This window comes from Pseudomonas sp. HP_08, from assembly GCF_055284095.1.
Genome location: NZ_JBTOQC010000014.1, coordinates 55339 through 109900 on the forward strand (window position 1 = coordinate 55339; position 54562 = coordinate 109900).

General features: G+C 62.4%; 57 protein-coding genes (2 of these 57 running past the window's edge). 24 read left to right on the plus strand and 33 right to left on the minus strand.

The features are described from left to right. The 4 genes in view from ACYAS9_RS14960 to ACYAS9_RS14975 are tightly spaced (at most 50 nt apart) and all read left to right on the plus strand, a layout consistent with a single transcriptional unit that may run on beyond the window. On the plus strand, positions 1–1204 hold the 3' portion of the coding sequence (locus ACYAS9_RS14960) for a COG3014 family protein (RefSeq protein WP_463569086.1). Its footprint begins 188 nt before the window's first position; the window shows 1204 of its 1392 coding nt (coding positions 189–1392); its start codon lies beyond the left edge, outside the window; its stop codon occupies positions 1202–1204. Between the two features lie 18 nt (positions 1205–1222). Next, complete coding sequence (locus ACYAS9_RS14965; protein ID WP_463569087.1) at positions 1223–1594, plus strand: YcfL family putative periplasmic lipoprotein; 372 nt, start codon at positions 1223–1225, stop codon at positions 1592–1594. Between the two features lie 50 nt (positions 1595–1644). Beyond that, positions 1645–2235, plus strand: a complete 591-nt coding sequence (lpoB, locus tag ACYAS9_RS14970) for a penicillin-binding protein activator LpoB (protein ID WP_463569088.1) — start codon at positions 1645–1647, stop codon at positions 2233–2235. 3 nt (positions 2236–2238) lie between these two features. Next, positions 2239–2991, plus strand: coding sequence for a penicillin-binding protein activator LpoB (locus ACYAS9_RS14975; RefSeq protein ID WP_463569089.1), 753 nt, complete (start codon positions 2239–2241; stop codon positions 2989–2991). 4 nt (positions 2992–2995) lie between these two features. Here ACYAS9_RS14975 and ACYAS9_RS14980 read toward each other — a convergent pair whose 3' ends face one another. The 3 genes from ACYAS9_RS14980 to ACYAS9_RS14990 form a co-directional block, all read right to left on the minus strand. After that, positions 2996–3628 carry a LysE family transporter gene (locus ACYAS9_RS14980; protein WP_463569090.1) on the minus strand — a complete coding sequence of 211 codons (633 nt, stop codon included), beginning with the start codon at positions 3626–3628 and terminating at the stop codon, positions 2996–2998. Positions 3629–3693: 65 nt separating this feature from the next. Further along, positions 3694–5136, minus strand: coding sequence for a sulfatase-like hydrolase/transferase (locus tag ACYAS9_RS14985; RefSeq protein WP_463569091.1), 1443 nt, complete (start codon positions 5134–5136; stop codon positions 3694–3696). Further along, positions 5136–7301 carry a TonB-dependent receptor gene (locus tag ACYAS9_RS14990; RefSeq protein ID WP_463569146.1) on the minus strand — a complete coding sequence of 722 codons (2166 nt, stop codon included), beginning with the start codon at positions 7299–7301 and terminating at the stop codon, positions 5136–5138. Before ACYAS9_RS14990 ends, ACYAS9_RS14985 begins: the two co-directional genes overlap by 1 nt. Positions 7302–7570: 269 nt before the next feature. On the opposite strand from ACYAS9_RS14990, the gene ACYAS9_RS14995 reads away from it, so the two are divergent. Next, positions 7571–8494, plus strand: coding sequence for a LysR family transcriptional regulator (locus tag ACYAS9_RS14995; protein ID WP_463569092.1), 924 nt, complete (start codon positions 7571–7573; stop codon positions 8492–8494). Between the two features lie 11 nt (positions 8495–8505). Here the strand turns inward: ACYAS9_RS14995 and ACYAS9_RS15000 are convergent, their stop codons facing one another. The 4 genes from ACYAS9_RS15000 to ACYAS9_RS15015 form a co-directional block, all read right to left on the minus strand. Next, positions 8506–9570: an ABC transporter substrate-binding protein gene (locus ACYAS9_RS15000; RefSeq protein ID WP_463569093.1), complete on the minus strand. Its 1065-nt coding sequence runs from the start codon at positions 9568–9570 to the stop codon at positions 8506–8508. Further along, positions 9567–10448 carry a TauD/TfdA family dioxygenase gene (locus ACYAS9_RS15005; RefSeq protein WP_463569094.1) on the minus strand — a complete coding sequence of 294 codons (882 nt, stop codon included), beginning with the start codon at positions 10446–10448 and terminating at the stop codon, positions 9567–9569. Before ACYAS9_RS15005 ends, ACYAS9_RS15000 begins: the two co-directional genes overlap by 4 nt. 102 nt (positions 10449–10550) lie before the next feature. After that, positions 10551–11144: a mechanosensitive ion channel domain-containing protein gene (locus ACYAS9_RS15010; protein WP_463569095.1), complete on the minus strand. Its 594-nt coding sequence runs from the start codon at positions 11142–11144 to the stop codon at positions 10551–10553. Between the two features lie 36 nt (positions 11145–11180). Then, positions 11181–13091, minus strand: a complete 1911-nt coding sequence (locus tag ACYAS9_RS15015) for an ATP-binding cassette domain-containing protein (RefSeq protein WP_463569096.1) — start codon at positions 13089–13091, stop codon at positions 11181–11183. A gap of 47 nt (positions 13092–13138) precedes the next feature. Between ACYAS9_RS15015 and ACYAS9_RS15020 the strand changes: the two genes are divergently transcribed. After that, complete coding sequence (locus ACYAS9_RS15020) at positions 13139–13615, plus strand: TIGR02444 family protein (protein WP_463569097.1); 477 nt, start codon at positions 13139–13141, stop codon at positions 13613–13615. On the opposite strand, the gene ACYAS9_RS15025 is transcribed toward ACYAS9_RS15020, so the two are convergent. Next, positions 13612–14637 (minus strand): AlgP family protein, encoded by a 1026-nt coding sequence (locus ACYAS9_RS15025; protein ID WP_463569098.1) that lies wholly within the window; start codon positions 14635–14637, stop codon positions 13612–13614. The genes ACYAS9_RS15020 and ACYAS9_RS15025 overlap by 4 nt on opposite strands. Positions 14638–14852: 215 nt before the next feature. Between ACYAS9_RS15025 and ACYAS9_RS15030 the strand changes: the two genes are divergently transcribed. Further along, the gene (locus ACYAS9_RS15030) at positions 14853–15527 is read left to right on the plus strand and encodes an FKBP-type peptidyl-prolyl cis-trans isomerase (RefSeq protein WP_463569099.1); all 675 of its coding nucleotides are present in this window, start codon (positions 14853–14855) and stop codon (positions 15525–15527) included. A gap of 66 nt (positions 15528–15593) precedes the next feature. Here the strand turns inward: ACYAS9_RS15030 and rsd are convergent, their stop codons facing one another. The 8 genes from rsd to ACYAS9_RS15070 form a co-directional block, all read right to left on the minus strand. After that, a complete protein-coding gene (gene rsd / locus ACYAS9_RS15035) occupies positions 15594–16058 on the minus strand; it encodes a sigma D regulator (protein ID WP_463569100.1) in 465 nt (154 codons plus the stop codon). A gap of 170 nt (positions 16059–16228) precedes the next feature. After that, the gene (locus ACYAS9_RS15040; RefSeq protein WP_463569101.1) at positions 16229–16756 is read right to left on the minus strand and encodes a disulfide bond formation protein B; all 528 of its coding nucleotides are present in this window, start codon (positions 16754–16756) and stop codon (positions 16229–16231) included. Positions 16757–16985: 229 nt separating this feature from the next. Beyond that, entirely contained in the window at positions 16986–18233 is a 1248-nt protein-coding gene (locus tag ACYAS9_RS15045) for a heme biosynthesis HemY N-terminal domain-containing protein (protein ID WP_463569102.1), read from the minus strand. Next, the gene (locus tag ACYAS9_RS15050) at positions 18230–19363 is read right to left on the minus strand and encodes a uroporphyrinogen-III C-methyltransferase (RefSeq protein ID WP_463569103.1); all 1134 of its coding nucleotides are present in this window, start codon (positions 19361–19363) and stop codon (positions 18230–18232) included. The genes ACYAS9_RS15045 and ACYAS9_RS15050 overlap by 4 nt, the downstream gene beginning before the upstream one ends. Before the next feature lie 47 nt (positions 19364–19410). Then, positions 19411–20175 (minus strand): uroporphyrinogen-III synthase, encoded by a 765-nt coding sequence (locus ACYAS9_RS15055; protein WP_463569104.1) that lies wholly within the window; start codon positions 20173–20175, stop codon positions 19411–19413. Then, positions 20172–21113 carry a hydroxymethylbilane synthase gene (gene hemC / locus ACYAS9_RS15060; RefSeq protein ID WP_463569105.1) on the minus strand — a complete coding sequence of 314 codons (942 nt, stop codon included), beginning with the start codon at positions 21111–21113 and terminating at the stop codon, positions 20172–20174. Before hemC ends, ACYAS9_RS15055 begins: the two co-directional genes overlap by 4 nt. A gap of 243 nt (positions 21114–21356) precedes the next feature. After that, positions 21357–22103, minus strand: coding sequence for a LytR/AlgR family response regulator transcription factor (locus tag ACYAS9_RS15065; RefSeq protein ID WP_463569106.1), 747 nt, complete (start codon positions 22101–22103; stop codon positions 21357–21359). Next, positions 22100–23170: a sensor histidine kinase gene (locus ACYAS9_RS15070; RefSeq protein ID WP_463569107.1), complete on the minus strand. Its 1071-nt coding sequence runs from the start codon at positions 23168–23170 to the stop codon at positions 22100–22102. Before ACYAS9_RS15070 ends, ACYAS9_RS15065 begins: the two co-directional genes overlap by 4 nt. Before the next feature lie 152 nt (positions 23171–23322). Here ACYAS9_RS15070 and argH point away from each other — a divergent pair, with 152 nt between their 5' ends. Then, entirely contained in the window at positions 23323–24717 is a 1395-nt protein-coding gene (argH, locus tag ACYAS9_RS15075) for an argininosuccinate lyase (protein WP_463569108.1), read from the plus strand. A gap of 1 nt (position 24718) precedes the next feature. Here argH and ACYAS9_RS15080 read toward each other — a convergent pair whose 3' ends face one another. Next, entirely contained in the window at positions 24719–25393 is a 675-nt protein-coding gene (locus ACYAS9_RS15080) for a glutathione S-transferase family protein (RefSeq protein WP_463569109.1), read from the minus strand. 176 nt (positions 25394–25569) lie between these two features. Here ACYAS9_RS15080 and ACYAS9_RS15085 point away from each other — a divergent pair, with 176 nt between their 5' ends. From ACYAS9_RS15085 to ACYAS9_RS15095, 3 genes are all read left to right on the plus strand, one after another. Further along, positions 25570–25845 carry a hypothetical protein gene (locus ACYAS9_RS15085; RefSeq protein WP_463569110.1) on the plus strand — a complete coding sequence of 92 codons (276 nt, stop codon included), beginning with the start codon at positions 25570–25572 and terminating at the stop codon, positions 25843–25845. A gap of 117 nt (positions 25846–25962) precedes the next feature. Continuing rightward, the gene (locus ACYAS9_RS15090; RefSeq protein ID WP_463569111.1) at positions 25963–26211 is read left to right on the plus strand and encodes a TIGR02647 family protein; all 249 of its coding nucleotides are present in this window, start codon (positions 25963–25965) and stop codon (positions 26209–26211) included. A gap of 237 nt (positions 26212–26448) precedes the next feature. Next, positions 26449–29295 (plus strand): class I adenylate cyclase, encoded by a 2847-nt coding sequence (locus tag ACYAS9_RS15095; RefSeq protein WP_463569112.1) that lies wholly within the window; start codon positions 26449–26451, stop codon positions 29293–29295. Between the two features lie 15 nt (positions 29296–29310). Here the strand turns inward: ACYAS9_RS15095 and ACYAS9_RS15100 are convergent, their stop codons facing one another. Beyond that, positions 29311–29538 carry a DUF1289 domain-containing protein gene (locus ACYAS9_RS15100; protein WP_463569113.1) on the minus strand — a complete coding sequence of 76 codons (228 nt, stop codon included), beginning with the start codon at positions 29536–29538 and terminating at the stop codon, positions 29311–29313. 3 nt (positions 29539–29541) lie between these two features. Next, positions 29542–29874, minus strand: a complete 333-nt coding sequence (gene cyaY / locus ACYAS9_RS15105; RefSeq protein WP_463569114.1) for an iron donor protein CyaY — start codon at positions 29872–29874, stop codon at positions 29542–29544. A 225-nt stretch (positions 29875–30099) separates the two neighbouring features. Here cyaY and lptM point away from each other — a divergent pair, with 225 nt between their 5' ends. From lptM to ACYAS9_RS15135, 6 genes are read left to right on the plus strand one after another with little or no spacing between them, the layout of a single operon-like run. Continuing rightward, complete coding sequence (gene lptM, locus ACYAS9_RS15110) at positions 30100–30246, plus strand: LPS translocon maturation chaperone LptM (RefSeq protein ID WP_463569115.1); 147 nt, start codon at positions 30100–30102, stop codon at positions 30244–30246. Positions 30247–30255: 9 nt separating this feature from the next. Continuing rightward, positions 30256–31503: a diaminopimelate decarboxylase gene (gene lysA, locus ACYAS9_RS15115; RefSeq protein WP_463569116.1), complete on the plus strand. Its 1248-nt coding sequence runs from the start codon at positions 30256–30258 to the stop codon at positions 31501–31503. A gap of 4 nt (positions 31504–31507) precedes the next feature. Continuing rightward, a complete protein-coding gene (dapF, locus tag ACYAS9_RS15120) occupies positions 31508–32338 on the plus strand; it encodes a diaminopimelate epimerase (RefSeq protein ID WP_463569117.1) in 831 nt (276 codons plus the stop codon). A 13-nt stretch (positions 32339–32351) separates the two neighbouring features. Further along, a complete protein-coding gene (locus ACYAS9_RS15125) occupies positions 32352–33083 on the plus strand; it encodes a DUF484 family protein (protein ID WP_463569118.1) in 732 nt (243 codons plus the stop codon). A gap of 2 nt (positions 33084–33085) precedes the next feature. Next, positions 33086–33985: a tyrosine recombinase XerC gene (xerC, locus tag ACYAS9_RS15130; protein WP_463569119.1), complete on the plus strand. Its 900-nt coding sequence runs from the start codon at positions 33086–33088 to the stop codon at positions 33983–33985. Between the two features lie 14 nt (positions 33986–33999). Next, positions 34000–34692, plus strand: coding sequence for an HAD family hydrolase (locus ACYAS9_RS15135; protein WP_463569120.1), 693 nt, complete (start codon positions 34000–34002; stop codon positions 34690–34692). Positions 34693–34785: 93 nt separating this feature from the next. Here the strand turns inward: ACYAS9_RS15135 and sutA are convergent, their stop codons facing one another. From sutA to glnK, 4 genes are all read right to left on the minus strand, one after another. Then, positions 34786–35115 carry a transcriptional regulator SutA gene (sutA, locus tag ACYAS9_RS15140; RefSeq protein ID WP_463569121.1) on the minus strand — a complete coding sequence of 110 codons (330 nt, stop codon included), beginning with the start codon at positions 35113–35115 and terminating at the stop codon, positions 34786–34788. Positions 35116–35211: 96 nt separating this feature from the next. Next, complete coding sequence (locus ACYAS9_RS15145; protein WP_463569147.1) at positions 35212–35637, minus strand: secondary thiamine-phosphate synthase enzyme YjbQ; 426 nt, start codon at positions 35635–35637, stop codon at positions 35212–35214. Positions 35638–35872: 235 nt separating this feature from the next. Further along, entirely contained in the window at positions 35873–37210 is a 1338-nt protein-coding gene (locus tag ACYAS9_RS15150) for an ammonium transporter (RefSeq protein ID WP_463569122.1), read from the minus strand. Between the two features lie 32 nt (positions 37211–37242). Beyond that, positions 37243–37581 carry a P-II family nitrogen regulator gene (gene glnK, locus ACYAS9_RS15155; protein WP_002555808.1) on the minus strand — a complete coding sequence of 113 codons (339 nt, stop codon included), beginning with the start codon at positions 37579–37581 and terminating at the stop codon, positions 37243–37245. A 410-nt stretch (positions 37582–37991) separates the two neighbouring features. Here glnK and ACYAS9_RS15160 point away from each other — a divergent pair, with 410 nt between their 5' ends. The 3 genes from ACYAS9_RS15160 (at position 37992) to ACYAS9_RS15170 (ending at position 42072) form a co-directional block, all read left to right on the plus strand. Further along, a complete protein-coding gene (locus ACYAS9_RS15160) occupies positions 37992–38255 on the plus strand; it encodes an accessory factor UbiK family protein (RefSeq protein WP_463569123.1) in 264 nt (87 codons plus the stop codon). A 483-nt stretch (positions 38256–38738) separates the two neighbouring features. After that, positions 38739–40394, plus strand: coding sequence for a malate dehydrogenase (quinone) (gene mqo, locus ACYAS9_RS15165; protein WP_463569124.1), 1656 nt, complete (start codon positions 38739–38741; stop codon positions 40392–40394). Positions 40395–40932: 538 nt separating this feature from the next. After that, on the plus strand, positions 40933–42072 hold the full coding sequence (locus tag ACYAS9_RS15170) for a pectate lyase family protein (RefSeq protein WP_463569125.1): 1140 nt from the start codon (positions 40933–40935) through the stop codon (positions 42070–42072). Between the two features lie 56 nt (positions 42073–42128). Here the strand turns inward: ACYAS9_RS15170 and gspF are convergent, their stop codons facing one another. The 7 genes from gspF to gspG are packed head-to-tail and all read right to left on the minus strand — an operon-like array spanning position 42129 to position 50185. Next, on the minus strand, positions 42129–43340 hold the full coding sequence (gene gspF, locus ACYAS9_RS15175; RefSeq protein WP_463569126.1) for a type II secretion system inner membrane protein GspF: 1212 nt from the start codon (positions 43338–43340) through the stop codon (positions 42129–42131). Then, the gene (gspE, locus tag ACYAS9_RS15180) at positions 43340–44758 is read right to left on the minus strand and encodes a type II secretion system ATPase GspE (RefSeq protein WP_463569127.1); all 1419 of its coding nucleotides are present in this window, start codon (positions 44756–44758) and stop codon (positions 43340–43342) included. The genes gspF and gspE overlap by 1 nt, the downstream gene beginning before the upstream one ends. Beyond that, positions 44755–47076, minus strand: coding sequence for a type II secretion system secretin GspD (gspD, locus tag ACYAS9_RS15185; RefSeq protein ID WP_463569128.1), 2322 nt, complete (start codon positions 47074–47076; stop codon positions 44755–44757). The genes gspE and gspD overlap by 4 nt, the downstream gene beginning before the upstream one ends. Beyond that, complete coding sequence (gspM, locus tag ACYAS9_RS15190) at positions 47076–47633, minus strand: type II secretion system protein GspM (protein ID WP_463569129.1); 558 nt, start codon at positions 47631–47633, stop codon at positions 47076–47078. The genes gspD and gspM overlap by 1 nt, the downstream gene beginning before the upstream one ends. Beyond that, on the minus strand, positions 47626–48804 hold the full coding sequence (gene gspL / locus ACYAS9_RS15195) for a type II secretion system protein GspL (protein ID WP_463569130.1): 1179 nt from the start codon (positions 48802–48804) through the stop codon (positions 47626–47628). Before gspL ends, gspM begins: the two co-directional genes overlap by 8 nt. Next, positions 48801–49727, minus strand: coding sequence for a type II secretion system minor pseudopilin GspK (gene gspK / locus ACYAS9_RS15200; RefSeq protein WP_463569131.1), 927 nt, complete (start codon positions 49725–49727; stop codon positions 48801–48803). Before gspK ends, gspL begins: the two co-directional genes overlap by 4 nt. A gap of 8 nt (positions 49728–49735) precedes the next feature. Next, positions 49736–50185, minus strand: coding sequence for a type II secretion system major pseudopilin GspG (gspG, locus tag ACYAS9_RS15205; RefSeq protein WP_463569132.1), 450 nt, complete (start codon positions 50183–50185; stop codon positions 49736–49738). Between the two features lie 139 nt (positions 50186–50324). On the opposite strand from gspG, the gene gspI reads away from it, so the two are divergent. Then, positions 50325–50711 (plus strand): type II secretion system minor pseudopilin GspI, encoded by a 387-nt coding sequence (gspI, locus tag ACYAS9_RS15210; protein ID WP_463569133.1) that lies wholly within the window; start codon positions 50325–50327, stop codon positions 50709–50711. A 6-nt stretch (positions 50712–50717) separates the two neighbouring features. Here gspI and ACYAS9_RS15215 read toward each other — a convergent pair whose 3' ends face one another. Next, a complete protein-coding gene (locus ACYAS9_RS15215; protein WP_463569134.1) occupies positions 50718–51149 on the minus strand; it encodes a type II secretion system protein N in 432 nt (143 codons plus the stop codon). A gap of 115 nt (positions 51150–51264) precedes the next feature. On the opposite strand from ACYAS9_RS15215, the gene gspH reads away from it, so the two are divergent. From gspH to ACYAS9_RS15230, 3 genes are all read left to right on the plus strand, one after another. Further along, complete coding sequence (gspH, locus tag ACYAS9_RS15220; RefSeq protein WP_463569135.1) at positions 51265–51726, plus strand: type II secretion system minor pseudopilin GspH; 462 nt, start codon at positions 51265–51267, stop codon at positions 51724–51726. Next, entirely contained in the window at positions 51723–52334 is a 612-nt protein-coding gene (locus tag ACYAS9_RS15225; RefSeq protein WP_463569136.1) for a PulJ/GspJ family protein, read from the plus strand. Before gspH ends, ACYAS9_RS15225 begins: the two co-directional genes overlap by 4 nt. 113 nt (positions 52335–52447) lie before the next feature. After that, positions 52448–53941, plus strand: a complete 1494-nt coding sequence (locus ACYAS9_RS15230; RefSeq protein WP_463569137.1) for a YifB family Mg chelatase-like AAA ATPase — start codon at positions 52448–52450, stop codon at positions 53939–53941. A gap of 7 nt (positions 53942–53948) precedes the next feature. Here ACYAS9_RS15230 and ACYAS9_RS15235 read toward each other — a convergent pair whose 3' ends face one another. Continuing rightward, positions 53949–54272 carry a helix-turn-helix transcriptional regulator gene (locus ACYAS9_RS15235; protein ID WP_463569138.1) on the minus strand — a complete coding sequence of 108 codons (324 nt, stop codon included), beginning with the start codon at positions 54270–54272 and terminating at the stop codon, positions 53949–53951. A gap of 135 nt (positions 54273–54407) precedes the next feature. Then, positions 54408–54562: the end of an acetylglutamate kinase gene (gene argB / locus ACYAS9_RS15240; RefSeq protein WP_459746238.1), read on the minus strand. Its footprint extends 754 nt past the window's final position; only the last 155 of its 909 coding nucleotides appear in the window; the start codon falls outside the window, past its right edge; it ends in the stop codon at positions 54408–54410.

Here is a 54562-nt window from a genome sequence, read left to right on the forward strand (position 1 = left end):
CTTCGAGAAGGGTGAGCTGCTGCGCGCCAGCGGTGATCTGGACGGCAGCCAGACGGCCTGGCGTTCCGCCGACCAGGTTGTCTACAAGTGGGAAGAGTCGGTCAAGTTCGACACCGATAAGTACCTGGCCCAGTTCGGCAGTTTCCTGGTCAACGACAAGGTGCGTCGCTACGAAGGCTACGACTACGAAAAAGTCATGCTGACCACGCAGATGGCCCTGAACCTGCTGGCCCGCAACGATTTCGACGGCGCCCGCACCGAGATCAAGAAGACCCACGAGCGTGAAGCGGTGATCGCCGAGTTGCGTGACAAGGAATACCTCAAGAGCGAACAGGAAGCCGAGAAGCAAGGCGTCAGGACCGAGTTCAAGGACCTGCAGGGTTACCCGGTCGCCTCCCTCAATGCGCCTGAAGTCGTCAGCCTGAAAAACAGCTACCAGAGTGCGTTCAGCCATTACCTGTCCGGTTTCGTTTATGAAGCCCTGGGCGAGAAAGGCCTGGCCGCGCCGGGTTACCGCAAGGCCGTAGAGCTGCGCCCGAACACGCCGCTGCTTGAAGACGCGCTGAAAAAGCTCGATGGCGCCGCCAACAAGTCCGGCGACAGCGAAGTGCTGTTGATCGTGCAAAGCGGCTTTGCCCCGGCCCGTGACTCGGTGCGCATCCCGCTGCCACTGCCGATCAGCGGCAATCTGGTGATCACCCCGCTGTCGTTCCCGACAATCCGTCCGGACACCAGCACCCCGGCTTTCAACCAGGTCAGCCTGGACGGCAAGCCGCTGAACCTGACCCTGCTCAACAGCACCACCGACATGTCGCGCCGCGCCCTGCGTGACGACATGCCCGGCATCATCGTGCGCACCACCGTACGGGCCATCACCCGTGGCGTGGCGCAAAAGCAGCTCAACGACGTCAACCCGCTGGCCGGTCTGGCCGTCGGTATCGCCTCGGCGGTCACCGAAGGCGCCGACACCCGTACCTGGCGCACCCTGCCAGACAGAACCCTGGTCGCGCGGATTCGTCTGCCACAGGGTCAGCATCAGGTGACCCTGCCCAACACCCTGGGCAGCTCGCTGGTGCAGTTCAAGGTCGATCGCGCCTATCAGGTGATTTCCGTGCGCGCCGTGGGCAATCAGGTCTTTGCCGATGGCCAGCTCGCCCAGGTCGTGCCGACCGGCGCCGGGCAAGCCATTGCCACCGCCAAGTAATCATTCAAGGAGCTTCACATGCGTATCAAGATCCTCGGCGCACTGGCCCTGGCCCTGCTCGCCGGCTGTGCCACCCCACCGCCACCGGCGCCAGGCAGCGCCGCCAGCAAGGTCGTGCCGATGGGCGACTTCAAGAACATCGAAGTCGGTGCCATCCGCGTCGCGCGTGAAAACGGCTTTCTGACGGTCAAGGCGCAACTGACCAATACCAGCAGCCGCAACCGCACCTTGTACTACCGCTTTGCCTGGCTGGGCAACGACGGCTTCCCGGTTGCCGACGAAGAAAGCTGGAAACCGCTGAGCCTGTACGGCTCGCAAAGCACCGTGCTGCCGGGCATCGCTCCGGTGCCGCGCGCCACTGACTTCCGTATCGAAGTCAACACGCCTTGATCCGCTTGCCCTTTCGTTCTGTTCAAGATTCTTTTCAAGAGAGACCTGACATGTCGTTCATTCGTATTTGCTCCATCGCCGCCGTTGCTCTGCTGGCCACCGGTTGCGCCAACAACTCCCCGACCCTGGGCAGCAAGAACATCAGCTACGGCGACACCAAGGCCGTCGAGACCGTGACCAACGAGTTCGGCTCCACCGACCTGCAAATGATCGCCGAGAGCATGACCCGCTCGCTGGCCCAGTCCGGCACCCTGCAAGGTCGCCCAGTGGTTCAGGTCTATGACGTGAAGAACAAGACCAGCGAGTACATCGATACCCGCGAAATCACCAACTCGATCAAGACCCAGCTGATGAAAAGCGGCACGGCGCGCTTCTCCAGCGACAACAACCAGATGCAGAGCCAGGTCGACCAGCTCAAGCTGCAAAACCAGAGCGGCCTGTACAAGAACTCCACGGTCGCCAAGACCGGCAACATGATCGCTGCCAAATACCGCCTCGAAGGTTCGATCAGCTCGATCGTCAAGCGCAGCAGCGACTACAAGGACGTCTTCTACAAATTCACCCTGCAACTGATCGACGTCGAAAGCGGTCTGGCCGAGTGGATGGACGAGAAAGAAATCCGCAAAACCACGGAGCGCTAAGCAATGCGTGCATGGATCGCAACCCTCGGCCTGCTGTGCGCCTTCGGCGTACAGGCCGCGCCCAAGGTGGCCGTCACCGACATGGCCTTCCAGGAGCGCGTGGAGCAGTACATCCGCACCGTCTCGGCACGTGCCAACGTCAATGCCCACGCCAATAACTACAGCGCAGGCTACAGCGGCTCGGCCAGCTACGACGAGTACGAGTCGCGCACCAGCTACATCGAGCAGGGCGAGCTGCGCAAGTTCAGCGGCGACATCAAGGGCGAGATTCTCAAGTCCGGCATGTTCCAGCTGGTGCAGGGCACGCCCTACACCGCCGGCGCCAAGGAAGACGTCTACGACGTGATCCGGCGCATCAAGAACGGCAACTTCAAGGGCGCCGACTACGTGCTGTTCGGCACCGTGTCGGATATCGATTTTCGTCAGGACATCAACGAACTGGCCAATACCGATAGCTACTCGGCAGTCCTGGGCATCACCCTGGTGGCCGACTTCAGCCTGATCAACACCCGCACCTTCGAGATCACCTCGGCCTTCACGGCGATGGGCGAAGGCCAGGACACCAAGCTGGTCAACAGCCGCGACATCAAGGTCTCGCTCAACCGCGGCCGTGTGGTGCGTGAAGTGTCCAAGACCATCGGCCTGGACGTAGCCCGGCAGATGCGCGAGCAACTGCGTGGCGAAGTGCAATGGGACGCCCAGCCGGTGCCCCAGAACAACCTGCCACGCGATGAAGCACCGCGCATCCTGCGCTGATTTATCAGGCCGTACCGCGATGCAATGTCGCGAGAAAGGCCGCAGCGCCGACGAACAGGCTGGCAAAAGTGCGATTCAGGCGCTTTTGCTGGCGTGGCGTCTTGAGCAGGCGCAGCACTTTTGAAGCAAGGCCTGTGTAGCCTGCCATCACGATCGAATCCACCACCACCATGGTCACTGCGATGATCACGTACTGAGCCAGCAATGGCGCGCTCGGGTCGATGAACTGCGGCAGGATCGCGAGCATGAACACCATCGCCTTGGGGTTGCTGATGTTCACCAGAAAGCCGCGCAGCACCAGGCTCAGCGGTTTGCCGATCGGGCGGATGGCCGGGTCTTCGCTCATCTCGGTAGGCAGCGCGCGCCATTGCTTGACGCCCAGATAGACCAGGTACGCCACGCCAAACCATTTGATCAGGGTAAAGGCCAGTTCCGAGGCGGCCAGCACCGCGCCAAGGCCGGCGGCGATGATGCCGATCTGCGCGATCAGCGCCAGTTGCAGCCCCAGCGCATTCCAGTAACCACGCCAGAAGCCGTATTGCAGGCCACAGGACATCGAGGCAATCGCGCCTGCGCCCGGAGACAGGCTGATTACCCAGCAGGCGGCAAAGAATGCCAGCCATGTTTCAAACGCCATCGCACACCTCACATTGTTTCAGATCGCCATTACGGTAATCGCGATCTGCACATGTGACCAGATGTTTATCGCGGGCTGGCCGGGCGCGGTAAATCCACCTGGGGAAAGCGTTCCTGCTGCCGGGTTTCAATCACATCGGCGGTGTCCAGCAACCAGCGCAGGATGCGCGCGGTCAGTTGCTGCTCCAGTGCGGCATGCTCGGCGCGCCCGGCCAGATTGTGCTGCTCGTGCGGGTCGCTGGCGCGGTGATACAGCTCGCTGGGCTCGTACAGACGCCAGACATAAGTCCACTCGCGATTGCGCAGCGCGACCACCTTGCCGACCAGTTCGGGCCGGTCGTGTTGCAGCTGGCTCTTGATGTCGTACGGAAACGGCCCGCGCTCCAGCAGATCGGCCTCTTCAATGCGAAACCCGCCTTCGCTGAACGCCTCATCGCGATGAAGGGCCGCCGGGTCAAACAGGCACGCGGCAAAGCTGCGGCCGAACTGCGCATGCGTCACCGGCACATCCGCCAGCGCCAACAGGGTCGGGAATACGTCGATCAGTTCCACCAGCGCTTCGCTGCGCCCGCCGGCGGCCAGTCCGGGGCCGGCGACGATCAGTGGCGTGCGCACCAGGCATTCATCGACGCCTGCCGGCCACTTTTCCACCAGGCCGAAATCACCAAGGTATTCGCCATGGTCGGCGAAGAAGGTCACGAAGGTGTTGTCGGCTTCGCCAAGGCCATCGAGCAAACGCCCGACCTGGCTGTCGAGACGCGAAATCATGCCGTAATACACCGCGCGGATCTCGCGCCACTGCGCCTCATCAAGACGATCCCAGCCATGCCGCCACGCCAGTTCGCCATAGAAGCCGGCCCGCGGCCCGCTGGCACTGCGCGGCGGCTCGACGCTGTCACGCGGGTACAGCGAGAACCACGGCTGCTCGACGGCAAACGGTGGGTGCGGAAAAATCAGCGGGATATACAGCACCCAGGGTTTTTCCGGCGGCGTCTTCAGCCATTGCTCGGCGGTGCGCACCGTGGCTTCGTCGAAGTCGACTGTGCCTTCGGGCCGCTCGCCCCGGTAATGCGCACGCGCCATGGCTTCATCGGGCTGGCCATGGTTGCGGCCCATGAAATCGGCAAAGGTGTTCAGCGCCGGGTCGGCAAAACCGTGCTCGTCCAGCGCCAGCTCGGCGGCCCCGACGGCGAACGTATCGCCCCGCGCGCCTGCGTGTACCACGTGGTAGCCCGCCTCCTTGAAGCTGCGCAGAAAGTTGGGCTCCTGCGGGTCGAGCAGGTATTGCAACGAGCGATGGCCATTCACATGCGGGTAGCGCCCCGAAAGAAACGACACCCGCGACGGCGAACAGACGCTGTGCTGGGTAAATGCCTCGCCGAAGCGTACGCCGCGTGCCGCCAGGCGCTCCAGGTGCGGGGTGCGCACCGGGCTGTGCGGGTTGAAGCCGGGCAGGCAGTCGACGCGCAACTGATCGGCGACGATCACCACGAAATTCGGCCGGCGCATCAGAAGTCCTTGCGCACTTGCACGCCGAAGTAGCGCTGGTCATCGCGCGGCACCATGCGGTTGATACCGTTGGTGCTCGACATCAACAGCGGTGCGTAAGAGCGGTCGGCAAGGTTGCGCGCCAGCAATGCCACGCGCCAGCCTTCGCTGTAATCGGCCAGGGCCACGCTGGCGTTCCAGATGCCGTAGGCGCCCTGTTTGGTGTCGATGTTCTGGTCGAGGCTGTACTGCACTTCGCTTTGCCAGCTGTAATCGGTGCTCAGCTCGACATCCAGGCCGTTTTCCAGCGGGATGCTGTAGTCGGCGCGCGCATAGCTTTTCCAGTCCGGCGAGAACGGCAGCGGCTTGCCATTGATGTTGCAACTGGCCGCCGCACCGGACGGGCACTGGAAGTCGTCGATGCGGGCACGGGTGTAAGCCAGCGCACCGCTGAGCTTGAGCTGGCGGGTAACCTGGTACGCCAGGTCCAGCTCGGCACCTTCGCTGCGCACCGAGCCTGCGTTGATCAGCCGGGTCACCGGCGAGCCGCCGACCTGGTCGAAGAAGTTGGCCTGATAGTTATCGTAATCGGTGCGGAACAACGCCAGGTTGGCGGTCAGGCGACGGTCCAGCGCGGTGCTTTTCAGGCCGATTTCCCAACTGTTGGAGGTTTCCGGGTCCAGTGCCTCGGTGTCCGGGGCGTACATCTGGAAGTACACGTTATAGGCCGGTCCCTTGTAGCCGCGCGAATACGTGACGTAGCCGGTCAGGTCATCGGTGAAGTCATGCTGCAAGCCCAGGCGGCCGGAGACGCCGGTGTCGCTGTGCGAGCCGCTGGAGGCGAACGAGGGGCGCATGGCGCGCAGGGTCAGCGGCGAGGTCGAGACGCGCTGGTGGTCGTATTCCACGTCATCGCGGGTGAAGCGCAGGCCGACAATGCCGCGCCAGTCATCGGTGAAATTCAGGGTGCTTTCGCCGAACAGCGCATAACTGTCGTTGGTGGCGCTGAATTTGCCACGCGCCGACTGGGCATCGCCGAGGGTCACCAGCTGGCGCAAATAGTTTTCTTTCGATTCGCCGTGATACAGGTAGACGCCCGCCACGTATTCAACGAACTGGCCGGTGGGTGAGGCCAGCCGCACTTCCTGGCTGAACTGGTCGTAGTCGACGGTGCCACGGTCGTGCAAGGCATCGACCGGCAAGCCGGCCAGGCGATCCTGATCCTGGTTGAGCAGGTTATCCCAGCCACGCCACGCGGTGATCGAGGTCAGGGTGTGCGAGCCCAGCGTCCAGTCGATCTGCGCCGACAGGCCTTTATGCGTGTCCTCGGCATAGGTGCGGTAATCGTTTTCGACATCGCGGTTAGTGCTATTGGCCCGGTTTGGCGCAAAGGCGGCCGAAAAGCTGCTGTTGGTGTTGTAAGGCACGCCGTTGGGGTTGGTGCTGCGCGCCTCGCTGTAGTCGCCGATCAAGGTGATGCGCAGGTCGTCATTGGGGTCGAACTGCAACTTGCCGCGCAGCCCTTTGCTGTCGTAACCGTTGACCTTGTCGCCGGTGTAGGTGTTGCGCACGTTGCCGTCGTAATCGCCCCACAAGGTACTCAGCGACGCCTTGACGTTATCGGTCAACGCCCCGCCGATGCCAAAGCGCAGACGCTGTTCGTTGCCCTTGCCGAAAAACGAGTAGTCGGCATAGCCACGGGTTTTCTCGGGAATATCGCGGCTGACCACGTTCACCACGCCGGCCGAAGCGTTGCGGCCAAACAGCGTGCCTTGCGGGCCGCGCAGCACTTCGACCCGCTCCACTTCCATCAGGTCCAGCGTGGCCTGGCCCGGGCGACCATAGACCACGCCGTCGATCACCGTCGACACACTGGGCTCGACGCCCGGCGAGGTGGAAATGGTGCCCACGCCGCGCACGAACAGCGAGGTGTCCTTGCTCGATGAGGCGGTACGAAAGTTCAGGGTCGGCACGCGCTGGGCAATACCCGCCACACCGTTGCGGTTTTCACGCTCCAGTTGCTCACCGTCGACCACCGAAACCGCCACCGGCACTTTCTGCAGGGTCGATTCGCGGCGGGTGGCGGTCACGGTGACCGCCTTGAGTGCGGTGTCGGTCTGCTGGGCCTCGGTCTGGTTGGCGGTCTGGCTTGAGGCCACGACCTCGGCCTGGCACAACAGCGGCATCAGAGTCAGTGCGGCAAGGGGAATCAGGGACTGCTTCATGGTCAAGGCTCGTGCGGGTGCGGCGGCCGAACCTCCTGGGTGGTGGTCACGGAGCGTGTTGCGCGGACGCGGCTAAGGTTATTCGTTTTTGGTCTTTGGGCCCCGGGCAGCGGCCGCCGGATAATGCGGCCGCTCGCTGTCCATCAGGGACGGGGCGCTTGTTGTAGCAAGCCGTCCAGGCAGCTGGAAATTCATTAATCGCATCGCAGGCATGACTTAAAGGTCTGACCATGGACTTACGCCAACTCCGGCACTTTCTGGCCTTGGCCCGGCACCTCAATTTCACCCGCGCAGCAGAAGCGGCGTGCATCACCCAGTCGGCGTTCAGCCGCAGTATCCAGGGGCTGGAAAGCGAACTGGGCGGCCCGCTGGTCGAACGCGGCAGCCGTGGCGTGGTGCTGACCGCCAAGGGCGAAGCGCTGCGCACCCGCGCCAGTCGTTTGCTCGACGACGCCAGCACCCTGCGCGATGAGATGGCCGCCAGCGCAGACCTCGCGGCCCCCAGCCGCCTGAGTTTCGGCGTCGGCCCGCTGGTGGCGGCGCGTCTGGTACCTGAGGCGCTGGCGGTGTTTGTCGGCGACTTTGCGCAAACCGCGCTGGATGTGCGGGTCGATAAACCTTCGCACCTGCTGGCGCTGCTCGATGAGGGCGACATCAGCTTTCTGGTGGCCGACCTGCGGCACATGGAGATTGGCACCCGCTATCTGGTGCAGCCGCTGCGCTTTCGCCGTTTCGGCCTGTTCTGCCGCAGCGGGCACCCGCTGCTCGACGAGCCGGCGCCACGCTTCAGGCAACTGGTGGACTACCCACGGGTAAGCGCCATGCTGCCGCTGGAACTGCGCGACCTGTTGCAAGAGCAGTGGCGCGGGCCGGGACCTGCGCTGAACCTTGAAACCCAATACAACGACCTGCTGCCAAAGCTGGTGGCCGGCTCCGACAGCATTGGCGTGGTGCAACTGGAAGTCATCGACAGCCTGACCCGCTCAGGCGAGTTCCAGCGCCTGCGTTGCCATGACGAGCCGGCCCTGTTGCGCGACGGCGGCGCGTGCTTTGTCATCGTGCAACGCGCCGACCAGCCACTGAGCGCCGAGGCTCGGTTCATGATCGAAGCCTTGCTGGAGATCGACGAGTCAGCGGTTACAGCAGCGGCGTAAAAGCACCGGTTTCAATCCTGCGCTTTGCCATCGGCGTCATAACGTGGCCACGGTGAAGCACTCTGGCGGGCGACGGCCTGTTCGACAAAGCGCGGTTCGACCCATTGGCCGACGTCGACCGGCTTGCGGATCAGGCGCAGCTCGGCCGCCTGGCGCTGGCTGTCCTGCAGGCTGGTAAGCAGAAAATCATCAAGGCGCGGCGAGAAGCGAAAGCGTGGGTCCGAGCCTTTGCTCTCTTCCTGCGCCAGTGCCAGTGGAATACCGCTGCTCTGTTCCTGCTCTACCAGGTAGCGCTGGTAACCGGCCGGGTCGGACAACTGGCCGGCGATGTCGACCAGCGTATTGACCAGCGTCTGCGTGGCCTGTGGATAACGATCGATGAAATCCTGAGTCGCCAGGGTGGTGCCTTGCACCGTGGCCTGCGCCGACAGCGTCTGGGTACTCAGCGCAATTACCATGCCTTTGTCGCGCAGGCTGAGCACATTGAAGTTGGACCATGTGGCGTCGATCTGCCCGGCCAGCAAGGCCGAGGCTGCCGCCGTCCAGTCCATGCTGATCACCTTCAGGTCCTGTTCACGCAAACCGGCCTGCGCCAGCAGACGGCCGAACGAGAGCTGATCGGCAGTGCCGCGATAAAGCCCCACGCGCTTGCCTTTCAGGTCCTCGACCCGGGTGATGTTGGCTTCCGGGCGGCTGGCCAGAAACATGTTGCTGCCCCGCGAGCCCATCAGTACGCGGGTCGGCAAGCCACTGGAGCGGCCGATAATGGCTGCCAGATCACCGAGGCCGACCACATCCAGTTGCCCGTTGGCCAGCGCCTCGTTGATCGCCGGCCCCGCGCCACGGAAAAAATGCCATTCGATGCGCGTGCCGCTGCCGGCAAAGGCTTTTTCCAGTTGCTGCTGGCGTTGCGCGACACCCAGCGCACCGGGCGAGTAAGGCTTGTTGCGGGTGCTGAGGTCCGGTACGCCGATGCGGATGACCTCAGGTGCCTGCCCGGCGTGGGCGGCGCTGATGCTCAGCCAGGCGGCCAGCATCAGCATAACGGTACGCAGGGGACGGGATACGACGGTCATTGGGCGGGTTCCTGCAAAGGATGGGCTGGCGCAGGGCGCTGTTCTTCCAGCACGGCGGCACGGCGCACCCGGCGAATTTCCGGAAAGTAGTCCGACACCGCCAGATGCTGGGTGCTGCGATTATCCCAGATCGCGGCATAGCCGGCCTGCCAGCGCCAGCGCAACTGGAAGGCGGGGTTTTCCAGGTGCTGGAACAACAGCTCCAGCAGCGCCCGCGATTCGGGCGGCGTCAGGCCGGCAATGTGCGAGGTAAAGGCGCGGTTGACGAACAACGCCGGTCGCCCGGACACCGGATGACGGCGCACCACCGGGTGACGGGTCGGTGGCGGCAGGCGCAGCAGGTTGTCCAGCAGGCCCGGCTGCTCCAGCTTGCTGGCGTAGTCCAAAGCCGGAAACACACTGTGAATCGCTTCCAGGCCATCAAGCAGCGTGCGCAGCGGTGCCGACAGCGCCTGATAAGCGGCTTCGGCATCGACCCACAAGGTATCGCCGCCGACCTCGGGAATGGTCTCGGCATGCAGCACGCCGTATTTCAATGGCCGCTCGGCAAAGGTCACGTCGGCATGCCAGGTGTCGTTGGCGCCCTTGCGCGTCTCGTCGTAGTTGAACACCACCAGTTCCTGGGCCTCGGCGTGGGTCTGGAACGTCGGGTGTACATGCAGCTCGCCAAGGCGTGCGGCAAAGTCGCGCTGCTGCAAGGCGCTCCATTGCTGCTCAGGGAAAAACAGCACCTTGTGGCGCACCAGCGCGGCTTCAAGCTGCGCCAGTTGCACCTCGTCGAGGGCGTGCAGCTGGATGCCCGCTATCCGGGCGCCCAGCAACGGGCCCAGGCGGGTGAGGTTGTCGAAAAGATGGTTGTCGCTGGTTGCAGGCTGCACGTGTCGCCCTCACGAATCCGAAAACAGAGGACAACGACTCTAGGCAGGCGATGGCCCGCACGACCAATGCATTGCAGGTATGGGCGCGATGCAGCGCCCGACTTACTTGCCTTCGCCGGCAGGCCGCTCGGTAATCACCTGCGCCAGCCCGTCGGTGCCGCGCCAGCGACGTACCGATTTCTGGAAGAACTGGCTGTTGGGCACCTGCACCAGCGCACCGCCGTGTTCGGGCAGTTCGATCAACGTGGTGAACATCAGGTTGATGGCCGTGACCCGGCCCTTGACCCCTGGCTTGTCGAGGGTGTCGACCAGCTCGACGATGTCACCGATACGAAACGGTCCGATGGTGTAGATCATCACCGCACACAGCAGGTTGGAGAGCACGCTCCACATGGCGAAGAAGGCCACCGCGGCCACGGCGACAAAGCCCGACAGCGCGGTCCACAGCACGGTCGCCGAGACGCCGAGGCGTCCCAGCACGATGACGCAGGCGCTGCCCATGATGAACCAGCGCAGGCCGCCGCGGACCGGCATCAGCAGCTCCGGCGGCAACGGGTAACGCTCACCCAGACGGGTAATGAAGCGTCCCACCAGACGCTGGGCCAGGTAACCCACCAGCAGAATCAACAACACTTGCAGGCCTAACAGGATCGGCTCGACCCAGTGAGACGCCAGCACTAAACCAAACACTTCCATCAACCTCTTGCCTCGTTTACGTTTTCAGAGGCGCCCTCAAGACAATGCCTCCAGCTCGGCCTGCATGGTTTCCAGCACTTCGAGTGCCTCCATCCAGCCCTCTTCCAGCTCGGCCTCGCGCACCTTCAAGCGGGCCTGTTCGGCCAGCAGCTCGCGCAGCTTGTCTTTGCTGGCGGCCTCGTAAATGGCGCTGTCGGCCAGGCCATGTTCGATTTTCGCCAGCTTTTCCTGGACCTCGCCCAGCTCTTTTTCCAGCTTGTCGGCCTGGCGCTTGTGCGGTGCCAGTTGCTGACGCAGGGCCGCCGCCTGCTGACGCTGAGCCTTTTTATCGGTCTTGTCGGCATTGACCGGCGTGTTGCTGACCGGCGCATGGCGCAGACGGTAGTCGGCCAGCCAGCGGGTGTAGTCTTCCAGGTCGCCATCGAAGGTTTCGACCCGGCCATCGGCGACCAGCAAAAAGTCGTCGGTGGTGCTCTTGAGCAAGTGCCGATCGTGAGACACCACCAGCACCGCGCCGCTGAATTCCTGCAGGGCCATGGTCAGCGCCAGGCGCATTTCCAGGTCCAGGTGGTTGGTCGGTTCGTCGAGCAGCAACAGGTTGGGCTTTTCCCAGGCAATCAGCGCCAGCGCCAGACGGGCCTTTTCGCCACCGGAGAAATTCAGCACCGGCTCGTCGAGCCGCGCACCCCGGAAGTCGAAACCGCCGAGAAAATCGCGCAGGGTCTGTTCGCGCTCGGTCGGCGCCAGACGCTGCAAGTGCAGCAACGGCGTGGCCTTGGCGTCCAGCGAATCGAGCTGGTGCTGGGCAAAGTAGCCGACCGAGAGGTTTTCACCGCGCTGCAGGCGCCCGCTGATGGGCGCAAGCTCGCCGGCCAGGTTCTTGATCAGCGTCGACTTGCCTGCGCCGTTGGGGCCGAGCAGGCCGATGCGCGCACCGGGCACCAGTTGCAGCTTGACCTTCTCCAGGATGACCTTGTCGCCATAGCCCAGGCGCGCGTCGGACACGTCCAGCAGCGGCCGCGACAGTTTGTCCGACTCACGGAAAACGAAGTTGAACGGCGAGTCGACATGGGCGGCCGACAGCTCTTCCATGCGCTCCAGCGCCTTGATACGGCTCTGCGCCTGACGCGCCTTGGTGGCCTGGGCCTTGAAGCGTGCGATGTATTTTTCCATGTGCGCACGCTGCACCTGTTGCTTCTCGTAGGCCTGCTGCTGCTGGGCCAGACGTTCGGCACGGGCGCGTTCGAAGGCGCTGTAGCCGCCGCGATACAAGGTGATCTTGCGCTGTTCGACATGGGCGATGTGATCGACCACCGCATCGAGAAAATCACGGTCGTGGGAGATCAGCAGCAACGTGCCCGGGTAACCCTTGAGCCAGTCTTCAAGCCACAGGATGGCGTCGAGGTCCAAGTGGTTGGTCGGTTCGTCGAGCAGCAACAGGTCGGAGGGGCACATCAGCGCCTGCGCCAGGTTCAGGCGCATGCGCCAGCCCCCGGAGAAGCTGCCAACCGGCCGTTCCATCTGTTCATTGCTGAAGCCAAGCCCGGCCAGCAGCTTGCGCGCGCGGGCATCGGCGGTGTAGCCGTCGGCGCTGTCGAACTCGGCGTGCAGGCGCGCCAGCGCGGTGCCGTCGTGGGCCGCTTCGGCGTCGACCAGCTGGCGCTGGACATCGCGCAGCAGCAGGTCGCCGTCGAGCACATAGTCGACGGCCAGGCGTTCGAGGGTTTCGATTTCCTGACGCATGTGCGCGATGCGCCAGTCGGCAGGCAAATGGCAATCGCCGGAATCGGGGCTCAGCTCGCCACGCAATAAAGCGAAGAGGCTGGATTTACCGGCGCCATTGGCACCGATCAGACCGGCTTTCTGGCCGGCGTGCAGGGTCAACTCAGCGTTTTCTAGCAGACGCTGAGGGCCACGCTGTAAGGTAAGGTCTTGAATTCGAATCATGATGGCGGCGGAGTCTACCAGCTTCGTCCCGGACGGGGTTGACCACTATGCCTGTTGATCTATGGAGTTTCACCCTCGATTTCTATGCACGGCCCGGTATCGAGCAAGCGTGCCTGCGGCTTCAGGCCCAGGGTGCCGATGTCTGCGTGGTGCTGGTGGGCGTGTGGCTGGCGCATCGCGGGGTGCGCTGCGACACGGCACGACTGGCGGCAATTGCCGCGACGGCCAGTACCTGGCAAGCGCAAGTGATCGGGCCTTTACGCGCCCTGCGGGTGCAATGGCGTCAGGCGGCCGCAGGCGATAGCGCGCTGGCTGCACTGCGCGGGCAGGTCAAGGCACTGGAGCTACAGGCGGAGCGGACGTTGCTGGAAAGGTTGCAGGCAGTGGCCGGGGATTGGCCGCAAGAGCAGGAACACCAGGTGCAGGCCTGGCTTGAAGGGCTGGCGGCGAAGGCCGGTCAGCAGGACCGCGACGCACTGCAGGTGCTGTGCGACGCGGCCCACATGACACTCAGACAGGCTTAGGAAGCGCTGCCTGGCGTCACATCGCCAGTGGCCGAAGGCGCAGCAGCCGGCGTGGTTGCCGGTGTGCTGGCCGGCTGAGCGGCGGGTGCTGCTGGCGCTGTGGTCTCGGCCTTGGCAGCCACAGGCTTGGCGGCAGCTTTGGCAGCAGCTGGCGCTTTGGCAGGCTTGGCAGCGGCGGCTTTGGCTGGAGCTTTGGCGGCAGCCGGTTTGGCAGCAGCGGTTTTGGCCGGGGCTTTGGCGGCAGCCGGCTTGGCAGCGGCGGCTTTGACCGGCGCTTTTTCAGCGGCAGGCTTGGCGGCAGCGGTTTTGGCTGGAGCTTTGGCAGCAGCCGGTTTGGCCACTGCGGCTTTGGCCGGGGCTTTCTCGGCAACAGGTTTGGCAGCCGCTGTCTTGGCAGGCGCTTTAGCGGCAGCCGGCTTGGCAGCAGCGGCTTTGACCGGCGCTTTTTCAGCTACAGGCTTGGCGGCAGCGGTTTTGGCCGGGGCCTTGGCGGCGGCAGGCTTGGCAGCGGCGGCTTTGGCGGGCGCCTTGGTCGCTACAGGTTTGGCAGCGGCTTTTTCAGCCGGGGCAGCAGCTTTGGCAGCGGGCTTGGCAGCAGCCTTGCTCGCGGCAGGCTTGGCGGCACGGGTGGTCAGCGCCTTGCCGACCGCTTCTTTTACGCGGCCAACGCCTTGGGCAAGCTTCAGGCTTTCCTGAACATCACGCTTGAGTTGCTGGATGTAAGTGCGCGTTTCGGTCTGGCGATCTTTCAAGGCATCCAGCAGCTCTTCGAGCTCATCAACGGCGGCCTTGCCCTTGGCTTGTGCCTTAGCTTTACCGGCGGTGGCTGCGTCCTGCACTTTGGTGCGCGACTTGTGCAGTTTTTCCTGGGCCTTGACCCGTTGTTTTTCCAGCTTGGCGAGCAGTTTCTCGGCATCAGCCAAAGCGGTGGAGCAGGCGTCTTCCAGATGGTCGAGCAAGCTGCCCGATAATTGTTGGAGCAGATGCAGTGGAGTGGTTACTGGCTTCTTGTTGGCCGACATGACTTACCTCCGGGATGGCGAAATAGCGGCTCATACTAGACCTCTGCCTGCAGCGCCGCTAGGGCTGTTGACAGCATTACGGGCCCGCTGTTGCAGGGCGCCGGCAATGATTGATCAGCGTTTGTGCAGCGCCTGCAAAATTTCACCTGCGCGGGCATCTCCGCAAGCCGGTTGGTACTGGCATAATTGCAGCCTTCTCAGGCTGGAGAGCATCCATGTCGCGCTACCTGTTAACGTCGTTATTGTTTGTGCTGCCGCTGGCACAAGCTGCCGAAAGTCCGGCATCCAACGACTCTCATGACCTGGCTTACAGCCTGGGTGCAAGCCTGGGTGAGCGCATGCGCCAGGAAGTGCCGGACCTGGATCTGAACGCTTTGGTCGACGGCCTGAAACAGGCTTATCAGAACAAGCCACTGGCGCTCAAACAGGCGCGTATCGATAAGATTCTGGCCGATCACGACGCGGCGATGGCGCAAGCCGAAGCCGCCGGCACTGACTCGCAGACTGAAGCTGCGCTGAGTGCGGAGCGGCGTTTCATGGACAGCGAAAAAGCCAAGCCTGGGGTCAAGGTACTGGCCGATGGCATCCTGATGACCGAACTGGTCGCCGGCCACGGTCCCAAGCCCGATGCCAATGGCCGGGTCGAAGTGCGTTATGTCGGGCACCTGCCTGACGGCACGGTGTTCGACCAGAGCACCCAGCCGCAATGGTTTCGCCTGGACAGCGTGATCAGTGGCTGGACCACCGCCCTGCAGGACATGCCGACCGGGGCCAAGTGGCGCTTGGTGATTCCATCGGCACAAGCCTACGGCGCCGAGGGTGCGGGCGACCTGATCGACCCGTTCACGCCGCTGGTGTTCGAGATCGAACTGGTCTCTGTTTCGCAGTAATGCAGCCGCTGGCAGGCCGGCAACAAAAAAGGGTGCTTTCGCACCCTTTTTCATAGGTTATTGCCGTCAGGCCTGAACGCTGGCCTGTTCCTTGTGCGAGGTATGCAGCACCTCGATCAGGCAGTCCTCGAGTTCGAAGCGCTCGTGCAGCAGCCCGCCCAAGGTTTTGAACTCACTGGCGCAATCGGCAGAAGAGTCACCGTGATCGCAATGATCGTTGAACGCCAGGGCCAGTTGCGTAAGCGCTTCCAGGCGCGGAATGAGCGTATCGGCCAGCTCCAGCCCGCGCTCGTCGTTGAAGGCCTTGGCCTCGTTGCTCAGTTGTTCATAGACTTCGAAATGCCCCGCCGACACGTAGTCGACCAGCAATTGGCAAAACGTCTGTTTGGCTTTGCGATCCCTCAGGGACTCGGGCGTGCCGCCCAGCACATCATAGGCCTGGATCAGTTCATGGCGATTCTGAAGCCAACGATCGATCAGCAGATTGACCCCACCCCAGCGTTCCTGAGCATTCTGACAACTTTCCAGCATGATGATCTCTCTTCCCTTCAGGGGGCATGCAGTCCTGTACCGGCATCAAGTCGTACCCGATCTGTGTAAACCGAGCCTGAATGAGCGTCATGACAAAAGACTTGAATTGACGCGTGCGAGCCAGATTATGCCCGCAGGATAAGGCCATCAAGCTAAGTGGTCGAGAAAGTTCATACAAGCGTTTGATCGTCGCGCCCTATCTTGCGGCGCATTTGCACCAGCAACGGGTACAGCGCCAGCAGGATCAGACCGACAAAAGCCAGCAAACTCCACTCCGGCAGGCTGATCCCGAAAAGCGACCAGTTGATCTCGGCGCACCGGGTCAGTTCGTCAATCAGGTGCTCGCCCCAGGCCGGTAACAGCAGCAGGTCGGCCCCATGCCCGAGGCGTGCGGTGAGTGAATCCAGTTGCTCGGGCGTGGAGGTTTGCAAGCCGATATGGGCACCCGCCAGGCCGGCGCCGAACAGCGCCATGACCAGCAATCCTGCGGCATAGCGTGGCGAGCCCCGCCTCGATGGGCCATGCAGCGCAGCTACCAGACAGATCAGGCCGCAGACGACCATCAGGGCGCGCTGCCACTGGCACAACAGGCAAGGGATCAGACCGTAGGTGTATTGCAGATAGGCCGCCGCGCCGACGGATATTGCACAGGCGATAAACGCCAGAAGGAACAGGAAGCGCGTGCGGGCCAGATGCATGACAAATCCGTAACAAGAAACGAAGGTGGTTACGGTAGAGGAAAGCGCACAGGCCTTTCAAGGCAACAACTTGCCGACGTATTGACAGAAAAGTATGGAAACAAACACACATGAATCAGGCTTTATTACCTTTTCATGTAGGAATTATCCGAATAAAGACATTTTGCCGCAGGCCCCTGCGGCAGAAAATGCACGGTTCGCGCAAGAGTGGCTTGCGCGAACCGCCGTCTCAGGCGCGGGTCAATGCCGGCAGGGGACTTGCCAGGAAACGCTCGTCGAGCATGCCCAGGCCTTGCTGGAACAGCTGATTGCTGCGTTCGGTCTCACCCAGTTGAGCGAGCAAGCGTGCAAGCTCTGCGCAGGTTTCCGGGTTGGGTTGCAGGCGCAGGCTGCTTTCGAGGTAATCGCGTGCCTTGCCCCACAACCGACCTTGCAGGCAGATGCGGCCCAGGGTCAGCAACAGGCTTGGATCCTTGGGGTGCTGCTTGAGCCAGCCTTCTGCAGCCTGCAATTGCTTGCTGTTGTCACTGCCGTGCACCAGCCCGTAGAGACGCGCCAGATGACTGTCGTAGTCGCGTTTGAGCGCGGTGCGCAGCACTTCCTCGGCCTGGGCATGGGCGTTGAGGCGGCGCAATTGCTCGGCATACGCCAACACCAGTGCGGGTTCCTGGCGCTGCGCCGAGGTCAATGCTTTCCAGGCCTTGTCGAGTGAGGCCAGGCCGGTGCTGGCGCCTTCCTCTTCGGCTTCACGCCAGGCCGACAGGCTGAGGTTCTCGCCCCAGGCACGGCGTTCCAGCTCGGCCAGTTCCGCAGGCGGCAGCACCTTGTCCTTGCGCAGTTCCGGCATCAGGCGGATCAGTTCTGGCCAGTCGCCGCGCAACTGATACAGGCGCTGCAACTGGCGCAATACCTGAGGATTGTGGCGGTGGCTTTCCTGCATGGCCTGCAATGTCACCAGTGCCGCATCGGTGTCGCCACGGTCCTGCTGCAACTGTGCGTGGGTCAGGGCAATCGCCAGCTCCGCGTGCGGCTGGCGCTGCAATGCGCGCTCCAGCAGGTTGTCGCTGTCTTCGTAACGGCCCTGCTCGTTGGCTGCGCGCGCCGCCCCGAGGTAATACAGCAGCGGCTGCGGATCGGCTTCGGCGGCGCGATGCAGATGGCGCTGCGCGCTGGCCCAGCGGCCCTCGGCAAGGTCCATCTGGCCCTGCTCGATGGCCAGCTGCACACGCCGGTGACGGTTGCGCCGCGACCACGGGTTGACCAGCCCGCCCGAGGTGGTCAGCAGGCCGATCACCAGGCGTACGATCAGCAGCACTAGCCAGATCGCCACCAGCAGGCCCAGCGCGGCCCACAGGCTCGATTCAAAACGGAAGCTCTGATACGAGATCAGCACATAGCCGGCATGCTCGGCCATGCCAACGCCGATCAGGGCCGCAACGGCAATGGCAATGAATAGCAGAACATAGAAGCGCTTCATGGGCTGGTGCCCCGCTGCGTCTGGGTGGATTGCGTTTCGGCTGGCGGCGCGGCGTGGCGGCGCTCCAGATAAGCCTGCACCGCGCTGAGGCTTTGCGCCAGGTCAGGCGTCATGACCGACACCGGCTGACTGACCAGCGCATCGAGACGCTCGGCGATCACCTTGCTCTGCGGGTTGTCCTTGTTGAAATTGGAGCCCAGCACGCCACGGGCTTCTTCGATGGCCTTGGCATAAATCTGCGGCTCGCCGTTAAGCGCCGCCCACTGCGCCTGTTCCAGTGCCAGGGTCAAAGCCAGGCGCACCTGCGCCAGGCTCTGGCCAGCCAGTACCGGACGGATGTCCTTGTCGGCGCTGAAGTCGATGCGGATGTAGTGCGAGATCTGCTCCCACCAGCGCGACCAGTAGCTGTCTTCAGTCTTGTCCGAGGTCAGGCCGAGCAACGAACCGCCCTTGTCTTCGTATTCGGGGGCCAGCGCGTTGAGCTGCACGACCTGCTCGCGCAGGGCCGCCAGTTGCAGGAACAGGCCGGTGCGGTCGGGTTGTTCGATGCTGTGCAAGGCGGCCAGGCTCTTGGCCAGTTGCTCGCGGGCGGCAAAGGCGCCAGGATCGTCCTGCTCGCGCAGAATTTCATCGGCGCCCTGAACCAGCGCGCGGGCGCTGTTGATGTCCTGCAGGGCCGACAGGCGCAGGCTGGCCAGACGCAGCAGGTGCTCGGCTTCGGCCAGGCGCCAGTCCTTGCGGCTGGCACCCAGCACGCCCTCCAGGCGCTGGCTCAGGCGCTGCTGGTCACCCTGCAGTTGCGCCACCAGCCGGCGGCTGTCTTCAAGCTGATCGGCCGGCGGAAATTGCGCCAGGCGTGCGGTCAGTTGCTGGTCGTTGCGGGTCAGCGCCAGGGTCTGCTCGGCAATGTCCTGCACTTCATTGCGCTGTTGCAGGTGGCCGGCCTGCAGCATGCGCAGTTGCCACACGCCCCAGCCGGCCACGCCGACGCCTGCAATACCCAGCAACAAGGCGACGACCGCCAGGCCGCTGGTTCGGTTGCCCGGGCGCTCGGGGCGCTTGGGTTCGGGCGTTACGGTCGATGGTTTCACCACCGACTCTTCGTCTTTGGGCAAGGCTGTTTCGCTCACGTATCCGTCCTTTGCAATGGGTGTCGCCGGCAGCAACACTTCGTCGATCAACAGGCGGGCGTTGCCCGCAAAGCCTCCAGCAAGGCCGTGGTACTGGCACCACGACAATCAACAACCATCCGGGCGCCGGCGTCATGCGCCAACTGTGCGACCCGCGGGCTGGGTACGAACAACGGCAGCCCGGCCAATTGTGGCCAGTGCTCACCCGCCATTCGCAGCAGATGCTCAAGACCCTGCCCACTGCTGACCACCAGCCCGTTCAAGCGTTCCCCCTCGACCCGCTGCAACAGCGCCTGTGGCGGGTAATCGGGCAGATAACGGCGGTAAAGCGGCAAGTACTCGACCCCCACGCCTTGCTCGCGCAAACGCTCGGCCATCCACTCGCGGCCTTCGTCACCGCGCATGATTAACACACGGCTTCCCGGTATGGCGATGGCCTTTTGCAGGTGCGGCAGGTCGAGCAGTGCTTCGCTGTCATCGCCCTGCTGCGGCCAGCTGACATCCTGCAGGCCGTAATCGAGCAGCACCTGGCCGGTGCCGGCACCTACGCAGAACCACGCTTGCAGCGGCGGTTGTGGCCAGATTTCATCGAGCAATTCCAGGCCCAGCCGGGCAGCGGGCTTGCTGACCACGATCACTGCCTGAAAACTCATCAGTTCAAAGATCATCGAGCGCTGCGCATCGTTCAATGGCAACGGCTCAGTGGCCAGCAGCGGCAGGCTGCTGGTGAAAATACCGGCCTGGGCCAGCACCTGAGCCACGGCCGCCGATTCCTCGGCAGGACGCGTCAGCAACAGGCGCCAGGCACTCATTGGTCAGTCGCCTCGCCATAAATCGCCTGCAGAATCTGCCCGGCGCCCTGGGTCAGCAGGTCTTCGGCCACTTGCACGCCCAACGCCTGGGCGGCGTCGCGCGAGGCTCGGGCCTCGGCACGCAGCAACAGGCCGCCGCTCGGCTCGCCGACCATGCCGCGCAGCCACAGCTGCTCGCCTTCAAGCACGGCGTAGCAGGCAATCGGCACCTGGCAGCCACCATTGAGGTGACGGTTGAGCGCCCGCTCGGCCGTGACCCGCATCGCCGTGTCGGCGTGGTGCAGGGGCGCGAGCAAGGCATGGATATCGGCGTCCAGCGTGCGGCATTCGATGCCCACCGCGCCCTGGCCTCCGGCTGGCAGGCTGTTTTCGATCGAGAGGCTGGCGGTGATGCGCGCCTCAAAGCCCAGGCGGATCAGCCCGGCGGCGGCAAGAATGATCGCGTCGTACTCACCGGCATCGAGCTTGGCCAGGCGAGTGTTCACATTGCCGCGCAGAAAACGGATTTGCAGGTCGGGTCGCAGCGCCAGCAGTTGCGCCTGACGGCGCAGGCTGGAGGTGCCGACGACACTGCCGAGGGGCAGTTCATCAAGGCTGGCAAAATGGTTGGAGACAAAGGCGTCACGCGGGTCTTCGCGCTCGCAGATGCAGAACAGGCCCAGACCTTCGGGGAAGTCCATGGGCACATCTTTCATGGAGTGAACGGCGATATCGGCTTCATTTTCCAGCAGCGCGGTTTCTAGCTCCTTGACGAACAGGCCCTTGCCGCCGATTTTCGACAGCGGCGAGTCGAGCAGCTTGTCGCCCTTGCTGACCATGGGCACCAGGGTCACTGCCAGGCCGGGATGGGCCTGCTCAAGCCGGGCCTTGACGTATTCGGCCTGCCAGAGGGCCAGTGCGCTCTTGCGGGTCGCAATGCGGATTTCGCGAGTGGACATGGATCAATCCGTACAGGGTAAAGACTGCCGATGATAACAGCTCGGCTGCGGGCGCTTCAGTGCCGCCTGCAAAGTCCGGAACCGGACATGACGCCCGTCAATGAAGACCTGCGCGCTCAGGTGCTGAATGATAATCGCCAGGGCGGCGATCATGCTGTGTTGAAAGCAACGCCTGGTTGCTCATTAACGTCAGGCAGGTCAAACGGACGTCGGGTCGTTCGCCATGCCTGATTCGTAACGGGTCTAGAACTGCTGCATCATTTTGCGCACCCCCGCCACATGGCGACGGCTGACCACCAGGGCGTCGCCGTTAAGGCCCCTGAGGTACAACTGGAAATGCCCCAGGGGCGTACGTTGCAAGCGCTCGATCCGCTCGCGTGCCACCAGAGCATTGCGGTGGATACGCACGAAACGGTCGCCGAACTCGTCCTCCAGTGCCTTGAGCGGCTCATCGAGCAACACTTCGCCACCCTCGTGACGCAGGGTCACGTACTTGTGGTCGGCAATGAAGAAGATCACCTGATCCAGCGGGATCAGCTCGATGCCCTTGCGAGTCCGCGCACTGATATGAGTGCGCGGGCCGTTGCCACTTTCGGCAGCAGGACGGGTCATGGCGGCCAACTGCACGCGATTGGGTCGCTCGGCCTTTTTCAGGGCCTCGGACAAATGCTCGGAGCGTACCGGCTTGACCAGATAACCCACCGCGCTGACCTGAAAGGCTTCCAGGGCAAATTCATCGTGCGCGGTGCAGAAAACAACGGCGGGCGGGGTTTCGCGCTCGCACAGTCTGGCAGCGACCTGCAGGCCGTCGAGGCCTGGCATACGGATGTCGAGCAGGACGATGTCCGGCTTGTGGCTTTCAATCAGCGCCAGGGCTTCTTCGCCATTGGAGGCACTGGGTTCCAAAACCCGATAGCCCTCGATTTCACCGACAAGGCGGCTTAATCGTTCCCGGGCCAGGGGTTCGTCATCAACGATCAGGACATTCATATTGCTTTGGCTTCCTGCGTGAGTCTCGCACAAGGATAGCGTAGACAGGTGTAGTGACGACCGTCACGGCGCTCCACGCTCAGACTGGCATGCGGACCAAAAAGTGCCGTAATGCGCGCACCTATGTTCAACAAGGCCTGTTGAGTGCCGTTGGACGTCTGCCGCGGGGCAACTTCGTCATAAGGATTGCTGACACACAATATGAACTCTCCCCCTTCATAATCTGCCTCGACCCGCACCACCCCGCCTTCAATGCGTGGAGCGATGCCATAGGTCAAAGCGTTTTCAAGCAATGGCTGCAAGGTTAGCTGGGGAATCGGCAAGTCATCGGCAATTGTGCTTACCACCCAGTCCAACTGTAGACGCTCCCCGAGACGATATTGTTCGATCGACAAATATCGTTTGGCCAATGCCAGCTCTTCGCGCCAGGTCACCAGCGTTCCGGGCCTGGCCAGACTGGCGCGGAACAGGTCGGAAAGGTCCAGCACCGCCTGCTCGGCCTTGACCGGGTCGCTGGCGACAAGGCTGGCAATACTGTTAAGGGTGTTGAACAGGAAATGCGGCCGGATCCGCGCCTGAAGCGCTTCGATCCTGGCGCGCAACTCGGCCTGCTGTTGCTTGCGCCACTGACTCTGCAGATAAAAGTAGCGCAACATCAGTGCCGACATGATCAAGGCAATCACGCAATAGCGAATATAACGCTCGACCATTCCCTCGAGCGAAATCGGGCTGGATAACTGACAGACATCGGTCACCGCCGTACACAGCAGGGTCAGGCCCATCACCATCAGGCACCCCAGCAACCCGGCAAGCCCCGCCGGCAGGCGCGCCAGCCAGGGACGCAAGCCGCACAGCAGGGCCGCCGAGAGCAGCACGATCCACTGCACGAACATTGACATCAAGGCCAGGCGCTGCCACGCAAAGGCCTCGGGCATGGGCTCGACCAGCACCAGCGCCAGCACCAGCAGTTCGGCAAGCACCACCAGCACCAGCAAGGCTTGGGGCAGGCACAGCTCGGGCAGGAAAAAGTCCTGTTCGGCAGCAGATTTTTCGGTTTTGGCGGTCATGGATGTGTTGATGGCTGTGCCCTCGCATTTGGCTCAGTCTCGTCCTGGCAGTTGAGCTCGGCAAGCCGTGAAAGGATAAAAAAACCTCACCCTGCTATCATCGTCGCTCCTTATGCCCGAACTTCCTTTCACGTAGAGCAACGAGCGAAATCATGAGCACCGACAAGACCAACCAGTCCTGGGGCGGCCGTTTCAGTGAGCCCGTCGACGCCTTCGTCGCGCGCTTCACCGCCTCCGTCAACTTCGACCAGCGCCTGTACCGTCATGACATCATGGGCTCCATCGCCCATGCCACCATGCTGGCCAAGGTCGGCGTACTGACCGATGCCGAACGCGACACCATCATCGACGGCCTGAAGACCATTCAGGGCGAAATCGAAGCGGGTCAGTTCGAGTGGCGCATCGATCTTGAAGACGTGCACATGAACATCGAAGCTCGCCTGACCGATCGCATCGGCATCACCGGCAAGAAACTGCACACCGGGCGTAGCCGCAACGATCAGGTCGCCACTGACATCCGTCTGTGGCTGCGTGACGAAATCGACGTGATCCTCGCTGAAATCACCCGTTTGCAGCAAGGTTTGCTGGAGCAGGCCGAGCGCGAAGCCGAAACCATCATGCCGGGTTTCACCCACTTGCAGACGGCTCAGCCGGTCACCTTCGGCCACCATCTACTGGCCTGGTTCGAAATGCTCAGCCGCGATTACGAGCGCCTGGTCGACTGCCGCAAGCGCGCCAACCGCATGCCACTGGGCAGCGCTGCGCTGGCCGGCACCACTTACCCGATCGATCGCGAGCTGACCTGCCAGTTGCTGGGTTTCGAAGCCGTGGGCGGCAACTCGCTGGACGGTGTGTCGGATCGCGACTTTGCCATCGAATTCTGCGCGGCGGCCTCGATTGCCATGATGCACCTGTCGCGCTTCTCCGAAGAGCTGGTGCTGTGGACCAGCGCCCAGTTCCAGTTCATCGACCTGCCGGACCGCTTCTGCACCGGCAGCTCGATCATGCCGCAAAAGAAAAACCCTGACGTGCCAGAGCTGGTGCGCGGCAAGAGCGGCCGTGTATTCGGCGCCCTGACCGGCCTGTTGACCCTGATGAAGGGCCAGCCGCTGGCCTACAACAAGGACAACCAGGAAGACAAGGAGCCGTTGTTCGACGCCGCCGACACCCTGCGCGACTCGTTGCGTGCCTTTGCCGACATGATCCCGGCGATCAAGCCGCGCCACGCGATCATGCGTGAAGCGGCGCTGCGCGGTTTCTCTACCGCCACCGACCTGGCCGACTACCTGGTGCGTCGTGGCCTGCCGTTCCGTGATTGCCACGAAATCGTCGGCCATGCCGTGAAATACGGCGTCGACAGTGGCAAGGACCTGGCTGAAATGAGCCTGGAAGAACTGCGCCGCTTCAGCGACCAGATCGAGCAGGACGTGTTTGCCGTGTTGACCCTGGAAGGCTCGGTCAATGCCCGTAACCACATCGGTGGCACCGCGCCGGCGCAAGTCCGCGCCGCCGTGGTCCGTGGTCAGCAATTGCTCGCCAGCCGCTGACCTACCCCGCCTGGCGCGCCACTGCCTGCACGCGCGCCAGAAACCTCGGCCAGTCCGCTTCTCTGGCCGCCGCGACGTGCTGGACATCGGGCCTTTGCGCCAGATGCTCCAGCAAGGCCCGCGCCCCGGGCACCTGCCCCAGCAAGTCCAGACCAAACAGGTGCTCGCCCACGCGCTGCGCCAGGTCGACGCTGTAAAGAAAGTAGATATCCGCCACGGTGAACTGCTCTCCCGCCACATACGGCGCAAAGCGACCGCGCTGGGCCAGTGCCATAAAGCCCTTGATCAGGTCGCGGCGCGCCTTGGCTTTCAGGTCGGCGGGTGTCGCACGGCCGCCGAAAATGACCTCGACGTAACACAGCCGCGCCGGCAGCTCGATGTACAGCTCTATTTCCTTGGCAAGGGTCCACACCTGAGCGCGCGCGAATGGCTCGGCCGGAACCAGCGGCCTGTCTGGCCGGGTGTCTTCGATGTAACGCAGGATGACATCGGTCTCACTGATGAAACCCTCGGGCGTGCCCAGCACCGGCACCTTGCCCCTCGCACTGATGGCCAGCGCCTCCGGGTTCTGGCAGCCATGCAGCGCCACCGTCTCGAATGGCAACTGCTTCTCCAGCAACGCCAGCTGGACCATGTTGAAATAATTGCTCGCGGCAAATCCGTATAATTTCAGCACTGCACTGTCTCCCTGAATGTCGCGCGTCATGCACAAGAAGCCGCGACTTTATTCATTTTTTCAGGAAAATCAGCAAGTTATGACGGTCTCTCGATATTTTAAGACCTGCCCTACAGCGCTCGTCGATTACGCCTACAGGATGCAGTTAAACTGCAGCCCTTATCTGAGGAAGCACCATGACTGAAGTACTTGATGACAACGAAGAAGAGTTCGCCGCATCGACCTTGATGCAGGCCATCGAAAACCAGCTTGAAAGCGACAATCCGCCTGCTGCCAAGGCGGTCTATAACAAGCTGACACTGGTGGGCTATGAGCACGATGACATTCTTGAGCTGATGGCTCATGTGTTGGCCATCGAGATCGACGCCATGCTCGCTGCCGACCGGCCGTTCGATGGCCAGTGGTACGAAACGGCGCTGCGCGCGCTGCCGGAACTGCCGCCAGAAAATTGAGTGCCATCGCCAGCACAGGGACAATAATCCGGTCTACACTGCGGATGCCCCGCTGCCACGATTTTACGAGGGGCCCGCGCCCGGACGGGCATCCACCAATAAAAGTCTGGAGCACCTATGTCTTACACCCCTGAGCTGGTTGCCGAACTGGAAATCCTTGCCCTGTTCAACCTGGACAACACCCTCGAAGGCCTGAAAGTCCACCATGTGGCAGCGCCCAGCGCGATCGCCGCAGCCCAACGCCTGCATGACAAAGGCCTGACAAGCCAGGTCGACGGCGGCTATCTGACCAGCCTGGGGCTGGAAGCCGCCCGCCATGCCCAAGCGTTGCTGACCGTCCTGAAAACGGTTCGCCAGGCGGCCTGACTCCAGGCCTGTCGTGCATCGGACCCGGGGCCGGATGATAAAAAACATGCCTGGCCCCCTTCACTTGCCCATACACAAACTGATACAAAGCCGATACAAGTCCTGACGTCAATTTCCCGGTGCTGCCCGTGCTGCGCCATGCTTGCCGCTCTCTGCGCCAACAGGCTGTGGAGAAACGGCACGTGCTTTCAATGACGCCGTCAATTAAAGCCTGCCACTGCGGTGTTGAACGTTGCGATGACGCCTCCTTTCGAAATCCGTCCCGATCTGGACGAAGGCATCGACCGCAAGGTTCTTGGCCAGCTACGCAACCGCTTTCTGAAGCTCAACGATGGACGACTGGCCCGTGCCCGCGAAGGCCTGTCGCCCCGTCAGCAAAGTGTCCTGACCCTGTTGCCGCTGCTGTTTCATGTCAACCATCCGCTCTTGCCAGGTTATGTGTCCGGCAGCACGCCAGCCGGTGTTTCCAATTACGAACCTGGCCCTCAGGTGTTGGCCGAAGCGCAGCGCCTGACCCGTTCTTTCTCGCACAAGACGCGCCATGGCCATGCACCGCAGCCGATCCATGGCCTGTTTCTGATGGGCAGCCTCGGGACTCTGGCCCAGGCCGATCAGAGCGACATGGACGTCTGGGTCTGTCACGACAGCGAGCTTTCAGCCGAAGCCATCGCCGAGTTACGCAAGAAATGCCAGGCGCTGGAAGCCTGGGCCGACACCCAAGGTGCCGAAGCGCACTTCTTTCTGATCGACCCGCAACGTTTTCGCGTCGGTGATCGCGACACGCAACTGAGCTCCGACGATTGCGGTACCGCGCAGCATTACCTGCTGCTCGACGAGTTTTATCGCACCGCCCTGTGGCTGGCGGGGCGTACACCGGTGTGGTGGCTGGTGCCGGCCTACGAAGAGCCGCGCTATGACGAGTACACCCATACGCTGTTGTCCAAGCGTTTCATCCGCGCCGATGAGGTACTCGACCTGGGCAACATGGCGCACATCCCGCCGGGCGAGTTCGTCGGTGCCGGGCTCTGGCAGTTGTTCAAAGGCATTGATTCACCGTACAAGTCGGCACTCAAGCTGTTGCTGATCGAGGTCTACGCCAGCGAACACCCGAATGTTCAATGCTTGAGCCTGCGCTACAAGCAGGCGGTGTTTACCCATCATCAGCCGGACCTGGATGAGCTGGACCCGTACATGGTGGTGTACCGGCGTATCGAGGAACATTTGCTGGCGCGCAACGAGCACGAACGCCTGGAGCTGGTGCGCCGCAGCCTGTACCTGAAGGTCAACAAGAAGCTGACCGGGCGCCAGCGCAGCACCGGCTGGCAGCGCCAGTTGATGGAGCGCCTGACCGCCGAATGGGGTTGGGACGAGCGCCAGCTGGCCCTGCTCGACAGCCGCAGCCAATGGAAAGTCCGTCAGGTGAGCCACGAGCGCCGCGCGCTGGTCAACGAGCTGAACTACAGCTATCGCTTCCTGACCCAACTGGCACGTACGCAGAAAACCGCCAACTCGATCAATGCCCGGGACATGAGCATTCTCGGCCGGCGCCTGTATGCGGCCTTCGAGCGCAAGGCCGGCAAGGTCGAGTTCATCAACCCCGGTATTGCCCCAGATCTTGCCGAAGACACCCTGACCCTGGTGCATTCGCCGAACAAGCGCGAGCCGGGCAAGCATCAGTGGAGCCTGTACAACGGCAGCCTGAAAGCGCATGAGTGGCCAGCGTTCACGCCCATCAAACGCAGCCGTGAATTGCTTGAACTGCTGGCTTGGTGTCACCGTAACCAGGTCATCGACAGCAGCACGCGCCTGGCCCTGCACCCCGGCACCAGCGATTTGAGCGAGATTGAACTGTTCAACCTGACCGGCGCCCTGCAACAGAGCTTTGCCCTGCCGTTGCCGGCCGTCAGTGATGAACAACTGCTCGAGCCCAGCGTGCCCAGAGAGATCCTGCTGCTGGTCAACGTCGGGCTTGATCCGTTGCGTCATCACCGCGACCTGAACATCCTGATGACCACCGAGCGCACCGACTCGCTGAGCTATGCGGGCGCCCGCGAGAATCTGGTCCTGACCCTGGACCAGATCACGCTCAATAGCTGGAATGAAACCCTGGTCAGCCGCTACGACGGCCCGCATGCCCTGCTCGATTGCCTGGTCGACCTGCTCGGCAGCCTGCCCGAAGGTCAGGTCCAGCCACGCATCAGGGTCAGTTGCTTCTGCCACAACCGCGCTCAGGCCATTGCCCTGCGTGTCGAGGAAATCGTCGACACGGCCCGCTTGCTGCTGGCACGGCGGCTGAATCATCGCTACCTGATTCAGGTGCAGCAGCAGTACCACGTGCTGGAATTGCTGCTGGAGCAGATCACGCCTGTGGTCATCAACAGCCTGTCCGGCCTGTTCGCCTATCTGGGCGAGCATTTGCCCTGCTACAGCCCGTTGCACCTGGACCCGCAGGCACTGGACGACCATGACCTGCCGCTGATTCTTGCGCACGGCCAGCCCGAGTGCATTCAGGTGTTCTACCGCGTCGTCGAGGCGTCCGCCGACCTCTATGTACTCGATGAGCACAATGCGCTGTGGCATCAGAACCTGCCTTGGCATGACGAACAGAGCCTCTTGCAACCCTTGCAGCGTTTTTTCCAGTCGCTGATCTATCGACGCGGCGCTTCATTGCCGCTGGATAATCCGCAGGAGCCGGTGGCGCTGGAAGTGTTGTATTACCAAGTGTTGCCATCAGGAGGCAATCGCGCCCGCAGCATCGAGCCGCGACCGGCGCCCATGGCGACAGACCGGGCTTTTTATGATGTGCAGGCCATTTTCGAAGAAGCGGCCCCAGAACAGGTGACCGTCACGCTGTACTGCGACAACCGTGAGTTTTCCGAGCTGGAATACGGTGAGCAGCTGTATACGGTGGTCGCCCGGCAGATTCTGGCCCGGCGCAATGAAGCCGAGCGTTATCGCTGTTACATCACCGATCTTGACCTGTCAGGCCTGAACGATGACGGGCATGGGCAGAGCATTCTCTACCTGCACCACAAGACCCGTCTGGAAAAGCGCCTTAACGACGCGATGCACGAAGCCTTGTAGGGTTGCTGCAAGGCGTCATGGCTGCGACGCATCACGCTTGCGTTGTTCGGCCGCGCTACAGATCTGGCGACGGCGTTCGTCGTCGGCCGAGCGCCATTCGCGGATGTCTTCGACATGACGAAAACAGCCGGTGCAGACCTTCTCGTCATCCAGCCGGCACAGGCTGACGCAGGGAGAGCGCACGGCTGAACTGACGTTGCTGTACAGCGGTTTGGGCGGGCGTGGTGCGGCGGTTGCGGTCACGAATCAGATCTCGTCGAAGTCCAGCTCTACGCCGGCCTGTTCAAGGGTGATGCGCGCCAGCATTTCGCTGAGCAGCTCGTCGCTGGTGTCGCAGACCCAGCGGCTGTCCTGCTCGTCGTAGTCGAAGTGGAAGCCACCCGACTTTGCCGCCAGCCACAGCTGGCGCAGCGGCTCCTGGCGGCTGAAGATGATCTGCGAGCCGTTCTCGAACTTGACGGTCAGCACACCGGCCGAATTTTCCAGGTCAAGGTCCAGGCCGCTCTCGTCAAAAATGTCTTCCAGATTCTCCTGAGTTGCATCGACCAGGTCGTGAAAGCGGGCTTCGGTCAAACTCATTGTCATGAACCTCGGGAAAATGGACGGATATCACATGTCGCGCACGATACGGGCGCAGGCGGGCAAATGCAAAGCCGGATACGAGGCGTCAAAAATCGGCAAACGGCTCGTTACCGGCAGACAATCGCGTCAAAGCCCCGCCAGACGGAAAGGTCACCGCATAGGCAAGCCGCCGGGTGGCCGGTATACTCGGCCGCAATCAAAGCTTATACAAAGGATTTCGCCATGAAGCGCCTGATCTCTTCGCTTGCTGCGCTCCTCGCGGTTGCCTGCCTCGTCACCGCCTGTGGGCAAAAAGGCCCGCTGTACCTCCCTGACGACAGCAAGTCTTCCGACGAACAAGCCCCATCGCACTCGCACAAGCATTCTTAAGGGTACTCCATGGACGCTTTCAACTACCGCGACGGTGAGCTGTTCGCGGAGGGCGTGGCCTTGTCTGCCATTGCCGAACGTTTCGGCACGCCCACCTATGTCTACTCGCGCGCCCATATCGAGGCGCAATATCGCGCTTACGCTGACGCCCTGAGCGGCATGCCGCACCTGGTGTGTTTCGCCGTCAAGGCCAACTCCAACCTGGGCGTGCTCAACGTTCTGGCGCGTCTGGGCGCAGGCTTCGATATCGTTTCGCGCGGTGAGCTGGAGCGCGTTCTGGCAGCGGGCGGTCAGGCTGACCGCATCGTCTTTTCCGGTGTCGGCAAGACCCGCGAAGACATGCGCCGCGCCCTGGAAGTGGGCGTGCACTGCTTCAACGTCGAGTCCACCGACGAGCTTGAGCGTCTGCAAGTGGTGGCCGCCGAGCTGGGCGTTCGCGCACCGGTGTCGCTGCGGGTCAACCCGGACGTGGATGCCGGCACCCATCCGTACATCTCCACGGGCCTTAAGGAAAACAAGTTCGGCATCGCCATCAGCGACGCCGAAGACGTCTATGTTCGCGCCTCGCAGTTGCCGAACCTTGACGTGGTCGGCGTCGATTGCCATATCGGCTCGCAGCTGACCACGCTGGAACCGTTCATCGATGCACTGGACCGCCTGCTGGATCTGGTCGATCGCCTTGGCGATTGCGGCATCCACTTGCGCCATATCGATCTGGGCGGCGGTCTGGGCGTGCGTTATCGCGATGAAGAGCCGCCGCTGGCCGGCGATTACATCAAGGCAGTGCGCGAGCGCCTGGATGGCCGCGATCTGGCTCTGGTGTTCGAGCCGGGCCGCTTCATCGTCGCCAATGCCGGCGTGCTGCTGACCCAGGTCGAGTACCTCAAGCACACCGAGCACAAGGATTTCGCCATCGTCGATGCGGCGATGAACGACCTGATCCGCCCGGCGCTGTACCAGGCCTGGATGGATGTCACGGCGGTACGCCCGCGTGACGGTGCCGCGCGCACCTACGACATCGTCGGTCCGATCTGCGAAACCGGCGATTTCCTGGCCAAGAACCGCGAGCTGGCGCTGGCCGAAGGCGATCTGCTGGCCGTTCATTCGGCCGGTGCCTATGGTTTCGTCATGAGCTCGAACTACAACACCCGTGGTCGCGCCGCTGAAGTACTGGTCGATGGCAGCGACGTTTTCGAAGTGCGTCGTCGGGAAACCCTGAGCGAGCTGTTTGCCGGCGAAAGCCTGCTGCCGGAGTGATCCCATGCTGCTGCGTTTTACCAAGATGCACGGGCTGGGCAATGACTTCATGGTTCTGGACCTGGTCAGCCAGCACGCGCACATCTTGCCCAAGCACGCCAAACAGTGGGGTGACCGGCACACCGGCATCGGCTTCGACCAGCTGTTGATCGTCGAGGCGCCGAGCAATCCGGACGTGGATTTCCGTTACCGGATCTTCAATTCCGACGGCTCCGAAGTCGAGCAGTGCGGCAATGGTGCGCGCTGCTTCGCCCGTTTCGTGCTGGACAAGCGCCTGACCACCAAGCGCTTGATCCGCGTCGAAACCAAGAGCGGCATCATCGAGCTGGATGTGCGCAACGACGGGCAGATCTGCGTAGACATGGGGCCGCCACGGCTGGTGCCGGAGCAGATCCCGTTCCAGGCGGCGCAACAGGCGATCAGCTATGATCTGGACGTCGACGGCCAGACCGTTGCGCTGGCAGCGGTGTCGATGGGCAATCCGCACGCGGTACTGCGTGTAGACGACATCAACAACGCCCCGGTGCATGAACTGGGCGCGAAAATCGAACATCACCCGCGCTTTCCGGCACGGGTCAACGTGGGGTTTCTGCACGTTGTCGATCGCCAGCGCGCGCAACTGCGCGTCTGGGAACGCGGTGCCGGCGAAACCCAGGCCTGCGGCACGGGCGCCTGTGCGGCGGCTGTCGCGGCCATCAGCCAGGGCTGGATGGACTCGCCGGTATTGATCGATCTGCCGGGCGGGCGCCTGTCCATCGAATGGGCGGGCCCCGGCCAGCCGGTGTTGATGACAGGGCCTGCGGTGCGGGTCTACGAGGGCCAGGTTCGTCTATGAGTGAGCAAATGCGATGACCGATCAGCCTCCTGCTTCAAGCCTGCAAGGCGAAGCGCCAATCAATGGCGCAACGCACGACCCGGAAGCAGAGGCGGTCATCGCCTTTCTGCTGCATCACCCGGAATTCTTCGCCGAACACGACGAACTGCTGGTGGCGATGCGCATTCCTCACCAGCGCGGCGACAGCGTCTCGCTGGTCGAGCGCCAGCTCAAGCTGCTGCGTGAACGCAACATCGAGATGCGCCATCGTCTGTCGCAATTGATGGATGTAGCCCGCGACAACGACCGCCTGTTCGAGAAAACCCGCCGCCTGAACCTGGCGCTGATGGACGCCGGCAGTCTCGACGAACTGGTCATCGCTGTCGAAGACAGCCTGCGCCATGACTTTCAGGTGCCGTTCGTCAGCTTGATCCTGTTCGGCGACAACAGCATGCCGGTCGGCCGCTGGGCCAGCAGCAGCGAAGCGCAGACCGCCATTGGCGGCCTGATGGGCGAAAAGGCCGTGTGTGGCGCATTGCGCGAGCACGAGCTGGCGTTTCTGTTTGGCGCCGAACAGAGCAAGCAGGTCGGCTCTACCGCGCTGGTGACCCTCAATCATCAGGGTTTGCTCGGCGTGCTGGCGATCGGCAGCCGCGATCCCCAGCATTACAAGAGTTCGGTCGGCACCCTGTTTCTAAGCTACATCGCCGATGTGCTCAGCCGCCTGCTGCCGCGCCTGACCCACTCGCTGCGCTCGGTACGCTGAGCATGGAACGGCAGCTGGAGGCTTACTGCACGCATTTGCACAGTGAGCGCCAGGTGTCGCCGCATACCCTGCAGGCTTACCGACGCGACCTGAACAAGGTTCTGGCGTTCTGCCAGAAGCAGTCTTTGGCCAGCTGGGCCGATCTCGATATCCAGCACCTGCGCAGCTTCGTTGCCCGTCAGCACCAGCAAGGCCAGTCTTCGCGCAGCCTGGCCCGATTGCTGTCGGCGGTGCGTGGCCTGTACCAGTACCTCAATCGCGAAGGCCTCTGCCAGCACGACCCGGCCAACGGCCTGTCGCCGCCCAAGGGCGAGCGGCGCCTGCCCAAGACCCTGGACACCGACCGTACCGCGCAACTGTTCGAGGGCGCCGTAGAGGACGACTTTCTGGCGCGTCGCGACCAGGCCATCATGGAGCTGTTCTACTCGTCGGGACTGCGCCTGTCGGAACTGACCGGCCTGGATATCGATCAACTGGACCTGAACGACGGTCTGGTGCAAGTGCTGGGCAAGGGCAGCAAGACCCGCGTGTTGCCGGTGGGCAGCAAGGCCCGCCTGGCCTTGCAGGAATGGCTCAAGCTGCGCGGGCAGGCCAACCCGCAGGACAACGCGGTGTTTGTCGGCATGCAAGGCCGGCGCCTCGGCCCGCGGGCCATTCAGGTACGCCTGAAGGCTGCTGGCGAGCGCGAGCTGGGCCAGAACCTGCATCCACACATGCTGCGCCATTCTTTCGCCAGCCACTTGCTGGAATCGTCTCAGGACCTGCGCGCGGTGCAGGAACTGCTCGGGCATGCCGACATCAGCACCACGCAGATCTACACTCATCTGGATTTCCAGCATTTGGCCAGCGTGTACGACAGCGCTCATCCCCGGGCCAGGCGCAAAGACAGCGGCCATGATTAAACAGGTAACGCCCCATGATTAAGCTGATCACCTTCGACCTCGACGACACGCTGTGGGACAACGCACCGGCCATTCTTGGCGCCGAAACCCTGCTGCGCGACTGGCTGACCGAGCACGCGCCGCGCCTGGGGCCTGTTCCCGTGGAGCATCTGTGGGCCATCCGCACCCGGCTGATCAGTGAAGAACCGGGCCTCAAGCACCGCATCAGCAGCCTGCGCCGTCGCGTGCTGTTCCATGCCCTGGAGGATGCCGGCTACGATGGCGATGAGGCCCAGGACCTGGCCGACCGCAGCTTCGAGGCTTTTCTGCATGGGCGCCATCAGGTGCAAGTGTTCCCGGAGGTTCTGCCGACCCTGGAGATTCTCGCCAAGACCTACACGCTGGGGGTGATCACCAACGGCAATGCCGATGTGCGCCGCCTGGGCCTGGCCGACTATTTCAACTTCGCCCTGTGCGCCGAAGACCTGGGTATCGGCAAGCCCGACCCCACGCCCTTTCTTGAAGCCTTGAGCCGTGCCCGTTGCGAGCCCGCCCATGCGGTGCATATCGGCGATCATCCCGAAGATGACATCGCCGGGGCCCAGCGCGCCGGTCTGCGGGCCATCTGGTACAACCCGCAGGGCAAGGTCTGGGACGCCGACAACCGGCCTGACGCCGAGATCCATAACCTGTCGCAATTGCCCGAGGTGCTGGCCCGCTGGGCCTGATCGGCACACCGGCGCGCTGCCAGATCGCAGCCCGGATCGCAGCCAGAAAAAAGCCCGCAACAGCGGGCTTTTTCCTACACGTTCATGCAACCGTCAGATAGGACGGCTGCCGTACTTGTTGTCAGGCTTCTTGGGCGGATCGGCGACCACGTTGGCCTCCACTTCCTGTACCCGGCCGCCACGAGAGAGGAACTCTTCCATGGCGCGAGCCAGCGCATCGCGATCCTTTTGCTTGGCCTCGATACTGGGCAACTCATCAACCGAGACAGCGGCCTTGGACTTGCCCTTGGCAGGCGTTACCGCCGCTTCACCGTCATCGGAATCAGGGGCGTCATCTTCCGGAGCTGCACTAAGCTCCTCGCCCTCTTCTTCGCCTTCCAGATCGTCTACCAGATCATCGTTATCGTTGTCGTCGTCGCTCATGTTCAACCTCATGACTTGCGAAAGCAGAATTAGTTATAGCTCAGCCGCTCTGAAAATCGAGCCGCTTCAAGACACAGCAGCCGCTGAAACCAGCGGTTAATCCCATTCACCCTGAAGGGTGGCCAGGAGGCGGCGAGCACCCCCATGATCCCGATGCTCGCCGAGATAGACACCTTGCCATGTACCCAGCGCCAGACGACCGGCCGAGACCGGCAAAACCACCTGGCAGCCCAGCAGACTGGCCTTGAAGTGCGCCGGCAAGTCATCGGGACCTTCGTCGTTGTGTTCATGTCCGGCCACGCCCTGGGGCACCAGCCGGTTGAAAAAACGCTCGAAATCACGACGTACCGCCGGGTCGGCATTCTCGTTGACCGTCAACGAAGCCGAGGTGTGTTGCAGCCACAGGTGCAGCAACCCGATACGACAACCGGACAGCTCGGGCAGGCCTGTCACTATCTCATCGGTGACCAGATGAAACCCGCGGGGCCTGGCCCGCAGGGTTATTCCGGATTGCTGCCACATGGCGTTCTCCGCACGTTCGGCGCGCATTCTAACGCGCCTGAGAAAAAAGCAAAGCACCCGATAAAGCGCCTTTGTCCTGCGTCATGCCAGAGGCCGATGCAACGGCCGCCAGCACGCTATCAAACGAGTGCTATCACTCGCCGATGGTTATTCAATGACAGCGCAAATCTTGAGTTGATCCCTGAAAAACAGGCAAAAAAATGCCCGGAGAACCGGGCACTTTTTTTCGAAGCGCTTACAGGTTGTAGCCACGCTCGTTGTGTTGCGCCAGGTCCAGGCCAACGGCCTCTTCCTCTTCGTTGACGCGCAGGCCGATGACCACATCCAGAACTTTCAGGATGATGTAGGTCACGATGGCGGTGTACACAACGGTGAACGCCACGCCCTTGAACTGTACCCAGACCTGAGTACCGATGTCGGTCACGGTGCCGAAGCCGCCCAGAGCAGGGGCTGCGAAGACGCCAGTCAGGATTGCACCGACGATACCGCCGACGCCGTGTACGCCGAAGGCATCCAGCGAGTCGTCATAGCCCAGCTTGCGCTTGAGGCTGGTGGCGCAGAAGAAGCAGACCACGCCCGATACCAGACCGATGACCAGCGCGCCCATCGGGCCTGCTGTACCGGCAGCCGGAGTGATGGCAACCAGGCCGGCAACCACACCCGAGGCGATGCCCAGTGCGCTTGGTTTGCCGTGGGTCAGCCACTCGGCGAACATCCAGCCCAGCGCAGCAGCGGCGGTTGCGATCTGGGTGACCAGCATCGCCATGCCGGCGGTGCCGTTGGCGGCCGCAGCAGAACCTGCGTTGAAGCCGAACCAGCCGATCCAGAGCATGGCCGCGCCGATCAGGGTGTAACCCAGGTTGTGCGGGGCCATCGGGGTGGTCGGGTAGCCTTTACGCTTGCCCAGCACCAGGCACGCCACCAGGCCTGCAACACCTGCGTTGATGTGCACCACGGTGCCGCCCGCGAAGTCCAGTACGCCCCAGTCCCACAGCAGGCCGCCGACACCGCCCCAGACCATGTGGGCAATCGGTGCGTAGACCAGGGTGAACCAGATGGCCATGAAGATCAGCATGGCGGAGAATTTCATGCGCTCGGCGAACGCACCGACGATCAGCGCCGGCGTAATGATCGCGAAGGTCATCTGGAAGGTGATGAACACAGCTTCCGGGAACAGTGCCGCAGCACCGGTCAGGCTCGAAGGTGTAACACCTGCCAGGAAGGCTTTCTGGAAGCCGCCGACGAAGGAGCTGAAGTTGACCACGCCCTCTTCCATGCCGGTGGCATCGAACGCCAGGCTGTAGCCGTAAACCACCCACAGGATGCTGATCAGGCCGGTGATTGCAAAGCATTGCATCATCACCGACAGGATGTTCTTGGAGCGGACCATGCCGCCGTAGAACAGCGCCAGGCCAGGAATAGTCATGAATAGAACCAGTGCGGTGGCCGTCAACATCCATGCAGTATCGCCGGAGTTCAGCACAGGTTCTGCAGCAGGTTCAGCCGCCAGGGCCAGACCAGGTAAAGCGAGGGACAACAGGGCTCCTAGCCCTGCGAATTGACGCAGAGTCATATTGTTTCTCCTGGGGCGTTGGGTTTGACGGCTTAGATAGCGTCGGTATCGGTTTCGCCGGTACGGATGCGGATAGCCTGTTCCAGATTGACTACGAAAATCTTGCCATCGCCGATCTTGCCGGTGTTGGCAGCCTTGGTGATTGCTTCGATGACCCGATCCAGATCCTTGTCATCGATGGCGACGTCAATCTTCACTTTAGGAAGAAAGTCGACTACGTATTCAGCACCGCGATACAGCTCAGTGTGACCCTTCTGACGCCCGAAGCCTTTGACTTCCGTGACAGTGATGCCCTGCACGCCGATCTCGGACAACGATTCGCGCACGTCATCCAACTTGAACGGCTTGATGATTGCAGTGACTAGTTTCATGAAACTTTCTCCCGAATTGGTGGACTTGCCCCAGGAAAACAAACCCGTCTCAAGTCTAAGCGCAGTGTCTGGCTTTGTAACGTATCGCGCGCCTCATTCAGACGCCGACCGAGTTCAGATAACTGTATCTGGCGAAATACTTTCCTGCTCCGCCTGCCGCACTGCCTTCGTCACAGCGACTGCATCAGTGCATGGGTCACAAGGGTCTAAGCAGAAAGCTTGCCAGCTCGGTAATTTTCATTGAAATCAAGCCATTGCTCGGCGCCTGCGGCATTCAGGCCGAATTCGGGCGCGCGGGACGCACAATAACAGTGCATGCGTGCACGCCTGCATGCGCGATAAGTGTGCGTGAAACCAGAGAAAAAACGCACCGTGCTACACTGCCGCGCATCAGATACCGGGAAACCATCATGCTTGCCCCCAAAGCCCTCCTCGATGCCCTGAGCGATCACGCCTCGCGCCTGTTCAGCGGCGATACCCCGCTGCCACGCGGTGAGTTCGAAGCACAATTCAAGATTTTGCTGCAAAGCGCCTTCAGCAAGCTCGATCTGGTCAGTCGTGAAGAGTTCGACAGCCAGATGGCCGTGCTCGCCCGCACGCGCGCTCGTCTGGAAGCGCTGGAAGCAAAAGTCGCCGCGTTGGAAAATAGCCATCCTTCCGGCTTGCAGGACTAAGCCCGGCGTCCCCCAACGACAGGGCATTTTGTTTATCGATAATGGGTATTGTGCCAGGACCCCTGCAATTGGAGGTCTTTTACCTGACATTTTCGTCTAAAATGCCCGGCTGAATCGTTCAGGTCACACCGCATCTGCCTTTTTGGGCAGACAGGTCGCTGCCGGGCCAGCCCGGTCCGGCACTGTGATATCCACCGATTTGTGATCCGACTGATGGGTGTGAGTAAAAAGGCTTGCCCCTGGCGCCACGACGCCAGACGAGCCTGAGCACAAAAGTGTCATCGAAGTCGCTGAAGCCAACAACTAATAAGAGATCAGCACGGGAGGGACATAATAATGAGGTCGATCTTTTTCGATCTGGTGAGTCGCCTCTCCAGCCTTACTGAAGAGCAGCCCTGGAAAACGCGGTAGTCAATGCCCGTCTCCAGGCCGGTCGCAGTCAAGAATGGCAGGAGGGATGGCGTTAATCCTAGGAATTACAACATGCTTAATAAAGTGAACAAGGCCTTGCTGGGCTTGGCGCTGACAGTGGGTTTCATGCCTGTCCATGCCGCTGAAGCCAAAAAAGTTGATGTACTGCTTATCGGCGGCGGCATCATGAGTTCAACCCTGGGTGTCTGGCTCAACGAGCTGGAGCCAAGCTGGTCGATCGAAATGGTCGAGCGTCTGGACGCTGTGGCCGAAGAGAGCTCCAACGGCTGGAACAACGCCGGTACCGGTCACTCGGCCCTCGCCGAACTGAACTACACCCCGGAAGGCAAAGACGGCAAGATCGACATCTCCAAGGCGATCGAGATCAACGAGTCGTTCCAGATCTCCCGTCAGTTCTGGGCCTGGCAGGTCAAGAACGGCGTGCTCAAAGACCCGCGTTCGTTCATCAACTACACACCGCACATGAGCTTCGTGTGGGGCGACGAGAACATTCAGTTCCTGCAAAAACGCTATGAGGCGCTCAAGGCCAGCCCTCTGTTCAGCGGCATGCAGTACTCCGAAGACCCGGCGCAGATCAAACAGTGGGTTCCACTGATGATGGACGGCCGTGATCCGAAGCAGAAGATCGCCGCCACCTGGAGCCCTATCGGCACCGACATGAACTTCGGCGAGATCACCCGCCAGTTCGTCGGCCATCTCAAGACCAAAGAGCAGTTCGACCTCAAGCTGTCCAGCGAAGTCGAAGAGATCAAGCGCAACGCCGACGGCGGCTGGCGCGTGACCTACAAGAACCTCAAGGACGGCACCGAAACCTCCACCGACGCCAAGTTCGTGTTCATCGGCGCTGGCGGCGGTGCCCTGCACCTGCTGCAAGCCTCGGGCATTCCTGAAGCCAAGGAATACGCAGGCTTCCCGGTGGGTGGTTCTTTCCTGGTGACCGATAACCCGGCGATTGCCGATGCTCACCTGGCCAAGGCCTACGGCAAGGCTTCGGTTGGCGCGCCACCGATGTCGGTTCCGCACCTGGACACCCGCGTGCTCGACGGCAAGCGCGTCATTCTGTTTGGCCCGTTCGCGACCTTCTCGACCAAGTTCCTGAAGAACGGTTCGTACTTCGACCTGCTGACCAGCACCAACACACACAACGTGTGGCCAATGACCCGTGTCGGCGTGCGTGAATACCCGCTGATCGAATACCTCGCCGGTCAAGTCATGCTGGACGACGACGATCGTCTGGAAGCCCTGCGCGAGTACTTCCCGAACGCCAAGAAAGAAGACTGGCGTCTGTGGCAAGCCGGCCAGCGCGTGCAGATCATCAAGCGTGACGAAGACAAGGGCGGCGTGCTGAAACTGGGCACCGAGATCGTTGCTTCCAAGGACGGCAGCATCGCCGGCCTGCTGGGCGCATCCCCAGGCGCTTCGACCGCTGCACCGATCATGCTGAGCGTTCTGGAAAAGGTCTTCAAAGACAAGGTTGCCACGCCAGCCTGGCAGGAAAAGCTGCACCAGATCGTGCCTAGCTACGGCACCAAGCTGAACGACAGCCCTGAAGCTGTCGCCAAAGAGTGGGCCTACACCGCCGAGATCCTGCAACTGCCAACGCCGCCAGCCGTCAACGGCTCGGCTGCTCCAGCAGTCGCACCGGCAGCTCCGGCGACTCCGGCCAAGCCACGTGAGAGCAATGCAGCGACCGATATGGCGCTGTAAGCAGTCGCGGTAGCTACAAGACCGAACCCCGCCAGGCACTGCCTGGCGGGGTTTTCTTTTGCTGCTGACTTTACAAGGGCCACCTCACGTCATTCCACAACTTGCGAAATAACAGCCTGGTGGATCAAGCCTTCGCGCTGCGACCCGGATAGCCCGCCAAAAAACAGTCAAAAAAGTCCGCTATTAACGAATGGCTTATAAAGAAATTTAACCATTTAAAAGTTATAGGATTTTTCGTTGGAGCAGCCGTAAAAAAACCGCCACAAAGTGCAGCGCCCCTAGCCTTTCGTACAACATCAGGTGGTCCTGCATGGCCCGCCGTTCGGCGCGTAGAGGGCTGGCCGAGTAGTCCGGGACACGGTGTAAAAATAATCTTTATCGCGGCTCAATTAGTTGTACGACAACAATTCAAAAGCCATGTTACTATCCCGCCCGCAGCGGACGTTATTCGCTGCACAAGTGATAAGGACGTCCGCTCGAGAACGCGCAGTCATGTGTGCGTTAAAAAAACTCAAGTTAATCAAGGATCTGATTATTCATGACTAAACCTTCAATTTTTACTGCCAACAAACTGGCGAGTGCTGTAGTTGCTTCTTTGCTGTTCGCAAGCTTTGGTGCACAGGCCGATATCGCACTGGATGTCGCTACAACCGGCTGGGCCACCCAGAACGGCGGTACCAAAGGTGGCTCCAAAGCCGCTGCAAATAATATCTACACCGTTAAAAACGCTGCCGAGTTGAAAACAGCGCTGAAAGCGTCTGTCGGCACTAACGGGCGCATCATCAAGATCAGCGGCGTCATTGATGTCAGCGAAGGCAAGGCTTACACCAAGACCGCCGACATGAAGGCCCGCGGTCGCCTGGACATTCCTGGCAAGACCACCATTGTGGGCATCACCAGCAATGCCGAAATTCGCGAAGGTTTCTTTTACGCCAAAGAAAACGACGTGATCATCCGCAATCTCACCATCGAAAACCCGTGGGACCCTGAGCCGATCTGGGACGCGAACGATGGCAGCGCGGGCAACTGGAACTCCGAGTACGACGGCCTGACCATCGAGGGCGCCAACAACGTGTGGGTCGACCATGTCACCTTCACCGATGGCCGTCGCACCGATGACCAGAACGGCACCGCCAATGGCCGTCCCAAGCAGCATCACGACGGTGCGCTGGACGTCAAGAATGGCGCCAACTACGTCACCATCTCGTACACGGCATTCAAGTCCCACGAGAAGAACAACCTTATCGGCTCCAGCGACAGCCGTACCACCGATGACGGCAAGCTGAAGGTCACGATCCACAACTCGCTGTTCGAAAATATTTCTGCCCGTGCCCCGCGCGTGCGCTTCGGCCAGGTGCATCTGTACAACAACTATCATGTGGGCAGCGCCAGCCACAGCGTTTATCCGTTCAGCTACGCCCACGGCGTTGGCAAGAGCTCGAAGATTTTCTCCGAGAAGAACGCCTTCGAAATCTCGGGCATCAGCGGTTGCACCAAGATCGCTGGCGATTACGGTGGAAGCGTTTACCGCGACTCGGGCTCGACGCTCAATGGCACTGCACTGACCTGCACCTGGAGTTCGAGCATCGGCTGGACCCCGCCGTACAGCTACACCCCGCTCAATGCCGACAAAGTGAAAGCTGACGTCACCGCCAAGGCCGGCGCCGGCAAGATCTGATTCAGCGCTGTCATCGTCGTAAAGAAAGCCTTCGGTGACGAAGGCTTTTTTGTCGGTCATTGCACCAGTTGGTTGATCTCGATGATCGGCAGCAGCACCGCCATGACGATCACCAGCACCACCGCGCCCATCACCACGATCATCAACGGCTCAAGCAAGGCGGTCATGCCCATGGCCCGTCGCTCGATATCGCGAGACAGGGTTTGCGCCGCACGCTCCAGCATCGGCGGCAGTGCGCCGGTTTTCTCGCCACTGGCGATCAGGTGAATCAGCACCGGCGGGAAGACGTTTTCCACCCGCAATGCTGTCGCCAGTCCCACGCCCTCACGCACCTTGGCGGTGGCCTCGCTGACACTCAGGCTCAGGCGCTCGTTGGCCAGTGTCTGGCGCGCCGCCTCCAGAGCGCGCAACAACGGCACTCCGGCACCGCCGAGAATGGCCAGGGTCGAGGCAAAGCGGGCGGTGTTCAGGCCCAGTACAAAGCGGCCAATCAACGGCAGTCGCAGCACCCGATGGTGCCAGCTCAGGCGCGCGGCCGGGTTGCGCAGGTACAGGCGCCAGCCCCAGAACGCACTGCTGAGCACCAGTGCGCACAGCCAGCCCCAACTGCGAATGAAATCGCTGGCGGCCAGCATGGCCAGGGTCAGGCCGGGCAGGTCCTGGCGGGCCTGGGAAAAGGCACTGACCACTTGCGGCACCACATAGCTGAGCAGAAAAATCACGATGCCGATCGACACCAGGCCGACCACGCCCGGATAGATGAACGCGGTGAGAATCTTGCTGCGCAGGTTGTTGCGCTCCTCGATGTAGTCGGCCAGGCGCTCCATGACCTGCGCCAGATCGCCGGACTCTTCGCCGGCGGCAATCAGCGCACGGTAAATCTCCGGGAAATCCGCAGGCCGGGCCGCCAGGGATTCGGCCAGGCGCATGCCGCTGCGGACATCGGCACGCACCGCGCTGAGGGTCTGGGCGATGTGCTTGCGTTCGGCCTGTTCCAGCGTGGCGCTCAAGGCGGCTTCGAGCGGAAAGCCAGCTGCGAGCAGGCTCGCCAGTTGACGGGTTGTCCAGGCCAGATCGTTGTCCGACAGCCGCGCACTGAACAGCCCGCCGGCGCTGTTGCGGGCCGCGGTGTTTTCTTTGTGCACCGACAGCGCCGTCAGGCCACGGCTGCGCAAGATGCCGAACGCTGCGCTTTGGCTGTCGGCTTCCAGGTGCCCGGACTCGACCTTGCCGCTGGCGTCGGCGGCTTCAAAACGATAGCGATTCATCAGGCGTCCCGTGTCACGCGAAGGATTTCTTCCGGTGCCGTGGCACCGCTGCGGATCCAGCGCTCGCCGTCCTCACGCAGGCTGAACATGCCGGCTTTCTGCGCCGCCGCCCGCAAAGCCTGTTCGCCGGCGCCTTGATGGATCAGGGTGCGAATATCGTCGTCGATGCAGAACAACTCATGAATACCGGTACGGCCGCTGTAGCCGGTGTGATTGCACTGCGCGCAACCGGTCGGGCGCCAGGTGCCCGGTGCCGTCGGGTCGGGCTGCTTGCAGTGCTCGCACAGGCGCCGCACCAGGCGCTGTGCGAGTACGCCAAGCATCGAAGAGGCCAGCAGAAAGGGCTCGACGCCCATGTCGATCAAGCGGTTGACCGCCGAGACAGCGTCGTTGGTGTGCAGCGTGGCCAGGACCAGGTGGCCGGTGAGCGAGGCCTGCACGGCGATCTGCGCGGTTTCCAGATCGCGGATTTCACCGATCATGATGATGTCCGGGTCTTGGCGCAGAATCGCCCGCAGTGCCAGGGCAAAGGTCATATCGATCTTTGCGTTGACCTGAATCTGGCTGATGCCCGGCAGGTCGTACTCCACCGGATCTTCGACGGTGATGATGTTGCTGATACTCGCGTCCAGCCGCGCCAGCGCCGCATACAGGCTGGTGGTCTTGCCGCTGCCGGTGGGCCCGGTGACCAGCACGATGCCGTGCGGCTGGCGGATCAACTGATCGAGCCTGGCCAGCACCTGCGTGTCCATGCCCAGTGTTTCGAGGTGCAGGCGCCCGGCCTGTTTGTCGAGCAGGCGCATCACCACCCGTTCGCCGTGGCCGGTGGGCACGGTCGAGACCCGAATGTCGATGGGCCGTCCGGCGACGCGCAAGGCAATGCGCCCGTCCTGTGGCAGGCGCTTTTCGGCAATGTCGAGCTGCGCCATGATCTTGATCCGCGACACCAGCGCGCCGTGCAATGCCTTGCGCGGCGAGACTACTTCACGCAGGGTGCCGTCGACGCGATAGCGCACCACCGAATGGGTTTCGAACGGCTCGATGTGCACATCGCTCGCCTGATCACGCGCTGCCTGGGTGAGCAGGGCGTTGATCATGCGGATCACTGGCGCGCCGTCTTGCGTATCGAGCAGGTCGGTGACTTCCGGCATGTCCTGCATCAGCCGGTCCAGATCCACTTCGTTCTCTGCGGCGCCGACCACCGCCGCTGCGCTGCCGGTGTCGGCGTAAGCACTGGCGAGCAGGCCATCGAGTTCGTCATCGCGCACCCGCTCCAGCCGCGCCGGGCCAAACTGGCGGCGCACCTCGCTGATTGACCAGCCCGGCGTCGACGGGCACACGATCAGCACCGGGCCTTGCGAGTCTTCGCGCAATAAAATGCGCTGAGCCTTGGCCCAGGCATAGGGCAGGGCGCTCATCGCGGTGCGCCCGTTCGTACCGCCGGCACCCCTTGGGCGGCGTTGGGTAGTTGCGGCGCCTGCATGTCGGGCATTGCCCAGCTGCGCTCCGGTTGCAAGCCGCCCTGGGCCCGGCGCATGAAGTCGTAGCGGTTAAGGGTAATGCTGCGTCCTGCGGCGCTGTCGCGAATGATGTACGGGCGCAGGAACACCATCAGGTTGGTTTTGCTGGTCGAGCGGCGCTCATTGCGAAACAGCGCGCCGATGCCAGGCAGGTTGCCCAGCAAGGGCACCGCCTCGTTGCTCTGGCTGTAGCCGTCCTGAAGCAAGCCGCCAAGCACCATGATCTGGCCATCGTCGAGGAGGATGCTGGTGTCGATCGCGCGCTTGTTGGTGACAATGCCCGCCGAGGTGGACGCGGCAGAGGCGCGCTCGTCGATGCTGCTGACTTCCTGATAGATGTCGAGCTTGACCGTACCGCCCTCGGAAATCTGCGGGCGGACGTTGAGCTTCAAACCGACCTCTTCTCGGGTCACGGTCTGGAACGGGTTGTTGCTGGTGCCACCGCCACCGGTCACGTAGCTGCCGTTGACGAACGGGATGGTCTGGCCGACGAAAATGCTCGCCGCTTCGTTGTCGAGGGTCAGCAGGTTTGGCGTCGACAAGACGTTGCTGCCGCCCTTGCTCTTCAAGGCCCGCGCCAGCACTTTGAGGTCGAGAATCCTGCCGATGCCGGGGATATCGACCGTGCCGTTGACATAGCCCAGGTTAAGCCCTTGTGGCAGCACGTCGACACTGGTCTGGCCATTGAGGTTGAGCCCCGAGCCGCCCAGGTTGGCGCCGCCGATCACCCCGTTACCGCTGAGGTTGCCGGTCTGCCATTGCACGCCGAACTCGTTGGCATCGTCCTCGCCGACTTCGACGATCAGGCTTTCGATCACCACTTGCGCGCGGCGCTGGTCGAGCAGGTCGATGACCTCGCGCAGGTTGCGGTACACCGGTTCCGGTGCAGCAATCAACAGCGTGTTGGTGGTGGCGTCGGCCTGAATGGTCACGCCGCCGGCGCTGAAGGCCACGTTCTGGTCGGTTTGCTGCGCGCTGCCCTGGCTGTATGAGGCGCCAGCGGCCTGGCCGCTGATGCCGCTGCTGCTTGAGCTGCCGGTCGAGGATTGCGTGCTGCTGCCGGATGAGCTTTGGCTTTGTCCGTTCTGGCTGTTGCTGCCCATCGCGCCCAGCAGCGCCCGCGAATTGTCAGTGGCGCCGCTGTCGCTCTCGCCGGTGAGCAACCCGCGCAGGGCCTGCGCCAGTTTGCCGGCCTGGGCGTTGCGCAGGTAGACCACATGCAGGTTGCTTGGATTGCTCTGGGCGTTGTCGAGTTTGTAGATCAGGTTGCGCGCCAGATGGGTGCGCTCCGGGCTGCCGGAACGCAGGATGATGGTGTTGGAGCGCGCGTCGCCGATCACGGCGATTTTCTGCGTCGGATCGGCGCCTGGCACGTCGAGCAACTCTGCGACCAGCGGTGCGATATCGACGGCGATGCCGTTCTGGATCTGCACCACATCGGTGTCGATGGCGTTCGGGGTGTCGATGTCGTCGATCAACTGCGCCACACGGGTCAGGTTCTCGGCGTAATCGGTCACCACCACCGTGTTGTTGCCTGGGTAAGCATTGATCGGATTGTTCGGCGACACCATCGGGCGCAGCACCGGGATCAGGTTCACCGCGTTCTCGTAGCGCAGGCGAAACGTGCGGGTAATCATGCCGTCGCCTGCCGGTTTGTCGGCGCTGTAGATCGGCCCGCCGAGCAGCTTGGCGTCCGCTTCCGGCACCACCTGCGCGACACCGCCGACATCCACCACGCTGAAACCCTGCATGCGCAGCGCCGCCAGAAGCATGGTGTAAGCCTGGCTGGCCGGCACCTGGCCTTCGGAGACCAGCGTCAGGGTGCCCTTGACGCGCGGGTCGACCATGAACTGCTGGCCGGTTGCGCGGGACATCGCCCGCACCACGGCTTGAATATCGGCCTCGACGAAGTTCAGGGTCACCGGTTGATCGCCCAGCGGGTTGCGCGGCAAGGTCGTGCTGCGTGTCGCTGCGGCGCTGCGCCCGCGCTCCGTGATGTTATGCAACTGCCTTGGTGCAGGTTTGGCCTGTGCCTGCGCACGTTCACGATCAAGCACCGCATCGCCGCTGTGCTGAGTGTTGGTCAACGGCCGACCCAGCTCGCTGTCGACCAGCAAGGGCGGTGGGTTGGGCGGGGTGTGATTACTGCACGCGCTCAATGCCAGCAACAGCATCGGCAGTATCATGCGTCCTGCATTGGATCCTGACCCCTTCATTAAGCTTCCTTAGCGACCTGCGCCTGATCCATGCGAACGGTGCCAGACAGCGTGCCGGCGGTGTTATCGGTGGTGTTGTCGGGAGTGTCCCGGGTGCTGCGCTGCAAGCGTGCTTCGATCACGTGCAAAGAAAATTGCTGCTGGCCACGCAGCAGCCAGTCCAGCGCCGCGTCGGCCGGGGCGTCGTCGAAGGTCAGCTGCCAGGCGCCGCTTTGCAGGGCGCTCAACTGGTAGCGTCCGGCCAGGCCGTTGGCGTCCAGTGTCTGCTTGAGTACCTGCTCAAGATCAAGCCCCTGCGCCGGCACGTTTACATCCCGCAGCAAAACGTCCAGCGCCTCGCTCTGGGCTTGCAGCCTGGGTGTTTCGAGTCGCCAGTAATCGAGCTTTTTCAGCGGTGGCTGAATCAATAGTCCCCACAACAACAGCCCCAGTAGCAGCAGCGCACCTGCGGCCACCGTGCGCTGCTCCCTGAGGGAAAGGTCGCTCCAGGCCTGCTGCATGCGGGTAAGCCCTGCACGCCAGCGGGTCCGGTATGAGGCCAGCAGCGGGTTACTCATCGTCGTTCTCCGTGCGGCTATCACTGTCGTCTGCTGTCGGTATGGCGGCCGCGCTCAGCGTCCAGACACTGCCGTTGCGCGTCGCACTCAGGCCGGCCTGACCCAGTGCCGCCAACAAGGCATCGTCAACGGCGACCTGCGCAGTTTCCGGCACCAGTTCCAGGTGTAATTGCCCATCGGTGAACGTCAGTTGCCGGACACTGCCGGCCATGGACGGCAGGTTATGCCCGGCCTGCTGCAGCAGATGGCTGAACCCTTGAGCAGGCATGTCCGGCGTGCCGCTTTGCCGCGCGGCCAGTTGCTGGCGGGTTTGCTGCAAGGGGTTGAGGATGACCGGCAACTGCGGGAATGCCTGCTTGACCCGCTGGCTCATCTGCGCCTTGATCTGCTGGCCCTGCGCGGCCTCGCGGGCGGCGTACAGATTCAGGCCCGTCACCCACACGCCGATCGCCAGCGCACAACAGCCCAGCGCCTTGCCCCAGCCCTGGCGGCGGCCCTCGGTCCGGCTGACGGTGCCGTGCAGCCCCCACGCCGGCGTGCGTCCCGTCCAGTGTTGATTCACGGCCTGAGGATCAGGTACGCCATCTGCGGTGCGTTCACCGACCCAGTGCAGCGCGCGGCCACTGGCTTGTAACTGCTTCAGGTGATCGTCCACCATCGGCTCCACCGCACCCTGGTCAAGGCTTGCACGCAACACCAGGTGCTGATCGTCCAGGCAAGCGCTGAGATGACCCTCAGGCGGCAACGCCAACCGGTAGGGCGCAGGAAAAAGGCCGCCCGGTTTCAGTCGGCTCTGGGCCAGCACCAGGTTCAGGCGCTGCAGTTCTGCCTTCGGCAACCAGCTGATCTGCACCTGGCCGTCGGGACTTCGGCGGCTATGGGCGATATGCATGTGCTGGCTGGCGCCCAGCGTCAGTGACTGCACGGCGCAGTCCACCGCAGCGCTGACCCGCGCCGGTGTCAGCGGCGGCAGCGCAAGGCTGGTCAGCACACTGTCGGCAGGGTGCAAGAAGTACTCGACCACCGTGTGCCTGGCGTCCAGCCCCAGTTGCACCAGGGTGCTGTTGCCGGACTCCAGCACGCGCAAGGTGGCATCGAGCCGCGCAAACTCAAGCGCGCTGTCGGGCGTCAGATCACGTAAAGGCGCCAAGGCAATGCGCAAGCGGCTCATGCGCCTTGCCTCGACCAGATCACCCTGGGCATGGCGTTCTGAACACGATGCAGCAAAGCCACCAGAGAGGTACGGCGTCGGTCCTGACGTGCCTGGCCATGAAACAGAAACCACTCACTGGAAATGCCGACGTTGAGGCCATCGACAGTCACGTGAGGCATTTGCAGGCGGTTGACGAAGTCGCCGCGGTTGATGAACCACTGGCCGCGGTCGCGCTCATGTACCAGCGCCGTTGCCTGTGCGAGCGAAAGCCCCGGTACCACGGCCGCCAGCACCTCGGCACTGGCGGTATTGCCGTTGACCCAGGTATTGGCCGGAATGATGCTGACGTACCGGCCCAGGCGGGCGAGCAACACCTCATCGATGCCTGAAATGCCCCGCAGATCGTTCAGGTGGCTAAGCATGGGCTGGCTTGCCGGCAAGGGCTGACGCGCGTCATCCGGAAAATACGCATAAGAAGCGATCATCCGCGCACTGATGCGCGCGGCCAGGCCGGCGTCGATGCCGATCATTTCGCACAGCCGCTCGAAACTGCGTAACTGCCCGCGATCAACCCGCTCGTTGCTCAACACGTTACGCAGGTTGAATTTGCCTTGCTGGTCTTCCAGGTGTCCTTCAAACAGGTGCCCTTCAAAACCACCGTTGAGCCGAGGAGGGTGGATGGGCTGATTCCACGGTTGGTCGAGGCGAGTCAATGCGTCGCGCTGGCTGGAAACCCACAGCAGCCGGCGGCCCGCTTCCAGTCCGCCCAGAAGTGCCTGATTGCCTTGTGCCCTGGATTGCTCGGCCTCAAGCGCGCGCGTGAACACGCCTTGCCGGGCGAGCATGCTGGTGGCGATCACCGCCACCACGGTGACGATCAGCAAGGCACTGATAATCGCCATGCCGCGCTGATCGGTCATGGACGGCCAATGATGTTTCATGGCGGCGCCTAGAGTTGCCAGGAACCGATATCGGCGTTCGCGCCCTCACCGTCGGGCTGCCCGTCTGCACCGAGGGAGAAGATATCGACTTCACCATTGGCGCCTGGGTTGAGGTATTGATAAGGACGACCCCAAGGGTCATTTGGCAGGCGTTCCAGATAAGAGCGCCAATGAGTGTTCTTTGCGCCCGAGGGCCGTTCGACCAGCACCTTGAGGCCTTGATTCATGCTCGGGTAAGTACCGTTATCGAGGCGGTAGAGTTTCAGGGCCTGCATCAGGCCTGCAACATCCTGTTTGGCGGCTGTGGCCCGGGCCTGATCAGGGCGATCAAGCACTTTGGGCACCACGACGGCGGCGAGGATGCCAAGGATGACAACCACCACCATGATCTCGATCAGAGTAAAGCCACGCTGGCGGCGACGGACGCCAGACAAAGAGGTGACGCGCGCGAAATCCATTTCAATCTTCCCTGATTTCTTACAATTCGGCACGCAGTGTAACAAAACTAATGTTGTTGGCTAATTCAAAATAGAGGGTCTTAAAAGTGCCTCTTTCACTGCTATTCTGCGCCTCGGTTTTTGCAACTAAGAGTTACCCATGGAGCGGTTGCGCAAGGAGCGAGGCTTTACGCTTATCGAAGTTCTGGTCGCCTTGGCGATCATCGCTGTAGCGATGGCGGCGGCCGTGCGCGTGGCCGGTTTGATGACCCAGAGCAACGCGCTGCTGCGTGACCGCTCGATTGCCCTGCTGGCCGCCCAGAGTCGAATTGCCGAGCTGCGCCTGGAAAACAGGCTGCCGGAAGGATTCAGGACTTTGCAGTGCAATCAGGGGCGCTTGCACCTGCGTTGCGAGCAGAACATTGAGGCCAGCGCCGACGGCCAGTTGCTGCACGTCAGCGTGCGGGTGCTGGACAACGACCGCGAGTCGCCGCCCCTGGCCCGCCTTGAAACGCTGCTCAATCAGCCGTTGGAGATGCCACGATGAACCGCCTCAGGGGCGGATCAGCCGAGGCAGTTCAGGCGCCTGCGGTAACGTGCTGATGTTGAAACGGGACCGCTCCGTGCCGCGTTCGATGACCACGGTATCGGCTTCGATGGCCACCAGGCGCACGCCCTGGCTCAAACGCTCGCCGACCAGAAAGCTGCGCGGCGGGCCGTCATTGAGCGAAAGGATCGCCACCGAGCCGCGCAGGCCGGCCATGACCCCGGAGACTTTGATATCCACCGCCACCGGCTGGCTCGAAAACCACTGCAACGCCGGGTTATCGGAACGAGCGGCCGCCGCTGTATGTTCCGTCGCGGGCGTGCGCGACTGTGCCGGGGTCAGAAATACCGAAGACCAGACCAGCACGCCCGCCAGCGCAGCCAGCAGTGCGGCCCACTGCACCACGTGGGCGGCAGATAAACGAAAGGCGAATGCCACAGGTAAACCTCCTTGTTTTCCGGCCTGGCAGTTTGCAGAACCCGGGCCGGTTGTTAATCCTGGCCGAATGTTAGCCAGCGTCGCAACCCTTGTAAAAACGAAGGACCGTTAAAGCATGGACAAGGACAGACAACGGGGCTTTACGCTGATCGAATTGATGGTCGTGCTGGTGATCGTCGGCATTCTCAGCGCCGCAATCAGCCTGAGCATCAAACCCGCTCCTGAAAAGCGCCTGCGCCAGGATGCACAACGGCTTGCCCAGTTGCTGCAAATGGCCCAGGCCGAGGCGCGTGCCGATGGCCGGCCGATCACCTGGCTGGCCGACAACCAGGGGTTTCACTTCAGCCGTCTGGATGAATCAGGCACCGGCATTGACCGTTTCACCGCCGACTCGCAACTGCACCCGCGCAGTTGGGATTCACCGGCGGTGAAGGTACGCACACAGCCTGCGCAGCGGTTGGTGCTCAACGCCGAATGGATCACCTCGCCCTGGCAGATCATGCTCGCAAGCGGTCAGAACCGGCTCAGCATCCAGCGTACGGCCACCGGACACATACAGGTGGTCAACCAGCCATGAATACCCGGCAAACCGGCTTTACCCTGCTGGAGGTCATGATTGCGATCATGTTGATGGCGATCGTCAGCCTGATTGCCTGGCGCGGCCTGGACAGCGTCACCCGGGCCGACAGCCATTTGCAGGACAGCATGGAACAAACCGAAGCCATCCTGCGCACGTTCAATCAGCTGGAGCGCGACCTGTCGTCTCAAGCCAGCAGTGCGTTGCGCGAACCCAACCTCAGCGATCAGCCCGACGAACCTGGTTCCGCGCCGGCGGCGATCAGTGTGCGCAGCACGGACAATCAGGTGTTCGAGCTGGACGTGATCCGCCATGCCGCCGCACCGGAGACCGGCCTGCTGCGGGTGCGTTGGTGGCTCAAGGGACAAACCCTGTACCGCGCCGCCGCAGCGCCGCGCAATCGCTACCCGTTGCCCGCACCACAAAAGGGTGTGGCGGTGCTTTCGCCTGTCAACGATCTGCAAATACGGGTCTGGGACCCGGACAAGGGCTGGCGCCAGCTCAGTGGCAATCGACAAAAAGACCCGGCAGGGCTGGAGATTCGAATAACGCGCATGACGGGGCAGGGCGAGGAGCATTACCGGCAGGTGCTGGGGCCGTTCAGGTAAGGCTGAGTGCAGATACATTTTGTACAAACGCTGACACTTGGTATTCATTGATTCGCCTGCACACCTTGTAAATACCGCACGATCATCGCCCGCGTATTTCAAGGAAGAACCCCATGTCTCTCGCCATCGTCCACAGCCGCGCTCAGGTGGGCGTACAAGCGCCCGCTGTTACGGTCGAGGCTCATCTGGCCAACGGCCTGCCGGCCCTGACGTTGGTGGGCCTGCCCGAAGGCGCGGTCAGGGAGAGCAAGGACCGGGTGCGTAGCGCGATTATCAACTCGGGTTTCAAATTTCCCGACCGGCGCATCACGCTGAATCTGGCCCCGGCCGATCTGCCCAAGGACGGCGGGCGGTTCGATCTGGCCATTGCGCTGGGCCTGCTCGGTGCCAACGGGCAGATTCCGCTGGCCGCCTTGCAAGACATCGAATGCCTGGGCGAGCTCGCGCTGTCTGGCGCGTTGCGGCCGGTGCAGGGCGTGTTGCCGGCGGCACTGGCGGCCCGCGAGGCGCAGCGTACGCTGATCGTGCCGGCAGCGAATGCCGAGGAAGCCTGTCTGGCGGCCGGTTTGACGGTGATCGCCGCTCACCATTTGCGCGAGCTGGTTGCGCACTTCAATGGCCAGACGCCGATGACGCCCTATCGCGCCAATGGCTTGCTGGCTCAGGTCCAGCCCTATCCCGACCTGAGCGAAGTGCAAGGCCAGCTCGCCGCCAAGCGGGCGCTGATCATTGCGGCGGCGGGGGCACATAATCTGCTTTTCAGTGGCCCGCCAGGCACCGGCAAGACGTTGCTCGCCAGCCGCCTGCCCGGCCTGTTGCCACCGCTGGATGAGCATGAAGCCCTGGAAGTGGCGGCGATTCAGTCGGTGGCCAGCCAGGTACCGCTGATGCATTGGCCGCAACGACCGTTTCGCCAGCCACACCATTCTGCTTCGGGACCGGCATTGGTGGGCGGTGGCAGCCGCCCGCAACCGGGCGAAATCACCTTGGCCCACCACGGTGTTTTGTTTCTGGATGAGTTACCGGAGTTCGACCGGCGCGTGCTGGAGGTGCTACGTGAACCCATGGAATCCGGACATATCGTGATTGCCCGTGCGCGCGACCGCGTACGTTTCCCGGCACGCTTTCAACTGGTGGCCGCCATGAACCCGTGCCCATGCGGCTATCTGGGCGAGCCCAGCGGACGCTGCCGTTGTTCCACCGACCAGATCCAGCGCTACCGCAACAAACTGTCCGGCCCGTTGCTGGACCGCATCGACCTGCATCTGACCGTGGCCCGCGAAGCCACCTCGCTCATGCCTTGCGCCACGACTGGAGAAACCACCGCCAGTGCCGCCGCCAAAGTGGCCGAAGCCCGCGAGCGCCAGCAACGGCGCCAGGGTTGCGCCAACGCCATACTCGACCTGCCGGGCCTGCGCGCCCACTGCCAGTTATCCACAGCCGACGAGCAATGGCTGGAAACGGCCTGCGAACGCCTGACCCTGTCGCTGCGCGCGGCCCACCGATTATTGAAAGTGGCGCGTACGCTGGCCGATCTGGAAGGCAAGGACGCGATCGAACGCAGTCATATCGCAGAGGCATTGCAGTACCGGCCGGCGAGTCAGTGATCGACCATCAGAAGTCCTCCGGGCGATTGCGCACAAGCCGCACTCGCCTGTCGCTATTGGCCTGCAGTTCATCGGTTGCAAACCTTGGGTCGTCCTGCAGGGCCTGGAATACCCGATCAGAAACGCCGACGGTGAACAACGTGAGCATAAAGTCACGCAAAGAGACGCCATCGGCCTTGCCGGCCTCGATGTGGCGCACCGTACGCAGGGATATGCCCGCCCTCTGGGCCAGATCGACTTGCCTCAAGGCCATGCGCAGGCGCGCCTGCTTGACCAGCAGGCCGACTCTGTAAAGCATGGTCGAGCTCTGGACTGGAAAGTAGTCCTTCATAAGCGATCACCCTGGAATACCTTATGCGGTTTAAGGCAGCATACAGTGATACTTTATGACGAGATACCTTGGCGCTCAGACAAGAAAAAGCCCCGCCAGCGCAAGCGCGGGCGGGGCTTTTTGACCCTCAGCCGTTTAGCCGCGAGGCTTGCGGTTGGTGATCAGGGTACCCACGCCGCTGTCGGTGAAGATTTCCAGCAGCACCGCGTTCGGTACGCGGCCGTCGATGATGTGCGAGCTGTGCACGCCACCCTGCACCGCTTCCAGTGCGCAACGGATCTTCGGCAGCA

What these genes read in the sequence shown, in the direction of transcription:
- ACYAS9_RS14965 (WP_463569087.1), top strand. Translation starts at nt 1,223, where the DNA reads ATGCGTATCAAGATCCTCGGCGCACTGGCCCTGGCCCTGCTCGCCGGC.
- lpoB (WP_463569088.1), top strand. Translation starts at nt 1,645, where the DNA reads ATGTCGTTCATTCGTATTTGCTCCATCGCCGCCGTTGCTCTGCTGGCC.
- ACYAS9_RS14975 (WP_463569089.1), top strand. Translation starts at nt 2,239, where the DNA reads ATGCGTGCATGGATCGCAACCCTCGGCCTGCTGTGCGCCTTCGGCGTA.
- ACYAS9_RS14980 (WP_463569090.1), bottom strand. Translation starts at nt 3,628, where the DNA reads ATGGCGTTTGAAACATGGCTGGCATTCTTTGCCGCCTGCTGGGTAATC.
- ACYAS9_RS14985 (WP_463569091.1), bottom strand. Translation starts at nt 5,136, where the DNA reads ATGCGCCGGCCGAATTTCGTGGTGATCGTCGCCGATCAGTTGCGCGTC.
- ACYAS9_RS14990 (WP_463569146.1), bottom strand. Translation starts at nt 7,301, where the DNA reads ATGCCGCTGTTGTGCCAGGCCGAGGTCGTGGCCTCAAGCCAGACCGCC.
- ACYAS9_RS14995 (WP_463569092.1), top strand. Translation starts at nt 7,571, where the DNA reads ATGGACTTACGCCAACTCCGGCACTTTCTGGCCTTGGCCCGGCACCTC.
- ACYAS9_RS15000 (WP_463569093.1), bottom strand. Translation starts at nt 9,570, where the DNA reads ATGACCGTCGTATCCCGTCCCCTGCGTACCGTTATGCTGATGCTGGCC.
- ACYAS9_RS15010 (WP_463569095.1), bottom strand. Translation starts at nt 11,144, where the DNA reads ATGGAAGTGTTTGGTTTAGTGCTGGCGTCTCACTGGGTCGAGCCGATC.
- ACYAS9_RS15015 (WP_463569096.1), bottom strand. Translation starts at nt 13,091, where the DNA reads ATGATTCGAATTCAAGACCTTACCTTACAGCGTGGCCCTCAGCGTCTG.
- ACYAS9_RS15020 (WP_463569097.1), top strand. Translation starts at nt 13,139, where the DNA reads ATGCCTGTTGATCTATGGAGTTTCACCCTCGATTTCTATGCACGGCCC.
- ACYAS9_RS15025 (WP_463569098.1), bottom strand. Translation starts at nt 14,637, where the DNA reads ATGTCGGCCAACAAGAAGCCAGTAACCACTCCACTGCATCTGCTCCAA.
- ACYAS9_RS15030 (WP_463569099.1), top strand. Translation starts at nt 14,853, where the DNA reads ATGTCGCGCTACCTGTTAACGTCGTTATTGTTTGTGCTGCCGCTGGCA.
- rsd (WP_463569100.1), bottom strand. Translation starts at nt 16,058, where the DNA reads ATGCTGGAAAGTTGTCAGAATGCTCAGGAACGCTGGGGTGGGGTCAAT.
- ACYAS9_RS15040 (WP_463569101.1), bottom strand. Translation starts at nt 16,756, where the DNA reads ATGCATCTGGCCCGCACGCGCTTCCTGTTCCTTCTGGCGTTTATCGCC.
- ACYAS9_RS15045 (WP_463569102.1), bottom strand. Translation starts at nt 18,233, where the DNA reads ATGAAGCGCTTCTATGTTCTGCTATTCATTGCCATTGCCGTTGCGGCC.
- ACYAS9_RS15055 (WP_463569104.1), bottom strand. Translation starts at nt 20,175, where the DNA reads ATGAGTGCCTGGCGCCTGTTGCTGACGCGTCCTGCCGAGGAATCGGCG.
- hemC (WP_463569105.1), bottom strand. Translation starts at nt 21,113, where the DNA reads ATGTCCACTCGCGAAATCCGCATTGCGACCCGCAAGAGCGCACTGGCC.
- ACYAS9_RS15065 (WP_463569106.1), bottom strand. Translation starts at nt 22,103, where the DNA reads ATGAATGTCCTGATCGTTGATGACGAACCCCTGGCCCGGGAACGATTA.
- ACYAS9_RS15070 (WP_463569107.1), bottom strand. Translation starts at nt 23,170, where the DNA reads ATGACCGCCAAAACCGAAAAATCTGCTGCCGAACAGGACTTTTTCCTG.
- argH (WP_463569108.1), top strand. Translation starts at nt 23,323, where the DNA reads ATGAGCACCGACAAGACCAACCAGTCCTGGGGCGGCCGTTTCAGTGAG.
- ACYAS9_RS15085 (WP_463569110.1), top strand. Translation starts at nt 25,570, where the DNA reads ATGACTGAAGTACTTGATGACAACGAAGAAGAGTTCGCCGCATCGACC.
- ACYAS9_RS15090 (WP_463569111.1), top strand. Translation starts at nt 25,963, where the DNA reads ATGTCTTACACCCCTGAGCTGGTTGCCGAACTGGAAATCCTTGCCCTG.
- ACYAS9_RS15095 (WP_463569112.1), top strand. Translation starts at nt 26,449, where the DNA reads ATGACGCCTCCTTTCGAAATCCGTCCCGATCTGGACGAAGGCATCGAC.
- cyaY (WP_463569114.1), bottom strand. Translation starts at nt 29,874, where the DNA reads ATGAGTTTGACCGAAGCCCGCTTTCACGACCTGGTCGATGCAACTCAG.
- lptM (WP_463569115.1), top strand. Translation starts at nt 30,100, where the DNA reads ATGAAGCGCCTGATCTCTTCGCTTGCTGCGCTCCTCGCGGTTGCCTGC.
- lysA (WP_463569116.1), top strand. Translation starts at nt 30,256, where the DNA reads ATGGACGCTTTCAACTACCGCGACGGTGAGCTGTTCGCGGAGGGCGTG.
- dapF (WP_463569117.1), top strand. Translation starts at nt 31,508, where the DNA reads ATGCTGCTGCGTTTTACCAAGATGCACGGGCTGGGCAATGACTTCATG.
- ACYAS9_RS15125 (WP_463569118.1), top strand. Translation starts at nt 32,352, where the DNA reads ATGACCGATCAGCCTCCTGCTTCAAGCCTGCAAGGCGAAGCGCCAATC.
- xerC (WP_463569119.1), top strand. Translation starts at nt 33,086, where the DNA reads ATGGAACGGCAGCTGGAGGCTTACTGCACGCATTTGCACAGTGAGCGC.
- ACYAS9_RS15135 (WP_463569120.1), top strand. Translation starts at nt 34,000, where the DNA reads ATGATTAAGCTGATCACCTTCGACCTCGACGACACGCTGTGGGACAAC.
- sutA (WP_463569121.1), bottom strand. Translation starts at nt 35,115, where the DNA reads ATGAGCGACGACGACAACGATAACGATGATCTGGTAGACGATCTGGAA.
- ACYAS9_RS15145 (WP_463569147.1), bottom strand. Translation starts at nt 35,637, where the DNA reads ATGTGGCAGCAATCCGGAATAACCCTGCGGGCCAGGCCCCGCGGGTTT.
- ACYAS9_RS15150 (WP_463569122.1), bottom strand. Translation starts at nt 37,210, where the DNA reads ATGACTCTGCGTCAATTCGCAGGGCTAGGAGCCCTGTTGTCCCTCGCT.
- glnK (WP_002555808.1), bottom strand. Translation starts at nt 37,581, where the DNA reads ATGAAACTAGTCACTGCAATCATCAAGCCGTTCAAGTTGGATGACGTG.
- ACYAS9_RS15160 (WP_463569123.1), top strand. Translation starts at nt 37,992, where the DNA reads ATGCTTGCCCCCAAAGCCCTCCTCGATGCCCTGAGCGATCACGCCTCG.
- mqo (WP_463569124.1), top strand. Translation starts at nt 38,739, where the DNA reads ATGCTTAATAAAGTGAACAAGGCCTTGCTGGGCTTGGCGCTGACAGTG.
- ACYAS9_RS15170 (WP_463569125.1), top strand. Translation starts at nt 40,933, where the DNA reads ATGACTAAACCTTCAATTTTTACTGCCAACAAACTGGCGAGTGCTGTA.
- gspF (WP_463569126.1), bottom strand. Translation starts at nt 43,340, where the DNA reads ATGAATCGCTATCGTTTTGAAGCCGCCGACGCCAGCGGCAAGGTCGAG.
- gspE (WP_463569127.1), bottom strand. Translation starts at nt 44,758, where the DNA reads ATGAGCGCCCTGCCCTATGCCTGGGCCAAGGCTCAGCGCATTTTATTG.
- gspD (WP_463569128.1), bottom strand. Translation starts at nt 47,076, where the DNA reads ATGAAGGGGTCAGGATCCAATGCAGGACGCATGATACTGCCGATGCTG.
- gspM (WP_463569129.1), bottom strand. Translation starts at nt 47,633, where the DNA reads ATGAGTAACCCGCTGCTGGCCTCATACCGGACCCGCTGGCGTGCAGGG.
- gspL (WP_463569130.1), bottom strand. Translation starts at nt 48,804, where the DNA reads ATGAGCCGCTTGCGCATTGCCTTGGCGCCTTTACGTGATCTGACGCCC.
- gspK (WP_463569131.1), bottom strand. Translation starts at nt 49,727, where the DNA reads ATGAAACATCATTGGCCGTCCATGACCGATCAGCGCGGCATGGCGATT.
- gspG (WP_463569132.1), bottom strand. Translation starts at nt 50,185, where the DNA reads ATGGATTTCGCGCGCGTCACCTCTTTGTCTGGCGTCCGTCGCCGCCAG.
- gspI (WP_463569133.1), top strand. Translation starts at nt 50,325, where the DNA reads ATGGAGCGGTTGCGCAAGGAGCGAGGCTTTACGCTTATCGAAGTTCTG.
- gspH (WP_463569135.1), top strand. Translation starts at nt 51,265, where the DNA reads ATGGACAAGGACAGACAACGGGGCTTTACGCTGATCGAATTGATGGTC.
- ACYAS9_RS15225 (WP_463569136.1), top strand. Translation starts at nt 51,723, where the DNA reads ATGAATACCCGGCAAACCGGCTTTACCCTGCTGGAGGTCATGATTGCG.
- ACYAS9_RS15230 (WP_463569137.1), top strand. Translation starts at nt 52,448, where the DNA reads ATGTCTCTCGCCATCGTCCACAGCCGCGCTCAGGTGGGCGTACAAGCG.
- ACYAS9_RS15235 (WP_463569138.1), bottom strand. Translation starts at nt 54,272, where the DNA reads ATGAAGGACTACTTTCCAGTCCAGAGCTCGACCATGCTTTACAGAGTC.